At 70.7% G+C, this 57,671-nt stretch carries 49 protein-coding genes and 3 rRNA genes (2 of these 52 running past the window's edge); 11 read left to right on the forward strand and 41 right to left on the reverse strand.

Annotated features, from left to right (window positions below; all coding sequences use genetic code 11):
- The 4 genes in view from carA to pyrR are tightly spaced (each overlapping or abutting the next) and all read right to left on the reverse strand, a layout consistent with a single transcriptional unit that may run on beyond the window.
- Positions 1 to 961, reverse strand: partial view of a glutamine-hydrolyzing carbamoyl-phosphate synthase small subunit gene (gene carA, locus O9K63_RS05520; RefSeq protein ID WP_277241296.1) — the 5' portion only. 224 nt of this gene lie to the left of the window's left edge; 961 of the gene's 1,185 nt are visible here — the first part of the coding sequence; its start codon is at positions 959 to 961; its stop codon lies off the left edge, out of view.
- Complete coding sequence (locus O9K63_RS05525; RefSeq protein ID WP_277241298.1) at positions 958 to 2,256, reverse strand: dihydroorotase; 1,299 nt, start codon at positions 2,254 to 2,256, stop codon at positions 958 to 960. The genes carA and O9K63_RS05525 overlap by 4 nt, the downstream gene beginning before the upstream one ends.
- Positions 2,253 to 3,227 (reverse strand): aspartate carbamoyltransferase catalytic subunit, encoded by a 975-nt coding sequence (locus O9K63_RS05530; RefSeq protein WP_277241299.1) that lies wholly within the window; start codon positions 3,225 to 3,227, stop codon positions 2,253 to 2,255. Before O9K63_RS05530 ends, O9K63_RS05525 begins: the two co-directional genes overlap by 4 nt.
- Positions 3,224 to 3,808: a bifunctional pyr operon transcriptional regulator/uracil phosphoribosyltransferase PyrR gene (gene pyrR / locus O9K63_RS05535; protein WP_277241302.1), complete on the reverse strand. Its 585-nt coding sequence runs from the start codon at positions 3,806 to 3,808 to the stop codon at positions 3,224 to 3,226. Before pyrR ends, O9K63_RS05530 begins: the two co-directional genes overlap by 4 nt.
- Positions 3,809 to 3,937: 129 nt before the next feature.
- On the opposite strand from pyrR, the gene O9K63_RS05540 reads away from it, so the two are divergent.
- From O9K63_RS05540 to O9K63_RS05550, 3 genes are all read left to right on the forward strand, one after another.
- On the forward strand, positions 3,938 to 4,969 hold the full coding sequence (locus tag O9K63_RS05540) for a methionine ABC transporter ATP-binding protein (protein WP_431190359.1): 1,032 nt from the start codon (positions 3,938 to 3,940) through the stop codon (positions 4,967 to 4,969).
- Positions 4,966 to 5,664: a methionine ABC transporter permease gene (locus O9K63_RS05545; protein ID WP_277241304.1), complete on the forward strand. Its 699-nt coding sequence runs from the start codon at positions 4,966 to 4,968 to the stop codon at positions 5,662 to 5,664. The genes O9K63_RS05540 and O9K63_RS05545 overlap by 4 nt, the downstream gene beginning before the upstream one ends.
- Positions 5,665 to 5,726: 62 nt before the next feature.
- A complete protein-coding gene (locus tag O9K63_RS05550; protein ID WP_277241306.1) occupies positions 5,727 to 6,581 on the forward strand; it encodes a MetQ/NlpA family ABC transporter substrate-binding protein in 855 nt (284 codons plus the stop codon).
- Between the two features lie 4 nt (positions 6,582 to 6,585).
- On the opposite strand, the gene O9K63_RS05555 is transcribed toward O9K63_RS05550, so the two are convergent.
- The 5 genes from O9K63_RS05555 to O9K63_RS05575 all read right to left on the reverse strand — a co-directional run bounded on the left by O9K63_RS05555 (position 6,586) and on the right by O9K63_RS05575 (position 11,423).
- Positions 6,586 to 7,749, reverse strand: a complete 1,164-nt coding sequence (locus O9K63_RS05555) for a GNAT family N-acetyltransferase (protein ID WP_277241308.1) — start codon at positions 7,747 to 7,749, stop codon at positions 6,586 to 6,588.
- A gap of 47 nt (positions 7,750 to 7,796) precedes the next feature.
- Entirely contained in the window at positions 7,797 to 9,077 is a 1,281-nt protein-coding gene (locus tag O9K63_RS05560; RefSeq protein WP_277241310.1) for an AI-2E family transporter, read from the reverse strand.
- A gap of 28 nt (positions 9,078 to 9,105) precedes the next feature.
- Positions 9,106 to 9,519: a transcription antitermination factor NusB gene (gene nusB, locus O9K63_RS05565; RefSeq protein WP_277241312.1), complete on the reverse strand. Its 414-nt coding sequence runs from the start codon at positions 9,517 to 9,519 to the stop codon at positions 9,106 to 9,108.
- Positions 9,520 to 10,080 carry an elongation factor P gene (efp, locus tag O9K63_RS05570; RefSeq protein ID WP_277241314.1) on the reverse strand — a complete coding sequence of 187 codons (561 nt, stop codon included), beginning with the start codon at positions 10,078 to 10,080 and terminating at the stop codon, positions 9,520 to 9,522.
- A gap of 74 nt (positions 10,081 to 10,154) precedes the next feature.
- Positions 10,155 to 11,423 (reverse strand): alpha/beta fold hydrolase, encoded by a 1,269-nt coding sequence (locus tag O9K63_RS05575; protein ID WP_277241316.1) that lies wholly within the window; start codon positions 11,421 to 11,423, stop codon positions 10,155 to 10,157.
- A gap of 46 nt (positions 11,424 to 11,469) precedes the next feature.
- Between O9K63_RS05575 and O9K63_RS05580 the strand changes: the two genes are divergently transcribed.
- On the forward strand, positions 11,470 to 13,038 hold the full coding sequence (locus O9K63_RS05580) for an FMN-binding glutamate synthase family protein (RefSeq protein WP_277241317.1): 1,569 nt from the start codon (positions 11,470 to 11,472) through the stop codon (positions 13,036 to 13,038).
- Positions 13,039 to 13,066: 28 nt separating this feature from the next.
- Here O9K63_RS05580 and aroB read toward each other — a convergent pair whose 3' ends face one another.
- The 8 genes from aroB to O9K63_RS05620 all read right to left on the reverse strand — a co-directional run bounded on the left by aroB (position 13,067) and on the right by O9K63_RS05620 (position 22,784).
- Complete coding sequence (aroB, locus tag O9K63_RS05585) at positions 13,067 to 14,137, reverse strand: 3-dehydroquinate synthase (RefSeq protein WP_277241319.1); 1,071 nt, start codon at positions 14,135 to 14,137, stop codon at positions 13,067 to 13,069.
- Positions 14,134 to 14,658, reverse strand: coding sequence for a shikimate kinase (locus O9K63_RS05590; protein ID WP_277241321.1), 525 nt, complete (start codon positions 14,656 to 14,658; stop codon positions 14,134 to 14,136). The genes aroB and O9K63_RS05590 overlap by 4 nt, the downstream gene beginning before the upstream one ends.
- Positions 14,655 to 15,884, reverse strand: coding sequence for a chorismate synthase (aroC, locus tag O9K63_RS05595; protein ID WP_277241323.1), 1,230 nt, complete (start codon positions 15,882 to 15,884; stop codon positions 14,655 to 14,657). Before aroC ends, O9K63_RS05590 begins: the two co-directional genes overlap by 4 nt.
- A gap of 35 nt (positions 15,885 to 15,919) precedes the next feature.
- Positions 15,920 to 16,741, reverse strand: coding sequence for a shikimate dehydrogenase (locus tag O9K63_RS05600; protein ID WP_277241325.1), 822 nt, complete (start codon positions 16,739 to 16,741; stop codon positions 15,920 to 15,922).
- Between the two features lie 4 nt (positions 16,742 to 16,745).
- The gene (mltG, locus tag O9K63_RS05605; protein WP_277241327.1) at positions 16,746 to 17,942 is read right to left on the reverse strand and encodes an endolytic transglycosylase MltG; all 1,197 of its coding nucleotides are present in this window, start codon (positions 17,940 to 17,942) and stop codon (positions 16,746 to 16,748) included.
- Entirely contained in the window at positions 17,939 to 18,451 is a 513-nt protein-coding gene (ruvX, locus tag O9K63_RS05610; protein WP_277241329.1) for a Holliday junction resolvase RuvX, read from the reverse strand. The genes mltG and ruvX overlap by 4 nt, the downstream gene beginning before the upstream one ends.
- Before the next feature lie 7 nt (positions 18,452 to 18,458).
- Positions 18,459 to 21,140, reverse strand: a complete 2,682-nt coding sequence (gene alaS / locus O9K63_RS05615) for an alanine--tRNA ligase (protein WP_277241331.1) — start codon at positions 21,138 to 21,140, stop codon at positions 18,459 to 18,461.
- Between the two features lie 231 nt (positions 21,141 to 21,371).
- Positions 21,372 to 22,784 (reverse strand): replication-associated recombination protein A, encoded by a 1,413-nt coding sequence (locus tag O9K63_RS05620; RefSeq protein ID WP_277241333.1) that lies wholly within the window; start codon positions 22,782 to 22,784, stop codon positions 21,372 to 21,374.
- An 18-nt stretch (positions 22,785 to 22,802) separates the two neighbouring features.
- On the opposite strand from O9K63_RS05620, the gene O9K63_RS05625 reads away from it, so the two are divergent.
- From O9K63_RS05625 to O9K63_RS05645, 5 genes are all read left to right on the forward strand, one after another.
- Positions 22,803 to 25,019 (forward strand): MMPL family transporter, encoded by a 2,217-nt coding sequence (locus O9K63_RS05625; protein ID WP_277241335.1) that lies wholly within the window; start codon positions 22,803 to 22,805, stop codon positions 25,017 to 25,019.
- Positions 25,016 to 25,807, forward strand: a complete 792-nt coding sequence (locus tag O9K63_RS05630; RefSeq protein ID WP_277241336.1) for a GNAT family N-acetyltransferase — start codon at positions 25,016 to 25,018, stop codon at positions 25,805 to 25,807. The genes O9K63_RS05625 and O9K63_RS05630 overlap by 4 nt, the downstream gene beginning before the upstream one ends.
- Positions 25,804 to 27,522: an FUSC family protein gene (locus tag O9K63_RS05635; protein ID WP_277241338.1), complete on the forward strand. Its 1,719-nt coding sequence runs from the start codon at positions 25,804 to 25,806 to the stop codon at positions 27,520 to 27,522. Before O9K63_RS05630 ends, O9K63_RS05635 begins: the two co-directional genes overlap by 4 nt.
- 161 nt (positions 27,523 to 27,683) lie before the next feature.
- The gene (locus O9K63_RS05640; protein WP_277241340.1) at positions 27,684 to 29,516 is read left to right on the forward strand and encodes a BCCT family transporter; all 1,833 of its coding nucleotides are present in this window, start codon (positions 27,684 to 27,686) and stop codon (positions 29,514 to 29,516) included.
- Positions 29,517 to 29,548: 32 nt separating this feature from the next.
- Entirely contained in the window at positions 29,549 to 30,010 is a 462-nt protein-coding gene (locus O9K63_RS05645) for an NUDIX domain-containing protein (RefSeq protein WP_277241342.1), read from the forward strand.
- Here the strand turns inward: O9K63_RS05645 and O9K63_RS05650 are convergent.
- From O9K63_RS05650 to tyrS, 15 genes are all read right to left on the reverse strand, one after another.
- Complete coding sequence (locus tag O9K63_RS05650; RefSeq protein ID WP_277241344.1) at positions 30,007 to 30,660, reverse strand: HAD family hydrolase; 654 nt, start codon at positions 30,658 to 30,660, stop codon at positions 30,007 to 30,009. The two genes, O9K63_RS05645 and O9K63_RS05650, sit on opposite strands and share 4 nt — an antisense overlap.
- Positions 30,660 to 32,492, reverse strand: a complete 1,833-nt coding sequence (gene aspS / locus O9K63_RS05655) for an aspartate--tRNA ligase (protein ID WP_277241346.1) — start codon at positions 32,490 to 32,492, stop codon at positions 30,660 to 30,662. Before aspS ends, O9K63_RS05650 begins: the two co-directional genes overlap by 1 nt.
- A gap of 66 nt (positions 32,493 to 32,558) precedes the next feature.
- Positions 32,559 to 33,203: an NUDIX domain-containing protein gene (locus O9K63_RS05660; protein ID WP_277241347.1), complete on the reverse strand. Its 645-nt coding sequence runs from the start codon at positions 33,201 to 33,203 to the stop codon at positions 32,559 to 32,561.
- 1 nt (position 33,204) lies between these two features.
- On the reverse strand, positions 33,205 to 34,920 hold the full coding sequence (locus O9K63_RS05665; RefSeq protein WP_277241350.1) for a CTP synthase: 1,716 nt from the start codon (positions 34,918 to 34,920) through the stop codon (positions 33,205 to 33,207).
- A gap of 80 nt (positions 34,921 to 35,000) precedes the next feature.
- On the reverse strand, positions 35,001 to 36,749 hold the full coding sequence (gene recN / locus O9K63_RS05670; RefSeq protein ID WP_277241352.1) for a DNA repair protein RecN: 1,749 nt from the start codon (positions 36,747 to 36,749) through the stop codon (positions 35,001 to 35,003).
- Positions 36,750 to 36,752: 3 nt separating this feature from the next.
- Positions 36,753 to 37,670: an NAD kinase gene (locus O9K63_RS05675; protein ID WP_431190360.1), complete on the reverse strand. Its 918-nt coding sequence runs from the start codon at positions 37,668 to 37,670 to the stop codon at positions 36,753 to 36,755.
- Positions 37,667 to 38,473, reverse strand: coding sequence for a TlyA family RNA methyltransferase (locus tag O9K63_RS05680; RefSeq protein ID WP_277241354.1), 807 nt, complete (start codon positions 38,471 to 38,473; stop codon positions 37,667 to 37,669). The genes O9K63_RS05675 and O9K63_RS05680 overlap by 4 nt, the downstream gene beginning before the upstream one ends.
- Positions 38,474 to 38,740 (reverse strand): hypothetical protein, encoded by a 267-nt coding sequence (locus O9K63_RS05685; RefSeq protein ID WP_277241356.1) that lies wholly within the window; start codon positions 38,738 to 38,740, stop codon positions 38,474 to 38,476.
- Positions 38,733 to 39,209: a hypothetical protein gene (locus O9K63_RS05690; protein ID WP_277241358.1), complete on the reverse strand. Its 477-nt coding sequence runs from the start codon at positions 39,207 to 39,209 to the stop codon at positions 38,733 to 38,735. The genes O9K63_RS05685 and O9K63_RS05690 overlap by 8 nt, the downstream gene beginning before the upstream one ends.
- A 30-nt stretch (positions 39,210 to 39,239) precedes the next feature.
- A complete protein-coding gene (locus tag O9K63_RS05695; protein ID WP_277241360.1) occupies positions 39,240 to 40,217 on the reverse strand; it encodes an HAD-IIA family hydrolase in 978 nt (325 codons plus the stop codon).
- Positions 40,214 to 41,185, reverse strand: coding sequence for a tetratricopeptide repeat protein (locus O9K63_RS05700; RefSeq protein WP_277241362.1), 972 nt, complete (start codon positions 41,183 to 41,185; stop codon positions 40,214 to 40,216). The genes O9K63_RS05695 and O9K63_RS05700 overlap by 4 nt, the downstream gene beginning before the upstream one ends.
- A 151-nt stretch (positions 41,186 to 41,336) precedes the next feature.
- A 5S ribosomal RNA gene (gene rrf / locus O9K63_RS05705) occupies positions 41,337 to 41,453 on the reverse strand.
- A gap of 111 nt (positions 41,454 to 41,564) precedes the next feature.
- A 23S ribosomal RNA gene (locus O9K63_RS05710) occupies positions 41,565 to 44,684 on the reverse strand.
- 418 nt (positions 44,685 to 45,102) lie between these two features.
- Positions 45,103 to 46,627 (reverse strand): 16S ribosomal RNA (locus O9K63_RS05715).
- The 16S, 23S and 5S rRNA genes sit together here, the layout of an rRNA operon.
- A gap of 616 nt (positions 46,628 to 47,243) precedes the next feature.
- Entirely contained in the window at positions 47,244 to 48,503 is a 1,260-nt protein-coding gene (gene tyrS / locus O9K63_RS05720) for a tyrosine--tRNA ligase (RefSeq protein WP_277241365.1), read from the reverse strand.
- Positions 48,504 to 48,688: 185 nt separating this feature from the next.
- On the opposite strand from tyrS, the gene O9K63_RS05725 reads away from it, so the two are divergent.
- Positions 48,689 to 48,904, forward strand: a complete 216-nt coding sequence (locus O9K63_RS05725) for a (2Fe-2S)-binding protein (protein ID WP_277242270.1) — start codon at positions 48,689 to 48,691, stop codon at positions 48,902 to 48,904.
- Positions 48,891 to 49,379 carry a bacterioferritin gene (gene bfr / locus O9K63_RS05730; protein ID WP_277241367.1) on the forward strand — a complete coding sequence of 163 codons (489 nt, stop codon included), beginning with the start codon at positions 48,891 to 48,893 and terminating at the stop codon, positions 49,377 to 49,379. Before O9K63_RS05725 ends, bfr begins: the two co-directional genes overlap by 14 nt.
- On the opposite strand, the gene O9K63_RS05735 is transcribed toward bfr, so the two are convergent.
- The 9 genes in view from O9K63_RS05735 to O9K63_RS05775 are tightly spaced (at most 37 nt apart) and all read right to left on the reverse strand, a layout consistent with a single transcriptional unit that may run on beyond the window.
- Positions 49,366 to 50,001, reverse strand: coding sequence for a DNA-3-methyladenine glycosylase (locus O9K63_RS05735; protein ID WP_277242271.1), 636 nt, complete (start codon positions 49,999 to 50,001; stop codon positions 49,366 to 49,368). The two genes, bfr and O9K63_RS05735, sit on opposite strands and share 14 nt — an antisense overlap.
- A complete protein-coding gene (argH, locus tag O9K63_RS05740) occupies positions 50,001 to 51,476 on the reverse strand; it encodes an argininosuccinate lyase (protein ID WP_431190361.1) in 1,476 nt (491 codons plus the stop codon). Before argH ends, O9K63_RS05735 begins: the two co-directional genes overlap by 1 nt.
- Entirely contained in the window at positions 51,473 to 51,988 is a 516-nt protein-coding gene (locus tag O9K63_RS05745; RefSeq protein ID WP_277241369.1) for an arginine repressor, read from the reverse strand. Before O9K63_RS05745 ends, argH begins: the two co-directional genes overlap by 4 nt.
- The gene (argF, locus tag O9K63_RS05750; protein ID WP_277241371.1) at positions 51,985 to 52,923 is read right to left on the reverse strand and encodes an ornithine carbamoyltransferase; all 939 of its coding nucleotides are present in this window, start codon (positions 52,921 to 52,923) and stop codon (positions 51,985 to 51,987) included. The genes O9K63_RS05745 and argF overlap by 4 nt, the downstream gene beginning before the upstream one ends.
- Entirely contained in the window at positions 52,920 to 54,137 is a 1,218-nt protein-coding gene (locus tag O9K63_RS05755) for an acetylornithine transaminase (RefSeq protein WP_277241373.1), read from the reverse strand. The genes argF and O9K63_RS05755 overlap by 4 nt, the downstream gene beginning before the upstream one ends.
- On the reverse strand, positions 54,134 to 55,117 hold the full coding sequence (gene argB / locus O9K63_RS05760; RefSeq protein WP_277241375.1) for an acetylglutamate kinase: 984 nt from the start codon (positions 55,115 to 55,117) through the stop codon (positions 54,134 to 54,136). Before argB ends, O9K63_RS05755 begins: the two co-directional genes overlap by 4 nt.
- 35 nt (positions 55,118 to 55,152) lie before the next feature.
- Positions 55,153 to 56,304, reverse strand: coding sequence for a bifunctional glutamate N-acetyltransferase/amino-acid acetyltransferase ArgJ (gene argJ / locus O9K63_RS05765; protein WP_277241378.1), 1,152 nt, complete (start codon positions 56,302 to 56,304; stop codon positions 55,153 to 55,155).
- Positions 56,301 to 57,344 carry an N-acetyl-gamma-glutamyl-phosphate reductase gene (gene argC, locus O9K63_RS05770; protein ID WP_277241380.1) on the reverse strand — a complete coding sequence of 348 codons (1,044 nt, stop codon included), beginning with the start codon at positions 57,342 to 57,344 and terminating at the stop codon, positions 56,301 to 56,303. The genes argJ and argC overlap by 4 nt, the downstream gene beginning before the upstream one ends.
- A 37-nt stretch (positions 57,345 to 57,381) precedes the next feature.
- Positions 57,382 to 57,671 carry the end of an SDR family oxidoreductase gene (locus O9K63_RS05775; RefSeq protein WP_277241382.1) on the reverse strand. It continues 442 nt past the right edge of the window, so 290 of the gene's 732 nt are visible here — the last part of the coding sequence; its start codon lies beyond the right edge, outside the window; its stop codon occupies positions 57,382 to 57,384.

The following is a 57,671-nucleotide window of genomic DNA, read 5'->3' on the forward strand; positions in this document are numbered from 1 at the left end:
CGAAGGGGGTGGAGGTCGCCTCCTCGAGGGGGGCCTCGACGGCGAAGCCGTGGTTGTGGGCGGTGACCTCGACCTTGCCGGTCGAGCGGTCGAGCACCGGCTGGTTGATGCCGCGGTGCCCGTACTTCAGCTTGTAGGTGCCAAAGCCCAGTGCCCTGCCGAAGAGCTGGTTGCCGAAGCAGATCCCGAAGTACGGCAGACCCTCGCGCAGGGCCTCCCGGAGCAGCTCGACCTGCTGCCCGGCGGTGGCGGGGTCGCCCGGGCCGTTGGAGAAGAAGAGCCCGTCCGGAGCGATCGCCCGCACATCGGCGATCGTCGAGGTGGCCGGCAGGACGTGGACCTCGATCCCGCGCTCGGCGAGGCGGACCGGGGTCATCGTCTTGATCCCGAGGTCGACGGCGGCGACGGTGAAGCGCTTCTCCCCCTTCGCCTCGACGACGTAGGGCTCGCGCGTGCTCACCTCGTCGGCGAGCGCGGACCCGCTCATCTCGGGCGAGGAGCGGACCCGCTCGAGCAGACTCCCCTCGTCGAGGAGGGCGTCACCGGAGAAGATGCCGACGCGCATCGCCCCGCGCTCGCGCAGGTGGCGCGTCAGCGCCCGCGTGTCGATGCCGCCGATGCCGACGACGCCCTGGTCGGTCAGGGCGCTCTCGAGGCTGCGGCGCGAGCGCCAGCTGCTCGGCCGGATCGCGGGGTCGCGGACGACGTACCCGCTCACCTGGATGCGGCCGGACTCGTCGTCCTCGTCGTTCCAGCCGGTGTTGCCGACGTGCGGGGAGGTCATGACGACGACCTGGTTGCGGTAGCTGGGGTCGGTGAGGGTCTCCTGGTAACCGGTCATGCCGGTGTTGAAGACGGCCTCGCCGACCGTCTCGCCGACGGCGCCGTAGGCGCTGCCCGAGAAGGTCCGGCCGTCCTCGAGGACGAGGAGGGCGGGCTGGGTGGCTGAGTTCGTGCTCATGGGCGAACCTCTCCGTCGGCTGCCGTGATGCGGCCGTTCAAGATCGTCGTGCGGACGCGTCCGGTGAGGGTGCGCCCGGCGAAGGGGGTGTTGCGGGACAGGGACAGCGAGGTACCGGGGTCGACGGTGACCTCGGCACGGGGATCGACGAGGACGAGGTTGGCGGGCGACCCCGGGCGGATGGCCTGCCCGTGCCCGTCCAGCCCCGCGATGCGGGCAGGGGTGGTGGACATCCGCTCGGTCAGCGTTGCCCAGTCCATGCGGCCGGAGGCGACCATCACGTCGTGCACGACGGAGAAGGCCGTCTCCAGCCCGATCATCCCGAAGGCCGCGTCGGGGAAGGCGTGCTCCTTGTCGTGCCGGGCGTGCGGTGCGTGGTCGGTGGCGACCGCGTCGATGGTCCCGTCGGCGAGCGCCGCACGCAGGGCGTCGACGTCCTCCTGGGGCCGCAGCGGCGGGTTGACCTTGTAGACCGGGTCGTAGCCGCGGAGCAGGTCCGTCGTCAGCAGCAGGTGGTGGGGGGTCACCTCCGCGGTGATCCGGGCCCCGCGCCGCTTGGCCCAGCGCACCGCCTCCACCCCCTCGGCGGTCGTGACGTGCGCGACGTGGACGCGGGAGCCGGTGTGCAGCGCGAGCTCCGCATCGCGCGCGATGATGCTCGACTCCGCCACCGCGGGCCACCCGGTCAGGCCGAGCCGTCCGCTGATCTCGCCCTCGTGGCAGCAGGCGTTCGGCCCGGCCAGCGAGGGGTCCTGGGCGTGCTGGGAGACCACACCGTCGAAGGCACGCACGTACTCCAGCGCGCGACGCATCACCCGGGAGTCGTGGACGCACCTGCCGTCGTCGGAGAAGACCCGCACCCGGGCGCGGGACCGGTGCATCAGGCCCAGCTCGGCCAGCTCGGCGCCCTCGAGCCCCTTGGTCACGGCACCGATCGGCTGCACGTCGACGAGACCCGCAGCGGTGCCGAGGTCGAGCACGTGCTCGGCGGCCTCACCGGTGTCGGTCACCGGCGTGGTGTTGGCCATCGCGAGGATCGCGGTGAACCCGCCGGCCGCGGCGGCGGCGGACCCGGAGCGCACCGTCTCGGCGTCCTCCCGTCCGGGCTGGCGCAGGTGGGTGTGCAGGTCGACGAAGCCGGGCAGCAGCACCAGCCCCTCGGCGTCGACGCGCTCGACGCCGGAGGTGGTGTCGGTGCCTCTCGCGCCGACGGTGGCGACGTGGCCGTCACGGACGAGGACGTCGGCCGGGTCGCCACCGAGGACGGCCGCGCCGGTGATCAGCAGCTCGCTCATGCGGCGCTCCCTTCGACGCTGCCGTCCGAGGCCAGGAGGTGGTACAGGACGCTCATGCGCACGGCGACCCCGGCGCTGACCTGGTCGAGCACGAGGCTGCTGGCCGCGTCCGCGGCGTCGGCCGCGATCTCCAGGCCGCGGTTCATCGGCCCGGGGTGGCAGATGACCGCCTCGGGGTTGCGCGCCGTCAGGGCGGTCAGCCGGTCGCGGGTCAGGCCGTAGCCGACCGTGTACTCACGCGGCGTGGGGAAGAAGCCGCCGGCCATCCGCTCGCGCTGGACGCGCAGCATCATCAGGGCGTCGACGCCCGAGTCGATGACCTCGTCGAGGTCGTCGGCGAGGGCGAAGCCGTCGGTCGCGGCCCAGGACGCGACCCCGCTCGGCATGAGCGTGGGTGGTGCGACCACGGTGACGTGCGCGCCGAGCCGCGGCAGGGCCAGCACGTTGGAGCGGAAGACCCGCGAGTGGGTGACGTCACCGACGATCGCGATCCGCTTGCCCTCCAGCGTGCCGAGGCGCCGCTCGAGGGTGTAGGCGTCCAGGAGCGCCTGGGTGGGGTGCTCGTGCGTGCCGTCACCGGCGTTGAGGACCGAGGTCGCCACCCCCGACTCGTCGAACCACCCGGCGACCTGGTGGGCGGCACCGGAGGCCTGGTGGCGCATGACGATCGCGTCCACGCCCATCGCGGCGATCGTGCGCACGGTGTCGCGCAGGGACTCGCCCTTGGAGGCGGAGGACCCCTTGCCGGTGATGTTGATCGTGTCGGCGCTCATCCACTTGCCGGCGATCTCGAAGGAGGAGCGCGTGCGGGTGGAGTCCTCGAAGAAGAGGTTGATCACCGTGCGCCCGCGCAGGGTCGGGATCTTCTTGACGGCACGGTGCTGCACGTCGTGCATCTCCGTCGCGGTGCTGAGCACGGAGCGAAGGGCGTCGTCGTCGAGGTCGGCCACCGACAGGAGGTGCTTGGTCATCGCTCGCCCCTCGAGATCGTCACCGAGTCCTCGACGTCGTCGTGCCCGGTCAGGCGCACCGTCACGCGCTCGGAGTGCGAGGTCGGGAGGTTCTTGCCGACGTGGTCGGCGCGGATGGGCAGCTCCCGGTGGCCGCGGTCGACGAGCACGGCCAGGCGCACGGAGCGCGGGCGACCGTAGTCGGCCAGGGCGTCGAGGGCGGCCCGCACGGTGCGGCCGGAGTAGAGCACGTCGTCGACGAGGACGACGACGCGGTCGTCGACCCCGGCCGAGGGGAAGTGCGTCTGGTGCGGGGTCTTCGTCGGGCGACCGCGCAGGTCGTCCCGGTACATCGTCACGTCGAGCGAGCCGACGGGCACCTCGCTGCCCTCGATCTCGGCGATGAGGTCGCCCAGACGACGGGCGAGCTCCACGCCGCGGCTGGGGATCCCCAGGAGGACGACGTTGCCGGCCCCCTTGTTGCGCTCGACGACCTCGTGAGCGATGCGGCGCAGCGCCCGGGAGATGTCACCGGCGCTGAGGACCTCGCGGTCTGCCGGGGGGTGGTCAGTGGCCTGCGGGGGCGGCGAGTCCGGACACATGGGTGTCGTAGACCTCCTTCTCTGCCTCACGGGACAGCGGTTAAAGGATGTCGGTCGGCTCGACCATACCGCCCCCGGCCGGCCGACCGCACCACGGTCCACCTCATTGATGACATCATCGTTTTGATTATGCCTCGCATAACGTCCTATTATCCTTCGGTGACTGCCCCACCTCTGCTCGACATCCAGGGGCTGTGCAAGGAGTTCCCCTCCCCCAGCGGCCCTGTCGTTGCCCTCGAGGACATCACCCTGTCCATCCCGAGAGGCTCCATCCACGGCATCGTCGGCCGCTCCGGCGCCGGCAAGTCCACCCTCATCCGGTGTCTCACCGGACTGGAGCGGCCCACCTCGGGGAACGTCGTCCTCGACGGGACCGCCATCTCGTCCCTGACCGGCCGGCAACTGCGCACCGCGCGCCGGCGCTTCGGCATGGTCTTCCAGCACGCGAACATCCTCGACTCCCGCACGGCAGCCGACAACATCGCCCTCCCGCTGGAGATCGCGGGCTGGTCGCGGGCCGAGCGCGTCGCCCGCGTCACCGAGTTGCTCGACCTGGTCGGTCTGGCCGATCGAGCGGACAACCACCCGGCCCAGCTCTCCGGCGGGCAGCAACAGCGGGTCGGGATCGCCCGTGCCCTGGCGGCGCGGCCGGACATCCTCCTGTGCGACGAGCCCACGTCCGCCCTCGACGCCACGACCACCAGGCAGATCCTCGACCTGCTGCGCTCCCTGCGCGACCGCCTCGGCATCACCGTCGTCGTCATCACCCACGAGCCGGGCGTGGTCCGGGAGACGTGCGACGCGGTCACGCTGCTCGGTGACGGGGCCGTCCTCGAGAGCGGGGACATCGCGACGGTCGTGGCCGACCCGGCCGGACGGCTGCACCGTGACCTGATCCCCCTTCCGCCGACACCCCTCGCGGCAGACCGCCGCCACGTGGAGGTCGCCCTCGGTGCTGCCGGAGCCACCGGCGAGAGCGTCGACACGGTGCTGCAGCTGCTGCGCGACCGGGGCATCGGCGTCGAGGTCGCCGCGGCGACGCTGGAGACGATCGGCGGGCGCCGGGTCGGCCGGATCCAGCTCGAGATCGCGCCCGACCATGTCGCGGACGCGGTGCGAGTGCTCACCGTCGCCCGTCTGGCACCGGAGGTGGTCGCATGACCACCGTCGCCGCCGGCATCGCCGCAGACCCGCGGTGGCTGGACAACCCGGTCATCCGGGACGGGATACTCACCGCCACCTGGGAGACGCTCGCGATGACGGGGGTGACCAGCCTGTTCACGCTCCTGCTGGGCATCCCGGTCGGGGTGGTGCTGCACGCCACGTCCCCGGGCGGCATCGCGCCGAGCCCGATGATGAACAGAGTCGTCGGCGCCGTCGTCAACGTCGGTCGCTCGTTACCCTTCCTCGTCCTGATGATCGCGATCATCCCGTTCACGAGGTTCGTGGTCGGGACCTCCCTCGGCTGGCAGGCGGCGTGTGTGCCCCTGACGATCGGCGCCATCCCCTTCTACGCCCGGTTGGTCGAGATCTCGCTGCGCGAGGTCGCCGGCGGCAAGGTCGAGGCGGTGACGATGATGGGCGCCTCCCGTTGGGAGATCACCCGCAAGGTCCTGCTCCCCGAGTCCCTGCCCGGCCTCGTCGGCGGGCTGACGACCACGATCATCGCCGTCATCGGGTACACGGCCATGGCCGGGGCCGTGGGCGGCGGCGGCCTCGGTGCCGTCGCGATGACCTACGGCTACAGCCGCTTCGAGACCGACGTGATGATCGTCTGCGTCGTCCTGCTCGTGGTCATCGTCACGATCGTGCAGGTGCTCGGCGACCTCCTCGCCCGCCGGCTCGACCATCGCTGACCCCGCCTCCGGACCACCCCGTGACCGTTTCCCGGTCGGACCAACCCCACGAAAGGAACAGCATGTCCCACTTCCGTTCCCGCACGCGCACCGCCGCGCTGCTGACTCTCTCGGCCATCGGTCTCACCGCGTGCGGTGCGGGAGGCGGTGACGGGGCCGCCGGCCCGCAGACGGGCGACGACGGTGTCACCACCATCGCCATCGGTGCCTCCCCGACCCCGCACACCAGAATCCTCGAGTTCATCGACAAGGAGCTGGCACCCGAGGCGGAGCTCGACCTGGAGATCACGACCATCGCGGACTACGTCCAGCCCAACGTGCAGCTGCAGGAGGGCACGCTGGATGCCAACTACTTCCAGCACGAGCCCTACCTCGAGGAGCAGATCTCGGATCGCGGGTACGACTTCGCCCACTACCGGGGCATCCACATCGAGCCCTACGCCCTCTACTCCGACACCGTCGAGGACGTGGGGGACCTGCCGCAGGGCGCGCAGATCGGCGTGAGCAACGACCCGGCGAACCAGGGCCGGGCTCTCGAGCTGCTCCAGAGCGCCGACCTGATCACGCTCGAGGACGGCAAGGACGCCACCAACGCGACGCTGAACGACATCGCGGACAACCCCAAGGAGCTGGAGTTCACGGCGACCGACCCGGCCCAGCTCGTGCGCGCTCTGGAGGACCTGGACGGGGCGGTCATCAACGGCAACTACGCCCTCGAGGCAGATCTGGTGCCCACGCAGGACGGCCTGCTCGTCGAGGACGGAGAGGACAACCCCTACGCCAACTTCATCGCCGTCCGGTCCGAGGACAAGGACGACCCCGCGTTGCAGAAGCTGAACGAGCTCGCCCGCTCCCCCGAGGTCGAGGCGTACATCGAGGAGACCTGGCCGAAGGGCGGCGTCCTGCCGGCCTTCTGACCGCCTACCGCTCGCGGGGCCGGGGACGACCCGACGGCCGGTCATCACGCACTCCCGTGATGACCGGCCGGTGTCCGAGGACGGCGGCGACCTCCCCCAGCGCGACGATCTCCTCGAGGATGACGCGCGTCGGAGTGAGCATCGTCAGGCGCCCCGCGGCGAGGTCCGCGAGCAGGCGCCCCGCCGGCTCCCAGCCCGACCGGGTCGCCTCGCTCGTGAGGTGCTGCGGCTGGCTCGCCGTCTCGTGCGGGACGGGGAGGACGTAGAAGGCGACGTCGAAGCGCTTCGGGACGATCTCGGGGGTGATCCACCGGTCCCACGGGTGCAGCGACGAGGGGGCCGCCTGCATCCCGGTCTCCTCCTCGAGCTCACGCAGCCCGGTGGCCAGGAGGGTCCGGGCGTGCTCCCGGGGGTCGCTGGGGGTCGGGCTCCACCGGCACCAGCGCCGGACGTGCTCGGCCTCGACCTCGGGAGGAAGGGGGATCCCCGCCCCCGCAGCCACGTCACCGGGGTCGCACCGGCCCCCCGGGAAGACGACGGCACCGGCCGCGAAGTCCATGGTGCTCTGCCGGTGCTGGACGAAGACCTCCACGCCGCCCGGGCCGTCCCGCAGCGGGATGACGCTGACCGCGGGTCGGGGCTCGACGGTGGTCGTCGCCAGGGGGACGGACATGATGATCCGGGGGCCTCCCGCGTCGAGTCCGGCCGCACGCTCCCGTGCCCTGATCTCCCGGACGGGCTCGGGGGCGTCGGTCTCGTGGACCTCACGGAACCCGAGCTGTCGGTAGAAGGGTGCGTTCCAGGGGACGTCGGCGAAGGTGCACAGCGTCATCGCGGCGTGGCCCCGTCGGGCCGCCTCGACCTGGGCGGCGCTGACGAGCCCGCGACCGGTGCCCCGGCGCATGTGGTCCGGGTGCACCGAGAGCTGGTCGAGGTGGGCGTGACCGCCGAGGTCGAGCACGTGGGCGAACCCGACCGGGGGCTCCCCGGCGACGAGGACGAAGCCCGGGCGTGCCAGCCGCTGGTCACCCGACGGCGCCGGGGCCCAGCGCGAGACGTCCATGACCTCGGCGAACATCGGGGAGCCGGCGTCCTCGATCGCTGCGAGGGCGGCCAGCGCCGGGTCGCCCGGCGCGAGCGGCCTCACCGGCGGGTGTGGGGTAGGCATGTGTCGATCCTGCCCGAGCCGTCCGGAGCTGCGCTCCCCGGGTCCGGTCAGCCGAGCAGACGGTCGAGGGCCCGGCCGAACGGCCCGAGTGGTGGGGCCGGTGGAGCGTCGGAGGCCGACCGGGGGCGGTCCTGGTCGTCGACGGCGCTGAGCGCCCGCAGGTAGGACCGCTCGGCCCGCTCCGCTGCCCGGCGCCCCTCGTCGGTGTCCGGGTGCACGTCCTGCGGGCGCACGGAGCCGGACCGCAGGTTGGCCTGCTCGCTGAGGTAGCGCACCACGACGGCGCCGACCGCCGCGACCGGGACCGCGAGGAAGGCCCCGACGATGCCGAAGATCGTGCTCCCCACGGTGACGGCGAGCAGGATGATGCCCGCGTGCAGGTCCATCGAGCGGCCCTGGAGGAAGGGCTGGAGGACGTTGCCCTCGATCTGCTGGACGGCGACGACCAGCGCCAGCACGAGCAACGCGGTCATCGGCCCGTTGGCGACGAGCGCGACGAGGACGGCGAGTGCGCCCGCCGCGAAGGCACCGATGATCGGGATGAAGGCTCCGAAGAACGTCAGCACCGCGAGTGCGAACGCCAGCGGGACACCCAGGAGCAGCAGCCCGACCCCGATGAGCACGGCATCGGCGAGTGCCACGATCGCCTGGGTGCGCACGAAGCCCCCGAGGGTGTTCCACGCCCGGGTGCACACCTCGGTGAGGTGGTCGCCGGCCCGCTCCCCCGCGGTCCTGCGAACGAAGGGGAGGAAGTCCGGCCCGTCCTTGAGGAAGAAGAACACCAGGACGAGGACGAGGACGAGCGTGACCAGACCGCTGCCCACGGCCGAGGCACCGGCCAGCGCCCCGGAGGCGATCTGCCCACCCTGGTCCTGCAGCCACTGCGTCGCCCGGGAGACCCCGTCGTCGATCGTGCGGCTGTCGAGGTTGAAGGGGGGCTTCGCCAACCAGTCCTGCAGGCTCTGCAGACCCTTCGCGGCGGAGTCGGCCAGCTCACCGGCCTGGCTGACGACCGTCGGGATGATCGCCCCGATCACCCCGAAGAAGACGACGAGCGAGCCGAGGAGGACGACGACCGCGGCCAGGGCCGAGGGCACCCGGTGACGTCGCAGCCATGCCGTCACCGGCCACAGGACGGTGGCGACGATGAGGGCGAGGAGGACCGGGAAGATGCCGACCCACAGCCTGCCGACGAGCCAGCCGACCAGGGCGGCACCGACGGCGATGAGCAGCAGTCGCAGGGACCAGCGGGCGAGCCGGGTGAACCCGTCCCCGATGACCGCACCACGATCGCGCGGTCGGGAGTGGGTCGTGTCCTGCGTCTGCACTGCGGCCTCCTGGGCGGATGGGGGGGACTCAGACGAGCGTGGGCTTGACCTCGACGATCCGCGCGAGCAGACCGTTGATGAATCGTGGTGACTCGTCGGTGCTCAGCTCCGTGGCCAGCACCACGGCCTCGCTGACGGCGACCTCGTCGGGCACGTCCTCGCTGTAGAGGATCTCCCAGGCGCCCAGGCGCAGGATCGCCCGGTCCACGTCGGGCATCCGGTCGAGGCCCCAGCCCTGGCTGTAGGTCGTCAGGGCGTCGTTGATGTCAGTCCAGTGCGCGACCACACCCTGCACGGCCGTGATCGTGTAGGGGTTCAGGGGTGCCGGGGTCACCGGTCGCTCGGCCCGCTCCCGGGCGAGCTCACCGGCATTGATCTCCCGTGACTCCGCCTCGAAGAGCAGGTCGACGGCCCGCTTGCGGGCCTTGGTCCGTGCGCTCACTCAGTTCACGCGGCCGAGGTAGGAGCCGTCGCGGGTGTCGACCTTGACGCGGGTGCCCTGCTCGAGGAAGAGGGGCACCGAGATCTCGGCACCGGTCTCGAGGGTGGCCGGCTTGGAGCCGCCGGTGGAGCGGTCACCCTGCAGGCCCGGCTCGGTGTAGGTGATCTCCAGCTCGACCGACGGCGGCAGCTCGACGTAGAGGACGTTGCCCTCGTGCCGGGCCACGACCGCCTCGTTGTTCTCGAGGAGGAACTTGCTCGCGTTGCCCATGACCTCGGGGGTGACGGGGATCTGGTCGAAGGTGCCCGGGTCCATGAAGATGTAGTCGGTGCCGTCGTTGTACAGGTACTGCATCGTCTGCTTGTCGACGTTCGACGTCTCGACCTTGGTGCCGGCGTTGAAGGTCTTGTCGATGCTCTTGCCGCTGGTGACGTTCTTCAGCTTCGTGCGCACGAAGGCCGGCCCCTTGCCGGGCTTGACGTGCTGGAACTCCACGACGGTCCACAGCTGGCCCTCGAGGTTGAGGACCATGCCGTTCTTGAGGTCGTTCGTCGTTGCCACGTGCTGCTCGCCTTCGCGTCGGAGTCGTTGTCATCCCCGCGCGCCCGTCCGACGCCCGAGGGCCGCCCAGCATCCTAACGGTCGAAGGCGCCGGTCACCCACGCGCGCACGCTCGGTGCCGCCTCCTCGAGCATCGAGATGTGGTCGGCCCCGGGCAGCCGCACGTACTCGAGGTCGGTCCCCCGGTCGCGGTACTGGGCGGCGAGGCGGTCGCTGAGCAGCTGCGGCACGGTGGTGTCCCGGGCCCCCTGGACGAGCATGACCGGGACCTTCGGGTGCAGCTCTGCCGCGTCGTTGGTCCCGACGACCCGACCCAGCCGCTCCAGGTCGGCCTCCGCCGACAGGAAGTCCTCGAGGTCGACGCCCCCGAAGGAGTCGGGCCGGAACAGCTCGGCGACACACCGCTCCTCGAGGTGCGGCAGCAGCTCCCGGCCCTCCCGGCTCACGACCTGCTCGAGCGGCACGTCACCGGTGCGGGCAGCGGCGACGAGGAGCGGCCCGAGGAAGGTGGCGGTGGACGAGGTGGACGCAGCCCGATCCTGTGCCTCCTCCTCGGCCCGCGAGGGGGAGCGTCCCGCGCCCACCATCTCGACGACCGCGCCCAGCTGGCTCGGAGGGGCCAGCGCGACGATGCCCCGCAGGTCGAGCCCGGAGGTGTAGGCGCCCGTGAAGCGACTGGTGAACAGCGCCGCCTGCGCTCCCTGTGAGTGCCCCATCGCGACCCACTCGTCGGACAGGTCCGGCCCGAGCTCGTGGGCTGCCAGCACGATGTCGGCCATCGCCGCACCCGCCGACTGGCCCATGAGATAGGGGTGCGGGCCCGGAGTCCCCAGGCCCTCGTAGTCCGTGCGCAGGACGGCGTAGCCGTCCTCGACGAGCCCGGCGGTCATCCGGTCCATCGACGCGGTGTAGACGCCGGTCTGCTGGTCGGCCGCGGATCGTGAGGGCGCGCACCGGTCGGCTGTCCCGGTGGTCCCGTGGCCCCACGCGATCACCGGCCAGCCGCCCTCGGGCGGGTCGCCCGCGGGTGTCGAGACGACTCCCGAGACGGCCACGGTCTCCCCCTTCGCACTCGTCGAGCGGTAGAGGAGCAGGTGCGTGGTCCCCCCGATGGTCGGCCCGGTGACGATCCTGCGCGACCAGATCAGGCTGCCGTGCTCCCCGGCAGCCACCTGATCGGGACCCGGCTGGTAGAAGCCGGCGCCCTCCGGCGCCCGCTCCTGCGCCACGGCCCCGTCGGGCGCGCCGGGTCGCCAGAGCAGGACGCTCGCGAGGAGGGCGAGCACGAGGACGGCGGAGCCCGTCGTCCACCACGGATGCCGCCGGGGCCAGGAACCACTCACGCACGCATCCTCGCAGGACGGCACGCCAGGGTGCAGGATGGTTGGTATGAAGCCGAAGTCCCTCCTCCTCGCGTTCGCCGCCGGGACCGCCGGGCTCGCAACCCGGGACCTGCTCCAGAAGACGCACACGCTCAAGCGCAACTTCCCGGTCGTGGCCAACGCGCGGTTCGCGTTGGAGAAGGTCGGGCCGGAGCTGCGCCAGTACATCGTCACGAGCAACGACGAGGAGCGACCCTTCAGCCGGGACCAGCGCTCCTGGGTCTATGCCTCGTCGAAGAGGCAGAACAACTACTTCGGCTTCGGGACGGACAACGACATCGAGCGGGTCGAGGGCTACCCGATCTTCAAGCACCGCACCTTCTCGGACGTGGCCGCGTCCAGCTCGGTCACCGACTCCGACCGCATCGTGCTCCCCTCGGCGAAGGTGCTGGGCGGACCGCGCGGGCGTCGGCACGCCTTCCGCCCCGAGTCGGTGGTCAACATCTCCGCGATGAGCTACGGCTCCCTCTCCGGCAACGCCGTCACCGCGCTGAACAAGGGCGCCGAGCGCGCCGGGATCCTGCACAACACCGGCGAGGGCTCCCTCTCGCCCTACCACCGCCAGGGCGGCGACCTGATCTTCCAGATCGGCACCGCCTACTTCGGCTGCCGCGACGACACGGGGCGCTTCGACCTGGCGATGCTCAAGGACGTCGTCGAGTCCGCACCGGTCAGGGCGATCGAGATCAAGCTGAGCCAGGGCGCCAAGCCCGGCCTGGGCGGTCACCTCCCCGCGGAGAAGATCTCCCCGGAGATCGCCAGCACCCGTGGCATCCCGCCGGACCAGGACTGCGTCAGTCCGGCGAGGCACACCGAGTTCGACGACGTCGACTCGATGCTCGACTTCGTCGAGCTGATCGCCCAGGAGACCGGCCTGCCGGTCGGGATCAAGTCCGCGGTCGGGGGCAACGACCTGTGGGAGGGCCTCGTCGAGCACATGGCCGACGGCCAGCGGGGCGTGGACTACATCCAGATCGACGGGGGCGAAGGGGGGACCGGCGCGGCGCCCCTGGTCTTCAGCGACGCCGTCGCGCTGCCCTACCGCCTGGCCTTCACCCGGGTGTACTCGCTCTTCGCCGAGGCCGGCCTGACCGACCGCGTCACCTGGATCGGCAGCGGGAAGCTCGGTCTGCCCGAGAACGCCCTCGTCGCCTTCGCGCTCGGGGCCGACATGGTCAGCGTCGCCCGCGAGGCCATGCTCGCCATCGGCTGCATCCAGGCGCAGAAGTGCCACACCGACAGGTGCCCCGTCGGGGTCGCGACGCAGAACCCCTGGCTCGAGCGGGGCCTCGACCCGACACTGAAGGCCCACCGCCTCGACAACTACGTGCGGACCCTGCGGCGTGATCTGCTCAAGGTCTCCGAGGCGTGCGGGGTCTGGCACCCGGGCCTGCTCACCGTCGACGACGTCGAGATCCTCCATGGCGAGCGCACGGCGGTCCCACTCGGCGACATCTACGGCTACCAGCCGGGGTGGGGGACCCTCGGCGAGGCGGATGCCGCGCAGATCGTCGACATCATGTCCCGCTCGGCGACGCACGGGGAGACCCACCGGCTCGCCCGGCCGACCGCCTGACGGTCCCCGCACCCCGACCAGGATGCGGTCAGGCGAGTGCCGCGTAGGCCTCGCGCAGCAGGTCCTCCGGCGGGCCCTCGAGGCGCGTCGGCGCGGCGAGCCCGTCGAGCACGACGAGTCGCAGGGTGGCGCCACGGGTCTTCTTGTCCCTGCGCAGCGCCGCGAGCAGGTCGTCGAAGTCGGCCCGCGCGTACGTGGTGGGCAGCCCGAGGAGGCCGAGGACGTAGCGGTGCCGATTCAGCAGCGCCGCGTCGATGTGGCCGGTCCGGTGCGCGAGCTCGGCCGCGAAGACCATCCCGATGGCCACCGCCTCCCCGTGCCGCATGCGGTACTGCTCGTGGTGCTCCACGGCGTGGCCGAGCGTGTGCCCGTAGTTGAGGATCTCGCGCAGGCCGGACTCCCGCAGGTCCGCGGCGACGACCGCGACCTTGACGGCGATCTTGCGCTCGATGACCTCGCGCAGCGCGGGTGAGCCGGGGTCCTGCACACCGGCCGCATCGGCCTCGACGAGCTCGAGGATCCGCGGGTCGGCGATGAAGCCGCCCTTGACGACCTCGGCCAGACCCGCGGCCAGGTCGGCGGGTGGGAGCGAGTGCAGGTGGTCGAGGTCGCACAGGACCGCGGCGGGGGTGTGGAAGGCCCCGACGAGGTTCTTCCCCTCCGCGGTGTTGATGCCGGTCTTCCCGCCGACGGCCGCATCGACCATGCCGAGGACGGTGGTGGGCACGTGGACGACGGCGACGCCGCGCAGCCAGGCGGCGGCCGCCCAGCCGCCGAGGTCGGTGACGCTGCCACCGCCGACGGCGACGACGGCGTCGCTGCGGGTGAACCCGGCCTGCCCCATGCGTGCCCACAGGCCGCTGGCGACCTCGACGGTCTTCGCCGCCTCGGCGTCGGGGACGGCGGCGACGTGGACGTCGAGCCCGGCCCGGCGAAGGGAGTCCACCACCGGAGCGGCGCGGGTGGCCAGGGGTGCACCGTGGACGACGAGCACGCGGGCGACGCCGTCGGGGAGCACCTCGGCCACGCGGGTGGAGGCCCCGTGGCCGACGAGGACGTCGTAGTCCTCCCCGACCGGGATGGTCGTCACCTCGCTCATGCAGGGTCCTCCAGCAGGGTCAGGGCCTCGGTGACGACGGACTCGGCGTCGCGTCCGGCCGTGTCGACCCGCCAGCTCGCCAGGCCCTCGTACGTCGGACGGCGGGCCTCCGTCGTGCGGATCCACGACTGGCGCGGGTTGACGGCCAGGAGGGGCCGCGAGCGGTCGAAGCCGATGCGCTTGGCCGCGTCGGCGATCCCGACGTCGAGGAAGAGGACCCGGTGCCCGGCGAGGGCCTCGGCGACCGCGGGCGTCATCGGGGCACCGCCCCCGAGCGCGAGGACGATGCCCTCCTGTGCCAGCGAGTCGAGCACCGCGCGCTGCTCGGCCTCGCGGAAGTACTCCTCGCCGCTCTCGATGAAGAGGTCGGGGACGGACCTGCCCTCGCGCTCCTCGACGAGCCGGTCGGTGTCGACGACCCGGCGTCCGGTGCGCTCGGCGATCCCGGCCGCCACGGTGGACTTGCCCACCCCGGGCGGGCCGATCACGACGACGTAGGGGCCGGGCACGGCGGCGCTCATGCGTCCCACGACCGCATGAGCTGCGGGATCGACTCGAGGTACCCACGGTGGTTGCGCGCCGTCTCCGCGACGGAGTCGCCACCGAACTTCTCCACGCAGGCCTCGGCGAGCACGAGCGCGACCATGGCCTGGGCGACGACCCCCGCAGCCGGGACGGCGCAGACGTCGGACCGCTGGTGGATCGCCGTCGCCGGGTCCGTTCCCGTGACGTCGACGGTGTCGAGGGCCCGCGGGACGGTGCTGATCGGCTTCATGCCCGCACGCACGCGCAGGACCTCACCGGTGCTCATCCCACCCTCGGTCCCCCCGGCACGGCCGGTGCGCCGACGGATGGTCCCGTCGGTGTCGCGCTCCATCTCGTCGTGCGCCGCCGATCCGCGTCGGCGGGCGGTCGTGAAGCCGTCGCCGACCTCGACGCCCTTGATCGCCTGGATGCCCATGAGGGCGCCGGCGAGCCGCGAGTCCAGCCGGCGGTCCCAGTGGACGTGGCTCCCCAGCCCCGGGGGGACGTCGTAGGCGAGCACCTCGACGACACCACCGAGGGTGTCCCCGTCCTTCTTCGCCGCCTCGATCTCGGCGACCATCGCATCGGTCCCCTCGCGGGTCATCGCCCGCACGGGGTTCGCGTCGAGCGCCTCGATGTCGTCGGGGGTCGGCAGCGCACCGTCGGCCGGCGCCTGCCCCTCGCCGATGGCCACGGTGTGCGCGACGAGGCGGATGCCGTAGGCCTGCTCGAGGAAGCGCTCCGCCACCTCGCCGAGGGCGACCCGGGCGGCGGTCTCACGGGCCGAGGCGCGCTCGAGCACCGGACGTGCCTCGTCGAAGCCGTACTTCTGCATGCCGACCAGGTCGGCGTGTCCGGGCCGTGGGCGGGTCAGCGCCTTGTTGCGGGCCAGCTCCTTCTCGGCACCGATGTCGTTCGACGCCCGCAGCGCGGACTCGTCGACCGGGTCGGCGCCCATGACCGCCTCCCACTTGGGCCACTCGGTGTTGCCGATCATCACGGCGAGGGGCGAGCCGAGGGTGCGTCCGTGGCGCACGCCACCGAGGAAGGTCACCTCGTCCCGCTCGAACGTCATCCGCGCACCGCGCCCGTACCCCAGACGGCGACGCGCCAGGGCGTCCGCGACATCGGACGTCGTCACCTCGACCCCAGCGGGCAGGCCCTCGAGGGTGGCCACGAGGGCCTGTCCGTGCGACTCACCGGCGGTCAACCAACGCAACATGGCACAGATCCTCGCATCCCGTGGGAGCGGCCGACTCAGGCGTCCGGGGAGTGACCCAGGGCGGCCCGACCGGCAGCCTGCATCGCCGCCACGGGCGCGGCCACGCCGGTGAAGAGCTCGAACTGCCGCGCGGCCTGGTGCACGAGCATCTCCAGGCCGGAGACGACCTGCGCGCCGTGGGCGGTGGCGGCGCGGGCCAGCGGCGTCGGCCAGTCCGCGTAGACGACGTCGAGGACGGTCGCACCGGCGAGGCCGTCGTCGACGTGGCCCGCCGCGGCGCCGTTGGCCGTCCCGCCGGGGAGCGTCGAGACGATGGCGGGGGCGCCGGTGCGCGCCCACTCCTCGAGGGGGACGATCTCGAGCGAGACGTCGGCGACGTCGCGCAGCGCCTCGGCCCGCTCGGGCCTGCGCGCCGCGACCGTGACGTGCGTGGCACCCAGCCCCACCAGTCCCAGCAGGGCCGAGCGGGCGGTCGCCCCGGAGCCCACGACGGTGGCCCGGTCGACGCCCTCGACACCGGCCCCGCGCAGGGCGGCCGTGATGCCGTGGACGTCGGTGTTGTCCGCGGCCCAGCCGGTGGCCGTGCGCACGAGGGTGTTGACCGCCCGGGCGGCCCGGGCGGTGTCGGTGACGGTCTCGGCGAGGTCACCACCGACGACCTTGAGCGGCATCGTCAGGCTCAGGCCGCGCCACTCCTGGGTGAGCCCGGCGACGAAGGGGGCCAGTCCCCCTTCGTCAACCTCGTGCGAGGTGTAGGTCCACTCCGTCAGCCCCGCCGCCACGTACCCGGCCCGGTGCAGGGTCGGGGACAGCGAGTGAGCGATCGGGGACCCCAGGACGCCGGCGCGCGAGGTCATCGCCTCACTCGCAGCTGCCGGTGTTGCTGCAGAACTCCTGGACGTTCTGCTGGTGCTCGGCCTCGGTCTCGGCGAACTTCGTCTCCCCCGTGGAGGGGTCCACGGTGACGAAGAAGAGCCAGTCGCCCTCGGCAGGGTTGCCCGCGGCGTCGATGGCGGCGGCACCGGGGTTGTTGATCGGCCCCGGAGGCAGGCCCTGGTTCTTGTACGTGTTGTAGGGGCTGTCGGTGTTGCGCTCCTTGTCGGAGGTCGTCACCGTCCCCCGCTTCTGCAGCATGTAGTGGATCGTCGAGTCCATCTGCAGCATCCCGCGGGTCGGGCCCGTGGGGTCGGCGAGGCGGTTCTCGACCACGCGCGCGACCTTGTGGCGGTCCGCCTCACCGGCCTCACCCTCGACGATGGAGGCGACGGTGAGGGTGCGCTCCCACTCGTCCTTCGGGACCCCTGCCTCCTCGAGCTGCGCGACCGTCTGGTCGATCATCTTGTTCAGCTGCTGCACGGCGCTCGCGTCGTCGGCGAACTCGTAGGTGGAGGGGAAGAGCCAGCCCTCGATCGCACCCTCCGCCTGCGGGGGCAGCTCGAGCCGGTCCGACTCCTCGGCCTGCTCGTACTCCTTCACGGGGACACCCGTGCCCTCGGACAGGCGCTCGTAGACCTCCGAGCGCCACAACCCCTCGGGGATGGTCACGCCCTTGGCGATCCGGCTCTCCGGGGAGAGCAGGCGGTCGAAGGCGTCGGTGGCCGACATCTTCTTCAGCATCGAGTAGGTGCCGGGCTGGATCCTGGCGGCCCGCTCCGGCTGTGCCGTGGCCACCGCGGTGAAGCTGCTCGTGGTCTTGACGACGTCGGCCTCCTCGAGGGTCTCGCCGATCATCGCGCCGGACGCGCCGGAGTCGATGACCACCTCGACCTCCCCCCTGCCGGGGCCGGGGTAGTCGTTCGGCTCGCCCCCACCGGGCAGGAGCGAACGCAGGGAGCCGAAGGCGAACCACACCGCCGCGAGGACGAGCGCCGCCGCGAGGACCAGCACGACGGCCGACACGGCACGGCGCCGGCCGGGGCCCCCGCCGTCATGGCGTGACCGGCGCCCGCCGCGCCGGTGGTCCCTGCGCCGCTCCGCACGGGTCCGGTGCACGACGTCGTGCTCGTCGTGGCCCGCGCCGCGACCGTCGTCGAAGATGCTGTCGTCGAGCCTCGTCATGCGTCCTTGCCCTTCCGCGGTGTGCGTCGGCGCGGCCGCCCGACCCGTTCCCCGGGGGGTCCACCGGTTGCGCGCTCCGTGTCCAGTGCGGTCTGCAGGATCAGCACAGCGGCCGCCTGGTCAACCACCTCGCGATGGTTGCGCCCGGCCACGCCGCTGTCACGCAGACCCCGATGAGCATCCACTGTCGACAGGCGTTCGTCCACCAGGCGGACCGGCGTGTTCGCGATCGGTGCCGCCCCGAGGGCCCGGCGCAGTGCCTGCGCCCAGTCCCGCACGCGACGTGCGGCGGGCCCCTCCCCGCCGTCGAGCGACCGCGGCAGACCGACGACCACCTCGACGACCGACAGCTCGCCGGTCAGCTCGACGACCCGGTCGATGTCGCTGTCGTGCTCGAGGTCGCGGGCGATGGTCTCGACCGGGGTCGCCAGGAGCCCGGCGGGGTCGCTCGTCGCGACCCCGACCCGGGCGTCCCCGACGTCGATACCCAGGCGTGCTCCGGTGCGCATGGTCCGGTCAGGCCCCGATCTCGCGCTCGAGGGCCGCGAGTGCCTCGGACACCTTGGCGACGTCCTGGCCGCCACCCTGGGCGAGGTCGTCCTTGCCGCCGCCCCCGCCGCCGAGCGTCTGCGCAGCGACGCGGACGAGCGCACCGGCCCTGACCCCCTTCGCCCGGGCCGACTCGTTGGTGGCGACGACGACGACCGGCTTGCCCGAGCCGTCACCGGTGAGGGCCACGACCGTCGGCCGCTCCTCCCCCAGCCGGCCGCGGGTGTCGGTGACCATGCGGCGCAGGTCGTCGCCGGACGCCCCGGCGATGTGCTGGCCGATGAAGGTCACGCCCGCGACGTCCTTCGCGCCGTCGGTGAGCGATCCCGCGGAGGCGGCGACCTGCTCACGACGGACCTTCTCCAGCTCCTTCTCCGTCTCGCGCAGGCGGGCGATCATGTCGGAGACACGCTCCGGGAGCTCCCCGGCAGGCACCTTGACGATGTCGGCCAGCTCGGCGACGAGCGCCCGCTCGGTGGCCAGGTGCTGCAGCGCGTTCATCCCGACGAAGGCCTCGAGGCGACGGACACCGGAGCCGACGGAGGACTCGCCGGTGAGGGTGAGCGCACCGATCTGGCTGGAGTGGCGCACGTGGGTGCCACCGCACAGCTCGCGCGACCACGGGCCGCCGATCTCGACGACACGCACCAGCTCGTCGTAGGTCTCGCCGAAGAGCGCGAGGGCTCCCTGCTCGCGGGCCTCGGGCAGGGTCATCCAGTCGGCGGCGACCGGCAGGTCGTCCCGGACGGCGAGGTTGGCCACGTGCTCGATCTCGGCGCGGGCGTCCGCGGAGAGGGACTGGTTCCACGCGAAGTCCAGGCGCAGGTAGCCGGGCTTGTTGTAGGAGCCGGACTGCAGCGCCGACGGGCCGAGCACCTGGCGGAGGGCGGCGTGGACGACGTGGGTGCCGGAGTGCGCCTGGCAGGCGTCGACCCGCCAGCCGGGGTCCACCTCCGCCGAGGTCTCCTGCCCGACCCGCACGGGGCCGTCGGCGACCTCGACGGTGTGCGCGACGAGGCCCTTGACGGGGCGCTGCACGTCCCTGACGAGCAGGCGGGTGCCGTCGGCGACGATGACGCCCGCATCGGCCACCTGGCCACCGGACTCGGCGTAGAAGCTCGTCCGGTCGAGCACCACCTGACCGGTCTGGCCCGGCTCGAGCTCCTCGACCGTGGCGCCGTCGCGCACGAGGCCGACGACCGATCCGTGGGTGGTCAGCTCCTCGTAGGCACGCCAGTCCGTGGCGCCGAGCGAGCGCAGCTGCTTCCACACCTCGGTGTTGGCGTGGCCGCCCTTCTTCGCCCGGGCGTCGGCCTTGGCGCGCTGGCGCTGCTCGTCCATGAGTCGCACGAATCCCTCGCGGTCGACCGCCAGGCCCTGCTCGGCCGCCATCTCGAGGGTGAGGTCGATCGGGAAGCCGTACGTGTCGTGCAGGGCGAAGGCCTTCTCCCCCGACAGGACCTCGCGACCGGACTGCTTGGTCTCGGTGACCGCGGTGTCGAGGATCGTCGTGCCCTGGGTCAGGGTGCGGCGGAAGGCCTGCTCCTCGGCGTAGGCGATCTGGGCGATCCGGTCGAAGCCGGTGCGCAGCTCGGGGTAGGAGGCGCTCATCCGCTCCATGGAGATCGGCAGCAGGTGCGGCAGGGCCGGCTCCTCGTACCCGAGCAGGCGCATCGCCCGCACCGCGCGACGCAGCATGCGGCGCAGCACGTAGCCGCGTCCCTCGTTGCCGGGGGTGACGCCGTCGCCGATGAGCATGAGCGAGGAGCGCACGTGGTCGGCGACGACGCGCAGGTGGACGTCGTCGGGGTGGGAGTCCCCGGCCGTCTGCCCGGAGGAGGTGCCGTACTCGCGCCCCGTCATCTCCGCGGCCTTCTCCAGGACCGGGTAGACCTCGTCGATCTCGTACATGTTGTCGACGCCCTGCAGGATGCTCGCGATGCGCTCGAGTCCCATGCCGGTGTCGACGCTCTGCGCCGGCAGCGGTCCGGCGACGTCGAAGTCGTCCTTGGCCCGGACGGCGGAGAGCTCGTACTGCATGAAGACGAGGTTCCAGATCTCCATGAACCGGTCCTCGTCGACCTCCGGCCCGCCGTCGACGCCGTACTCCTCGCCGCGGTCGTAGAAGATCTCGCTGCAGGGGCCGCCCGGGCCGGGCACGCCCATGCTCCAGTAGTTGTCGAGCTCGCCGCGACGCACGATGCGCTCGGCCGGGATGGAGGTCTCCTCCAACCACAGCCGCTCGGCCTCGTCGTCGTCGATGTAGACCGTGGCCCAGAGGCGGTCGGGGTCGAGCCCGTAGCCGCCGTCGTCCTGGCTGGTCGTGAGCAGCTCCCAGGCGAACGCGATCGCCTCGCGCTTGAAGTAGTCACCGAAGGAGAAGTTGCCGTTCATCTGGAAGAACGTGCCGTGCCGGCTCGTCTTGCCGACCTCGTCGATGTCGCCGGTGCGCACGCACTTCTGCACGCTCGTGGCGCGGGCCCACGGGGCGCTCTCCTGGCCGGAGAAGTACGGCTTGAAGGGAACCATGCCGGCGTTGACGAAGAGGAGGGTCGGGTCCTCGTGGATCAGCGGGGCGGAGGGGACGACCGTGTGTCCCCTCGCCTCGAAGAAGGTCAGCCAGCGGCGCCGGATCTCGGCAGTTTCCATGGGTGTCTCGTGTCCAATCGGTGCTGTTGCAAGAGCAGGTGCGGATGTCTCGGGCAGGAGCGAAGGGGGCGTCCGGCGCCTCAGGCGCGGGTCGACCCCGGGATAGCTCGCCGCGCGGAGGTCCGCCGCGGTCGTCCGAGAGGCACGGTCATGCCCCTCACCCTACCCACCGGGTCGGTGGGCCGCTGTCGGCGCGGGAGCCCGGGAGAGCACGACGACGCGCCGACGAGCTCACCGACGCCGCAGGCGTTCCCTGAGCCAGGCCCACCGGTCCTGCAGCCGCGCCTCGAAGCCGCGGTCGGTCGGCCGGTAGTACGACCTGTCGGCGAGCTCGGCGTCCAGGTCGTCGGGGAGGTACTGCTGCACGGCCACCCCGTCGGGCTGGTCGTGCGCGTAGACGTACCCCTCGACCTTCGCTCCCCCGCTGGCACCGGCGGCACGGTCGGAGGCCTGGGTGTAACCGCTGCCGCGCAGGTGCGGCGGCACCGCCTGCACCTTGCCGGCCCGCACGTCGGCGATGGCCTCGTTGATGCCGGTGTAGGCCGCGTTGGACTTCGGCGCGAGCGCGTTGTGGACGACGGCCTGCGCGAGGATGATGCGCGCCTCGGGCATCCCGATCTGCGCGACCGCGTGCATCGCGGCCACCGCCGTCTGCAGTGCCGTCGGGTCACCCAGCCCCACGTCCTCGGAGGCGGCGATGACGATGCGCCGGGCGATGAAGCGCGGGTCCTCCCCCGCCTCGAGCTGGCGCGCCAGGTAGTGCAGTGCCGCGTCGACGTCGGAGCCGCGCATCGACTTGATGAAGGCGGAGGCGACGTCGTAGTGCTGGTCGCCGGTGCGGTCGTAGCGCACGGCCGCGCGGGCGACGGCCTGCTCGACGTGGGCGAGGGTGAGCGGGACGCTCTTCGGCGTCTCGCGGCCGAAGGGGACGTCCCCGTCGGCGACACCGGCGGCCGCCTCGAGCGAGGTCAGCGCCCGACGGGCGTCCCCCCCGGCGATCGCCACGAGGTGGTCGCGGGCCTCGTCGGCGAGGTCGTAGCCACCGGCCAGTCCCCGCTCGTCGGTGAGGGCGGCGTCGATGACCTCACCGACCTCCTCCCGGGTCAGCGACTCCAGGGTGACCAGGATCGAGCGTGACAGCAGCGGCGCGATGACGGAGAACGACGGGTTCTCCGTCGTCGCCGCGACGAGCACGACCTCACGGTTCTCCACCCCGGGCAGGAGCGCGTCCTGCTGTGCCTTGGAGAAGCGGTGGATCTCGTCGAGGAAGAGGACCGTCTGCCGGCCGTACAGGGAGCGCGCGCGCGCGGCGTCCTCCAGGACGGCGCGCACGTCCTTGACCCCCGCGCTCACGGCGGACAGCTGCACGAAGTCCCGGTCGGCGGCCGTCGCCACGAGGTGGGCCAGGGTCGTCTTGCCCGTACCGGGCGGGCCCCACAGGATCGCCGACATCGGCCCGGTGACGGCGCTGACGCTGCCCTCCACGAGCCGGCGCAGGGGGGAGCCTTGCCGCAGCACCTCCTGCTGACCACGCACCTCGTCGAGATCACGTGGCCGCATGCGTACCGCGAGGGGCGCCTGCAGGTCCGCCGCACCACCGTCGGGTTCCCCACCGGCGGAGGCGAAGAGATCGAAGGAGGTCACGAGTGGCACGCTATCCCGGTGGGCGCTCACCGGGACACCTCCACCCACCTGCACCGGCTCGGGGTGCGGGTGGCGAAGCACCCTGTCGCCGTCATCATCACCTGGCTCGTCCTCGCGGCCTTCTCCCTCGCCCTGGCGCTGGGAACGGTCACCGGCCACGCCCTCTTCGACGACCTCTCCAGCGGCGAGATCACCGCCCCGGGCGAGGCCCGGGAGGCCCGCGACCTCCTCGTCGAGGCCGGGGGCGGCGACTTCGCTGCGGACACCCTCATCGTCGAGGGATCGCCGGCCACCTCCCCCTTCGTCCGGCAGCAGGTCGCGAGGGCCGTCGAGCGCATCCACGAGACCGAGGGCGTCGCCCGGGTCATCAACCCGCTCGTCCTCGAGGAGGGCGTGGAGGACCCCCGGGCAGGTCCCCTCGTGCAGGAGCAGGACGACGGACGCTACGGCTTCGTCACGGTCGTCGAGTACGAGGAGGACCTCGAGGGCGAGGCGCTGGAGGAGGCGCAACGCGCCGTCGACGTCCAGCTCGACGAGATCGTCAGCGGCTCGCGGGCCACGGACAGCAAGCGCGGCAGCGTGCAGATGCTCGTCGACGAGATCGTGGAGCAGGTGAGCACCGACCTCAAGTTCGGCGAGGGCATCGCCCTGCCCATCACATTCGTGGCCATGGTGCTGATCTTCGGCGGCTTCCTGGCCGCGGGCATCCCGCTGCTCGGTGCCCTCGCCTCGATCGCCGGCGCGCTCGCGACGCTGTGGGGGTTCGCCCACGTCATCGAGCTCGATGCGACGGTCGTCAACATCGTCACCGTCCTCGGTCTGGGCCTGTGCATCGACTACGGGCTGCTCATCGTCTCCCGGTTCCGCGAGGAGATCTCGCTCGACCTCGACGGGGGCGACCTGCCCGCACGCGGTCGTGACGTGATCGAGCAGGCCACCGGCCGCACCCTCGACCGGGCGGGTCGCACGGTCGTCTTCTCCGCGGTGACGGTCGCGGTCGCGATGTCGGGGCTCTTCTTCTTCCCGGCCACCTTCATGCGCGCCTCCGGCGCGGCCGGTGTCTCCGTCGTCGCGCTCTGCCTCGCGGTCGCGACGACACTCGTCCCGGCGTTGTGCGCCCTGGGTGCGCGACGCCTGGTGCGGGGCCGCACCGAGCGGGGGCGTGACGACGGGGTCTTCGCCCGCCTCGCCGGTCGGGTGCAGCGCGCACCGTGGCTGGTCATCGCGCTCGTGCTGGCGGCCCTGGTCGCCATGGCCCTGCCGGCGACCCGCATGGAGGTGACCTCCTCGGGGACCGAGCTCCTGCCCGTCGGCAGCGACCAGCGCACCTTCTTCGCCCAGCTCGCCGAGGACTACCCCGAGCTGGCCACCCCGGACGTGCAGGTCGTCACCACCGCCGACGAGTCGCAGGTGCGTGCCTGGGCGCGGGACGAGGCGGCAGCGCTGCCGCACGTGGACTCCGTGGAGGTCAGCGAGGTCGGGACCACCCCCGCCGACGAGACGGTGCTCACCGTCGACCTGCGCACCGACGACGAGCCGCTCGGCGACGACAGCCGCGCGCTGGCGGCCCACCTCAGGTCGGACGGACCCCCCTTCGCGGCCCACGTCGGGGGCCAGGCCTCGGGGCTCGCCGACTTCGTCGACGCGCTCGTCGACCGGGCGCCGTGGGCGGCCGCCACGGTCGTGCTGGCGACCTTCGTCCTGCTCTTCCTCATGACCGGCTCGGTCGTCGTCCCGATCAAGGCCCTGATCATGAACGTCGTCTCGCTCGGCGCCTCGCTCGGCGTGCTCGTGTGGGTCTTCCAGGACGGGCACCTGTCCGGTCTGCTCGACTTCGCCTCGGTCGGGGCGCTCGAGGTCTCCATCCCGGTCCTCGTGCTCGCCTTCGCCTTCGGCCTGTCGATGGACTACGAGGTCTTCCTGCTCTCCCGGATCGTCGAGCTGCACGAGCAGGGCCGGCCCACCGACGAGGCCGTGCGGCTGGGTCTGCAGCGCTCCGGCCGGATCATCACCAGCGCGGCCCTGCTGATGGTCATCGTCTTCTCCGGCTTCATCCTCGCGCAGATCCTCGCCGTCAAGCAGACGGGCGTCGCCCTCGTCGTCGCGATCATCATCGACGCCACCCTCGTGCGGATGCTGCTCGTCCCGGCGACGATGTCGGTCCTCGGCGAGTGGAACTGGTGGGCGCCCCGCTGGATGAAGCGTCTGCACGCCCGCGTCGGGATCACCGAGTGAGCACCGAGCGCATCCCGCTGCCGGACCTCGTCCCGTGGACGGGCGGTGACCGCGTCGTCCTCGCGGAGTCCACGCCCCTGGCCGGGCCCGATGCGCTCGCCATCCGCCGGGGGGACGCGTGGGCGGTGGCCTTCGCGCGGCCCACGTACACGCACGGCACCAACCTCATGCTCCACGGCGACGACGGCAGCGGCCTGCTCGTCTCCCCGGCGGTGGTCGCCGCGCTCGAGGACCTCGTCTCCTCGCCCCCCTTCGCCGACTGGGTGGCGGACCTGCGGACGAAGGGGGTGGACTCGGTCTCCCTCCCCCGCGCCGCGGCGCACGTCGGGGGGCTGCTGCCGGAGGCGCACGGTCTGTGGGAGTGGATGTGGACGACGAGGGCCCCGGAGGCGCCCGCAGGTGACGGGACGCTCGATCTGGTCGAGGAGGACCGGGCGGACCTGCAGGCGCTGCTCGACGCCCACAACCCCGGGACCGACGGGCAGCCCTTCGCCCGGCCGGGGCAACGCTGGGTCGGGATCCGCGACGACGAAGGGAGCCTGCTCGCCGTCGGCTGCTGCGAGCCGGAGCGATCGGGCACCCCGGTCCTCTCCGGGATCACCGTCGCGCCCACCGCCCGTGGCCGGGGCCTCGGGCGGGTGGTCACCGCGGAGCTGACACGGGGCGCCGTCGACACCCACGGGTGGTGCACTCTGGGCATGTACTCGGTCAACGACACCGCGCGGCGTCTCTACCACTCCCTGGGGTACGAGACCGGCGCGGTCTGGAGCAGTGGAGCGCTGGGATGAGCAGATCGGCGGCGGTCGACTTCGCGCGACCGGTGTTCTCCTTCGCCCCCGGTCCGGCGCGTCGGTGGATCGCGCTGCGCGCGGCCCTGGCGATCGCCCTGCCGCTCACCGGGCTCAGCCTCGCCGGATTCCCCCCGCAGCAGGCCTTCCTCGCCGGTCTCGGCGTCTTCGCGGTGCTCTACGGAGCGGGAGCTCCCGTGCGCCGGCGCCTGCGCACGATCCCCGGTGCCGGCGCGGGCCTGCTCGCCTCGCTGGGCATCGGTATCGCAGCGGCCGACCGCCCCTTCCTCGCGGTCGTCCTGATGGCGCTCGTGGCCACCGTCGCGACCTTCCTCACCTACGCCCTGCAGATCGGCCCCCCGGCCGGCTTCTTCTTCGCCCTCGATGTCGGGATCGGCAACCTCGCCGCCTCCCACGGTGCCGACGCGCGCACCATCCTCGGTATCGCCGCGGTCGGCGTGTGCTCGGCGATCCTCGTCGGGACCTCCGACCTGTGGTTCGGTGCCCACGGCGTCGAGGAGGCCGCGGTCTCCTCGGCCGAGGAGCTGGTCGAGACGTACGTCGCCGCTGGCGACCCCTCCGCGATCGCCCGCTCACGGCGCGCCGCCTCCGCCGCCCTCAACCGTGCGTGGACGGCGGTCACCGACGGCCGCAGCGAGGACCACTTCGGTGGTCGACTGCAACGGATGCACTCGCGCTACGCCGCCGCGGTCTCCCGGTCCGTCGGGGGGCCGGACGAGGAGGTCACCGCGGAGCTGGCCCTGCAGGAGGCCGCCAGCGCGCGCCAGATCTCACTCGGTCGGCCACGGGCCCGGTGGTCCCTGCGCCAGGCGCTGCGCTGGCCCAGCGAGGACCTGCTCGTCGCCGCCCGGGTGCTCGTCGCCGGGCTGGTCGCGGGCACCGTCGCCCTCGCCCTCGACAACGCCCACGCGTACTGGGCGGGGGCCTTCGCCGTCCTCATCGTCCACACGGGGGGCACCCGGCGCGCCCAGCTGCAGCGCTCCTTCCAGCGCACGATCGGCACGGCCGCCGGCCTCGTGGCGTTCGGGCTCGTGCTGCGGCTCGACCCCGGCCACTGGGCGCTGATCGCGCTCGTCGTGGGCCTGCAGTTCGTCGTCGAGATGCTCATCACCCGCAACTACGCGGCCGCGGTCGTCTTCCTCACACCGCTGGCGCTGTCGATCTCCGCGGCCGTCACGGACATGGACCTGTCGACGATCGTCTACGACCGCGGGATCGACACCGTGATCGGTGTCGGGGTGGCTCTGGTCGTGGTCGTGGTCTCCGGCGTGCTCGGTCGTCCCGAGCTGCTCCTGCGGGCCCACGCCCGCAGGGTGGTGCTCGCGCTGGACGACGTCCTCGCGGACCTCGCGGAGCGCCGCACGCGCACGCCCGAGGGGATGGAGGACCACCTCCACCACTGCCGTCAGCTGTACGTCGAGCTGCTCGCCTCCGACCAGGTCGCCACCCGCACGGTGCAGGACGCCCCGGCGGCGGTGGCCCCCTACCGCGAGATGGAGCAGCTGCTCGCCCACATCGGCTACCTCGTCCTCGGCGCGACCTGGAACCCGCGGGTGCGCGGTGAGCGCGAGCGGATGGCACTGGCCCGCGAGCGGCTCGGTGGCATCCTCGACCACAAGGTGACCCGCACCCGTCCGGCGGCGGACATCACGGCCGAGCTCAGGAGCGTCGAGGCGGCCCTCACCGGGTCGTGAACCACGCACACGGCGTGCCCGGCTCGTCCCGGTGACTTCGACCCGTCGCGGTCCACTCCACCATTCTTCCGAGCGAGGAGCGCCTCCGGAGCCGACGCCGCCGTGCGAGGTGTGGTTGGCTGCTGAGGACAGGACACCCACGTCGAGGAGAGCAGGCGAGCATGAGCGAATCGTCGAACGCCACCGACAGTCGAAGCCGGGACCGTCACGATGATCCCGATGGCCGCACGCACGACGAGCGCGTCATCGACCAGCTGCGGGCGCACGGCGTCCGGCTGGGACCTGGCGGCATCGCCCCGCGGGTGTTCTGGCCGTCCCTGGTCGTCGTCGTCGCGGTCTCGCTGTTCTCCATCTTCTTCAGCGACACGGCCGGGGCGCTGTGGACGTCGATCCAGAGCGGCATCGTCAGAGGCTTCGGCTGGTTCTACATCCTGGCGATCGCCTGCTTCGTCGCCTTCGCGATCTTCCTCGCGGTGAGCCGCTTCGGCAACATCACGCTCGGGCGCGAGGACGAGAGGCCCGACTTCAACCTGGTGTCCTGGTTCGCCATGCTCTTCGCCGCCGGCATGGGGATCGGCCTGGTCTTCTACGGTGTGGCCGAGCCGTTGACCTTCTACACCAGCCCCAAGCCGGGGGTGGACGGGACCGACGCCGAGCTGGCCAACCAGGCCATGGCACAGACCTTCCTCCACTGGGGTCTGCACCCGTGGGCGGTGTACGTCATCGTCGGCCTCTCCCTCGCCTACGCCATCCACCGCAAGGGCCGCCCCGTGTCCCTCCGCTGGGCTCTGGAGCCGCTCCTGGGTGATCGCGTCAAGGGCTGGGCCGGCGACCTCGTCGACATCCTGGCGATCGTGGGAACCCTCTTCGGTGTCGCCACCTCGCTGGGTCTGGGCGTCACCCAGGTCTCGACCGGGCTCGTGGAGCTCGGGGTCATCGACGACGCCTCCAACACCTTCATGGTCGCCCTCATCGCCGCGATCACGGCCATCGCCACCATCTCGGTGGTCAGTGGCGTGGGCAGGGGCATCCAGTGGTTGTCCAACCTCAACCTGGGCCTGGCCGCGGTCTTCCTCGTCGCGATCTTCGCGCTCGGCCCGACCCTGTTCCTCCTGCGGGACTTCGTCCAGTCCATCGGCGCCTACACGACGCACTTCCTGCCGAACACCTTCGACGCCTTCGCTTACACCGGCTCCGAGGGTCTGGCCTGGGCCGGCGGGTGGACCATCTTCTACTGGGGCTGGTGGATCGCCTGGTCCCCCTTCGTCGGCGTCTTCATCGCGCGGATCTCGCGGGGCCGCACGGTCCGCGAGTTCGTCGCCGGCGCCCTCCTCGTGCCGACCCTTCTCGGGTTCCTCTGGTTCACGGCACTCGGTGGGACGGCCATCCACCGGGAGCGCACGGTCGGTGACCTCGTGCCGGAGGAGGGCCTCGTGGCCGAGGTCGCCCTCTTCGACACCCTGGCCACGCTCCCGATGGGGACGGTCCTGTCGGTCATCGCCCTCGTCCTCGTGGTGGTCTTCTTCGTGACCTCTTCGGACTCGGGATCCCTCGTCGTGGACATGCTCGCCTCCGGCGGCCACCCCGACCCGCCGACGTGGAGCCGGGTGCTGTTCGCCGTCCTCGAGGGGCTCGTGGCGAGCGCCCTGCTCCTGGCGGGGGGGACGGAGGGCCTGTCCGCTCTCCAGGCCGGCTCGGTCGCGACGGGTGCCCCCTTCGCCGTCGTGATCGTGTTCATCATGATCGCCCTGTACAAGGCACTCCGCAGCGAGCACCGGGCGATCCTCGAGACCGAGGCGCGGCTGCGCCGTCGGGCCATGGCCGGTGAGCTCACGGAGAACTTCGACGACGTCTTCGGCGAGCAGGTCGACGACCGCATCGACTACGCGCTCACGCGCACCAAGGGCATCTGGTCCCGGAAGCGCACCCCGGTCGCCACGGTCACCAGGGCCCGGCAGCGGGACCAGGAGAAGGAGCGCCGCGACGAGGGCTGACCGGGCGGCTCGTCGGTGGCAGGCTGGCGCGCATGCCCCGCACGAGCGCCGGTCTCCTCCCCTTCACCACGGCGAAGGGGGTCACCCGCGTCTTCCTGGGCCGCATGGGCGGGCCGGCCTGGGGGCGTCGACCGCGTGCCTGGACGGTGGTCAAGGGTGAGTACGGGGACGGTGACGACCCGCTGGCCGCGGCGGAGCGGGAGTTCCTCGAGGAGATCGGGATAGCGGCTCCTCCCGGCCCCCGTCTCGACCTCGGCGAGGTGCGCCAGTCCGGGGGCAAGCGGGTCCGGGCGTGGGCCGTGGAGGCCGACCCGTCGTTGGCCTTCGTCTCGAGCAACCTCGTGACGATGGAGTGGCCCCCGCGCTCCGGCCGCCGCGTCTCCTTCCCGGAGATCGAGCGCGCCGAGTGGTGCGAGGTGGATCGGGCCCGCGAGCTGGTCGTGGCGGCCCAGACGGCCTTCCTCGACCGTCTGGTGGACGCGGTCGCGCGCTAGGCGTGCGGACCCGGCCGATGCGGGACGTCGTCCGCGAGCGCGGGCAGGAGCGGGTGCAGGGCGCGTCGCAGCCCGGCCGCCCCGCTCGCCGGCCGGTGGTGGACCGCCCGGATGCCGAGCGACTGCGCCGACTCGACGTTCGCCGGCACGTCGTCGACGAAGCCGATGCGGTCGGCGGGCACACCCAGGTCGTCGAGGATGTGCTCGAAGTAGGCGGGGTCGGGCTTCATCGCCCCGACCTCGCTCGACCAGTAGGCGCCGTCGACGAGGTCGTCGTACCCGTGGACCTCGCGCATGAAGCGCACCCGGTGGTCCTGCTGGTTGGTCGCGAGCAGGCAACGCGCCCCGAGACCTCGGACCTCGTCCACGAGGGCGATGGCCTCGAGGTCGAGATCGAACTGCTCCCAGATGCCCAGCAGGTCCTCGATGGTCACCGGTAGCCGCCCCGACCGGTTCTCCCGCTCCAGCAGCTCGCCCAGCACCGCCCGCAGGCTGCGCTCACCGCGCAGCGCCGGCAGCTCGGCCTCGAAGACCTTGCGGGCGAATCCCGGGGCGACCGTCCGGTCCAGCCGCCCGCGCCAGTCGAAGTGCCCGTGCTGGAGAACGCCGTCGCAATCCCACAGCATCACCTCCACCGGCACGTCGGGCATCAGCTCTGCCGGGGGTTGACCTCCGGCGCCCCCTGCGCTGCGGGCTCGTCCCCCTTCGTCGTGGGCCGGGCGTCGATGCCGGCCTCCTTGCGCTGCTCCGGGGTGATCGGGGCGGGCGCATCGGTCAGCGGGTCGTAGCCGCCGCCGGACTTGGGGAAGGCGATCACGTCGCGGATGGAGTCCGCCCCCAGGAGGAGCATGACGATGCGGTCCCAGCCGAAGGCGATGCCGCCGTGCGGGGGCGCGCCGTACTTGAATGCCTCGAGGAGGAAGCCGAACTTCTCCTGCGCCGACTCCTCGTCCAGACCCATGACCGAGAAGACCCGCTCCTGCACGTCGCGCTGGTGGATACGGATGGACCCGCCGCCGATCTCGTTGCCGTTGCACACGAGGTCGTAGGCGTAGGCCAGCGCCGAGCCGGGGTCGGTGTCGAAGGTGTCGAGGAACTCCGGCTTGGGGCTGGTGAAGGCGTGGTGGACCGCGGTCCAGGCACCGGCCCCGACGGCGACGTCGCCTGCGGCGACGGCCTCTCCCGTGGGCTCGAAGAGCGGGGCGTCGACCACCCAGACGAAGGACCACTCGGACTCGTCGATCAGGTCGCACCGCTGGGCGATCTCCTGCCGTGCGGCTCCGAGCAGCGCCCGCGCGGCCCGGGGCTTGTCCGCGGCGAAGAAGATGCAGTCGCCCGGCTGCGCACCCACGTGCGCGGCCAGACCGGCCTTCTCCTCCTCGGAGATGTTCTTGGCGACGGGTCCGCCCAGATCGCCGTCCTCACCGACGGTGACGTAGGCCAGGCCCTTGGCACCGCGCTGCTTCGCCCACTCCTGCCAGGCGTCGAACTGCCGGCGCGGCTGGCCGGCCCCCCCGGGCATGACGACCGCCCCGACGTAGTCGTTGCGGAAGACGCGGAAGGGGGTGTCGGCGAAGAACTCGGTGCAGTCCACGAGCTCGACGCCGAAGCGCAGGTCGGGCTTGTCGGTGCCGAAGCGCTCCATGGCCTCGGTGTAGGTCATCCGGGGGAAGGGGGTGGTCAGCTCGACGCCGATGGTCCCCCAGACGGCCCTGGCGACGGCCTCGCCGAGCTCGATGACGTCGTCCTGCTCGACGAAGGACATCTCGATGTCGAGCTGGGTGAACTCCGGCTGCCGGTCGGCCCGGAAGTCCTCGTCGCGGTAGCAGCGCGCGATCTGGTAGTACCGCTCCATCCCGGCGACCATGAGCAGCTGCTTGAACAGCTGGGGGCTCTGCGGGAGCGCGTACCACTCACCCGGTGCGAGGCGGGCCGGCACGAGGAAGTCGCGGGCGCCCTCGGGTGTGGACCGGGTCAGGGTCGGGGTCTCGATCTCGACGAAGTCGCGCTCGGCGAGGACCGAGCGTGCCGCGGCGTTGACCTTGCTGCGCAGGCGCAGGCCCGCACCGGCGCTGGCGGGGCCGGGCCGGCGCAGGTCGAGGTAGCGGTGCTTGAGGCGGGCCTCCTCGCCGACGGAGACGCGCTCGTCGATCTGGAAGGGCAGCGGGTCCGCCGTGCTGAGGACCTCGATGGAGGAGGCGACCACGTCGACCTCGCCCGTCGGGAGGTTCGGGTTGACGTCCTTCGGGTCGCGCGGGGCGACCTCGCCGACGACAGTGACGACGTACTCGTTGCGCAGGTCGTGCGCCGCTCCGGTCAGGACCTCGTCACGCGCGACGACCTGGGCGACGCCGGAGGCGTCGCGCAGGTCGAGGAAGGCCACGCCACCGTGATCACGTCGCCGGGCCACCCATCCGCTGAGGGTGACGGTCTGGCCGGAGTGGCCGGCACGCAGGGTGCCGGCGTCATGGGTGCGGAGCACGGGGAGTTCTTCCTTGTCCTCGTCGGGGCGTCCGGCGGTCGCCGGGCGGGGTCAATCCTACGGACGTCAGTGGTGGCGGTTGGTCGGATGCTGCGGCCACGGGCTGTCGGCCGGACGAAGGGAGGTCCAGCCGTCGTCGCGCATCCGCTGGGCGGCGAGGGCGCCGATCACGAGTGTCGAGTTGTGCAGGTCCCCGGCGAGCACCGCGGCCACCACCTCGTCGAGCGGCACCCGGCGGTGGAGGATGTGGGCCTCCTCGCCCCGGCGCTCGTGCAGCTCCCCGTCGGGGACGGCGGTGAGACCCCGGGCGAGGTAGATCCGCAGCGCCTCGTTCAGGCCGCCGGGCGAGCTGAAGTAGTCCACGAGCACCGCCCAGTGCTCGGCGACGACGTCGGCCTCCTCGGCCAGCTCGCGCTGCGCCGCGAGGAGGGGGTCCTCGCCCGCGACGTCGAGCAGCCCGGCCGGGATCTCCCACTCGTGGGAGGAGATCGGGTGCCGGTACTGGCGGATGAGCAGCGCGCGGTCCTCCTCGTCCAGGGCCAGCACGGCCACGGCACCGGGATGGTCGACGACCTCCCGGACGAGACGCTCGCCCTCGAGGACGAAGGCCTCCCGGCGCACGTCCCACACCGCGCCGTGGAAGGCGACCTCGCTCTCGACGACCGGCGAGGGCACGATCTCGTCGCGCAGCCGCAGGTGCTCGACGCTCACCTCAGACCGTCTCGTCCGCGACGACGGACGCCTCCACCGGCGGCTGCTCCACCTCGACGAGGCGGGCGTCGCGCTGGGCCTGCACGGCGGCTCCGACGAGACCGCTGAAGAGCGGGTGCGCCTTGTCCGGACGCGACTTGAACTCGGGGTGCGCCTGGGTGGAGACGTAGTACGGGTGCACCTCACGGGGCAGCTCGACGAACTCGACGAGCCCCAGCTGCGGGTGCGTGCCGCTGACGACCAGACCGGCCTCCTCGAGCTGGCCGACGTAGGCGTTGTTGACCTCGTACCGGTGGCGGTGGCGCTCGGTGACCGTCGTCGAGCCGTAGGCCTGCGCCGTCACCGACCCCTCACGCAGGTCGGCCGGGTAGGAGCCCAGGCGCATGGTCCCGCCGAGATCGCCCTCGCCGTCCACGAAGGACTTCTGCTCTTCCATCGTCGCGATGACCGGTGCGACCGACGCGTTGTCGAACTCGGTCGAGCTCGCACCCTCGATACCGGCGACGTTGCGCGCGTACTCGATGACCATGCACTGCAGCCCCAGGCAGATGCCGAGGGTCGGGACCTGGCGCTCACGCGCCCACCGCAGCGCGCCGAGCTTGCCCTCGATGCCGCGCACGCCGAAACCGCCGGGGATGAGGACCGCGTCGACCCCGCCGAGGGCCCTGGCCGCCCCCGCCTCGGTGTCGCAGTCGTCCGAGGGGACCCAGCGGATGCGCACCCTGGCGTCGTTGTGGAAGCCGCCGGCACGCAGCGCCTCGGTCACCGACAGGTAGGCGTCCGGCAGGTCGATGTACTTGCCGACGAGCGCGACCTCGACCTCGTGGGCCGGCTGGTGCACCCGGCGCAGCAGGGTGTCCCAGCTGTCCCAGTCGACGTCGGTGAAGTTCACCCCGAGGCGGCGGATGACGAAGGTGTCGAGGCGCTCGCGGTGGAGCACCTTGGGGATGTCGTAGATGCTCGGGGCGTCGACGCAGGCGGCCACCCCGTCCTTCTCGACGTCACAGCTCATCGAGATCTTGCGCTTGATGTCGGTGGAGATCTCCCGGTCCGCGCGCAGCACGATGGCGTCGGGCTGGATACCGACCTGGCGCAAGGCGGCGACGGAGTGCTGCGTGGGCTTGGTCTTCATCTCGCCGCTGGGCGCGATGTACGGCACGAGGGAGACGTGCAGGAAGAAGCAGTTGTCCCGACCCAGCTCGTGGCGCACCTGTCGGGCGGCCTCGAGGAAGGGCAGCGACTCGATGTCGCCGACCGTGCCACCGATCTCGGTGATGATGATGTCCGGTGCGTCCGCGTCCTCGACACCGGGGCTGCCGGCGGCGGGCGCACGCATGCGCGAGATGATCTCGTTGGTGATGTGCGGGATGACCTGGACGGTGTCGCCGAGGTACTCCCCCTTGCGCTCCCGGGCGATGACCCGGCTGTACACCTGACCGGTCGTCACATTGGCCGAGCCGTTGAGGTTGCGATCGAGGAAGCGCTCGTAGTGACCGATGTCGAGGTCGGTCTCCGCCCCGTCCTCGGTGACGAAGACCTCACCGTGCTGGAAGGGGTTCATCGTCCCCGGGTCGACGTTGAGGTAGGGGTCGAGCTTCTGCATCGTGACCGAGAGGCCACGTGCGCGCAGGAGATGTCCCAGGCTCGAGGCCGTCAGACCCTTGCCGAGTGAGGAGACAACTCCTCCGGTCACGAAGATGTGTTTCGTCAGTGCCACGGGCTTTCACTTTACGTCACCGAAGCGGTTCTTCGTACCTCGGGGCGCCGTGAGTCAGGGCCCTGAGCTGCCTCGACACCTCAGGAGGGCGTGGAGGCCGCCCCGCGGCACTGCTCGAGCAGCTCGCGCGCGTGGGTGAGGCCGACCTCGGTGTCCCCTCCACCCATCATCCGGGAGAGCTCACCCAGTCGGTCCTCCCCCTCGACGACCCGCACGTCGCTGGAGGTGACCTGCTGGTCGTGGCTCTTGTGCACCACGAGGTGCCGGTCGGCGTGGGCGGCCACCTGGGCCAGGTGGGTGACGACGATGACCTGGCTGGCGCGGGCCAGCGCGGCAAGCCGGGCGCCGACGTCGAGCGCGGCGCGCCCACCGACGCCCGCGTCGACCTCGTCGAAGACGAAGGTGGGCACCTGCGCCCGCCCCGATCCCGCGGTGGCGACCTCGATGGCCAGCATGATCCGGGACAGCTCCCCGCCGGAGGCGGCCCTGGTCACCGAGCGGGGCGGGTCACCGCGGTTGGCGGCGACCCGGATCTCGACCGCGTCGGCGCCCTCGGCGGAGACGGTGCGACCCCCCTCGGGGCCCGGCAGCCGGGCACCGCCCTCGTCGGTGCGGGGTTCGACCACGATCTCGACCCGGGCACGATCCATCCCCAACCGGCCCAGCTCGCCCTCGACGGTCGCGGACAGGTCGGCGGCAGCCGAGGTGCGGGCCGCCGTCAGCTGCTCGAGGGCCGGCCCGAGCTCCCCGACGAGGTCCTCGACGCGGGCGGTGAGCTCCTCGATGCGCTCGTCGGCCCCCTCGAGGGCCAGCAACCGCTGGCGCGCGGCGTCGCGGTGGGCCAGGACGGCCGTGGCGTCCTCGCCGTATCGGCGGGTCAGGTCGTTCAGGGCGGCCCGACGCTCCTGGACGGCGGCGAGCCGGGCCGGGTCCGCCTCGATGTCGGCGGCATAGGCCGACAGCTCGGCGGCGACATCCGCCGCCAGCACACCGAGCTCCCCGAGCCTGCGGTGGGCCTCGGCCAGGCGCGGATCGTGCTCGACGAGGCGGGAGAGCTCGTCGCCGGCCAGGGCGATCCGCCCCACGACGTCGTCGCCGCCGAAGCTGTCCGGGTCCGACAGCAGGCGGTGGGCACGGTCGGCGCCCACGCGCAGCTCCTCGGCATTGCCGAGGACCTCGGCCTCTCCGGCCAGCTCGACGTCCTCACCGGGCTGGGGGTCGACGGCATCGATCTGCTCCAGCTGGTGGGTCAGCAGCTCGACCTCCTGCAGCCGGGCCCGTTCGCCCTCGGTGAGCTCCGCCAGCTCCGCCGTCGCCTCCTGCCAGGCCCCGTACAGGCGGGCGACCTCCGCCAGCGGGCCGGCCACCGCCCCGCCACCGAAGGTGTCGAGCAGGGCACGGTGCTGCGCAGGCCGACGCAGACGCCACTGGTCCGCCTGCCCGTGGACGGCCACGAGGTCCTCCGCCAGGTCGTGCAAGGTCGCGATCGGCGCCCGTCTCCCGCCGACGTGGGCGCGGGAGCGTCCCGTCGCGGAGATGGTGCGGGCCAGCAGCAGCTCGTCCTCGTCCGCCGCGGCTCCGGCCTCGGCTGCCCGGGCCCGCGCAGGGTGCCGCGCATCCAGCTCGAGCGCGGCCTCGACGACGGCCTCGTCACGCCCCGAGCGGACCAGTGATGCGTCGGCACGGCCACCGAGGACGAGGCCGAGCCCGGTGACGACCATGGTCTTGCCCGCGCCGGTCTCGCCGGTGACGACGGTCAGGCCCGGATCCAGCGGCAGCGTCGCGTCCTCGATGACCCCGAGGTCGCGGATGTGCAGCTCGCGCAGCATGCCTCAGGCCTCCTGCTGGCTCTGGCGCCGACCGCGCCAGCCGTGGACGGAGAGGTCGAACTTCGCGACGAGGCGATCGGTGAAGGGCGAGTCGCTCAGCCGCGCGAGCCGGACGGGCTCGGCGGACCGGCTGACCTCGACACGGGCGCCGGGCGGCAGGTCCACCGCGCGGCGGCCGTCGCACCACAGGACCCCGTGCCCCTCGGTCCCGGGGACGAGGTCCACGGCCAGGTCCGACGTCGGTGCCACGACGAGCGGACGGGCGAAGAGTGCGTGCGCGCTGATCGGCACGACGAGCATGGCATCGACCCCGGGCCACACGACGGGGCCGCCCGCGGAGAAGGCGTAGGCGGTGGAACCGGTGGGAGTGGCCATGACGACACCGTCACACCCCCACGTGGACAGGGGGCGTCCATCGATCTCGACAGTGAGGACGAGCACGCGTTCGCGGGAGGCCTTCTCGACCGTGGCCTCGTTCAACGCCCAGGTGCGGGCGATCTCCCGGCCCTCCAGCGTGGCGACGACGTCGAGGGCCATGCGCTCCTCGACACGGTAGGCACGGTTGACGATGTGCTCGACCGTGGCGTCGACGTCCTCACGCTCGGCCTCGGCGAGGAAGCCGACATGACCGAGGTTGACGCCCAGGACCGGCACGCCGGCGCCGCGGGCGGTCTCCGCTCCCCGCAGGATCGTCCCGTCGCCACCGAGGACGACCACGAGCTCGACCCCGCTGGCCGGGTCGTCACCCTCGTGGACCACGGAGACCGGGTGCTGGCCCAGGACGCTCTCGGCGATCTCCCCGGCGGGGATGCGGACCTCGAGCCCGGCCTCGGCCAGGCGCTCGGCGACACCGACGGCCACCTCGAGGGCCTCGGGGCGACCGGGGTGGGTCATCAGGAGCACCCGTCGCTGGTCGCTCACGTGTCCTCCTCCTGCACCAGGTCGCTGATCGTCACCTGCTGAGCCTGCCACGTCATGCCGACGTCGGGGCGGCGGGTGAGGTGCACGAGGTACTCGTGATTTCCCTCTCCCCCACGCACCGGGCTCGCCGTCAGGCCGAGCACGGACAGGCCCACCTCGCCCGCCCGGGACAGCACGGACCCGATCGCGTCGGCGCGGGCCCCGGCGGAGGCGACGACCCCTCGCCGACCGATGTGGTCCCGACCGACCTCGAACTGCGGCTTGATGAGCAGCACGGCCTCACCGTCGGCGGTGAGCAGGCCGGCGACCTCGGCAAGCACGAGGCGAAGGGAGATGAAGCTCAGATCACCGACGGCCACCTCGACCGGACCATCGATGTCCGCGGCGGTCAACCCCCGGATGGTCGTGCCGCTGCGGTCCTCGACCCGCGGGTCGGCTGCCAGCTCGGGCGCGAGCTGGTCGTGACCCACGTCGAGTGCGGTCACGTGTGCGGCACCGTGCTCGAGCAGCACCTGCGTGAAGCCACCGGTCGACGCACCGATGTCGAGGCACCGTCGTCCGGCGACGTCCAGGTCGAAGTCGGCGAAGGCGCCCACCAGCTTCAGGGCAGCACGCCCGACCCAGTGGTCGGCCTCGGCGACGACGACCACCTCGCACGTGGGAGTGACCCGCGTTGACGCCTTCGTGACGGTGACCCCGTCGACGAGCACGTCACCCGCCGCGATGAGCGTGTGGGCCCGGGTGCGGCTGCGGGCCAGGCCGCGCTCGACGAGGGCCACGTCCAGCCGCGTCTGCGAACCCACTCAGGTGCCGAGGTCGGACAGGCGCGCGGTCAGCGTCCCGTGCACCGACTCCCCGGCGGCGAGGGTGGCATCGAGATCCGCGTCGTCGACCGCGCCGAGATCGCGCAGCGCGGCATCGACGACGAGATCACCGGTCTCGGGAGCCGGTGTCCCGCCCTCTCCCGCAGTGGTCCCGGGCAGATCGGCACTCGGCGTGGTCACCGGCGCCATCGGCTTCGCGGGTCCGGGCCGCGGCGCGTTCTCGGAGTGGTCCATGGGCTCAGGCATCCGGGGTGCGTCCACTCGTCGCGCTCTTCTTCGCCGTGCTCTTCTTCGCCGTGCTCTTCTTCGCGGGGGACCGTGTGGTCGGGGCCTTCTTCGCCGGCGGGGTCGTCGCCGCGGTCTGCTGTGCCGATGGCTTCCGGGCCTTCCGGGCCGGTGACGTCGCGGTCTTCTTCGCCGGGGCCTTCCGTCTCGTCGTCTTCTTCGCCGGGGCCTGCTTCGCCGTGTCCTGCGCCGTCGTCGTCGTCGCCTCCGACGTGGGCTCCTTGCGTGCGCGCAGGGTGGCGCTCAACGCGTCGAGGTCGGCCTGCTCCTCCTCCGGCCACACGGGCTCCTGGGACGTGGCCCCACGCTCCGTCGGAACCGCGCTGGCGACGAGCAGGGTGTCCACGAGACGCACGACGTCCAGGGTCCGGTCCAGGGTCGCCTCCGTCACCTTCAGGCCGAGATGGATCATTTCGCGTACGGGGTCCACGTCACTCCTCGTGTCGACTACCGCTCCACGCTACCGGTTGGCCATGAGCGTGCGGGCGTCCTCCCGGGTGATCCGTCCCGCGTCCACGGCAGCCCAGAGGGTGTCGAGCGCGGCGCGGACAGCGTCCATCCCCCGGCCCTCGACGGTCAGGGTGCGATCGCACCTGGCACGCGCGCGCCCCCGACAGGACCAGTCGCCGTCGCGCGCCCCGTGGGGGTACTCCTGCGTCAACGCACGCAGGTCGTCCAGCACGTACGTCGGCCGGCACGGCGGCGATGCACCCGCGGCGTCGACGACCCCGTGCACGCCCGTGAGGACCAGCGCCGTGTGCATGCCTGCCGCCTCCGCACCCGCGATGTCGGTCTCGAGGCGATCACCGACGGCCAACGTCCGTGACACCCCGGCACCGACGAGGTCGGCGGCCAGGGCATACATCGGCGGATGGGGCTTCCCGACGACCAGGGGGTCAGTGTCCACCGCGGCGCGCACCGCAGCCACGAGGGACCCGTTGCCGGGCACGGGGCCCTGTTCCGTCGGCAGGGTCAGGTCCTCGTTCGTGGCGATCCACCGGGCACCCGCCCGGATGGCCACGGCTGCCGCCCCGAGGTCCGCGGCGGTGACCCCCGATCCGTACCCCTGCACGACGGCGACGACCTCCCCTTCGTCCTGCGGCGATCGGGGCTCCAGGCCCGCCTCCCGCAAGCACACCGCCACCCCCGGACCACCGATCGCCAGGACCGGCGACCCGGGAGGCACGACCTCCGCGAGCTCACGTGCGGCGGCGAAGGACGAGGTGAGCACCCGGTCGTCACTCGTACGGATCCCGTGACCGCGCAGCATCGCACCGACCTCGGAGGGGGTGCGGGATGCGTTGTTCGTGACGAAGACGACGGGGACCGGCAGCGAGTTCACCGAGTCGACGGCGTGCGCCAGGGCCGATGCCCCGGCGACGACGACACCGTCCAGGTCGCTGACGAGGGCGTCGTAGTCGTCGATGAGTCGGGTCACGCCCGGGGGTCCTGCTCCTCGACCTCCTCGACGAGGACGCCGTCGATCTCGTCGATGCGATCGACCGCATCGGTCTCGCCGTCCTGGTCGGCCACCGCGGCCTTGCTGAACCAGTCCCGGGCGTCGTCGATGCGTCCCACCTCGAGCAGCGCGTCGGCGTAGGCGTACCAGACGCGGGCGGCCCACGGCTTCCCGGTGACCTTCTCGACCTGGCCCTGCAGGGCGAGGACTGCCGACTGCGCCTGCCCCATGTCACGTCGGATACCGGAGCCGACGATGAGCAGCTCGATCTGTGCCTCCTGGCCGAGCGAGCGCGCCTCCGGTGACCCGAGCAGCTCCAGCGCCCGCTCCGGACGCCCCAGCCCACGCTCGCAGTCGACCATCAACGGCAGCAGGTGCGAGGAGCCACTCAGCCGTCGGACCGTGCGGAACTCGGTCAGGGCGCGCGCATAGTCACCCATGCGGTAGGCGACGAACCCGAGTGCCTCACGTGCAGCCGGCACGCGACCTGCCCGGCGAACCGCGGTCTCGGCGTGCGCCAGGGCACCGTCCATGTCCTCGGCCTCCAGGAGCAGGGCCACCATCACCAGGTGCTGCGCGACGCCGTCGGCGTTCTCCTTGCTCAGGGTCCGCAGCTGCTGACGGACGCTGCGGTCCAGCTCGGCCCCGGTGACCTCGGGTGCGATGGCGGGCTCGGGCTTGCGTCCCTCCTTCGGGACCAGCCGCGAGCCGCCCCGGTCGTCCTCTCCCCTGCCGGCGCCGGCCCGCTCGGGCCGGGCGGATCGGTTGTCCCGACGATCATCCCGTCGTCCGCCGTCGCGAGGGCCGCCACCGCGGCGGTCGTCCCGACGAGCGGAGTCGTCCCGACCACCGGGTCGACCCCCGGGGCGACCGCCCTGGGAGCCGCCTCGCCCGCGACCCCCGTCATCTCGTCGTCCGCCCCCGCGTCCGCCGCGCCTCTCGTCCACTGTTCAACCCTCTCTCTGCCACCGGGTGGCCATCACGACCCAGACTTCCCTGCCCCGGCCGTCCATGCAAATGCCTTGGCCGCGGTGTGAATGCGCCCTGGACGCACGAAAGCCCCCAACGGTGTGGTTGGGGGCTTTCGTGTGAATGGTTGTCCGGCTGCGTCCTACTCTCCCACACCGTCTCCAGTGCAGTACCATCGGCGCTGAAAGGCTTAGCTTCCGGGTTCGGAATGGGACCGGGCGTTTCCCTTTCGCTGTGACAGCCGTAACTCTATGGAAATACGATTTGCAGTGTCACCCCGAGCGGGTGGCTGACCGTATCTCGGGAACTGCACAGTGGACGCGAACGTGTCTTTCTTTACGCAACAAGTGTTGTGTGTGTATCAAGTCATCGGCTTATTAGTACCAGTCAGCTGCATGCATTGCTGCACTTCCACATCTGGCCTATCAACCCAGTCGTCTACTGGGAGCCTCTCGAACCGTAGTTCATGGAAACCTCATCTTGAGACATGCTTCCCGCTTAGATGCTTTCAGCGGTTATCACTCCCGAACGTAGCTAATGAGCGGTGCCCTTGGCAGAACAACTCACACACCAGAGGTTCGTCCAACCCGGTCCTCTCGTACTAGGGTCAGCCTCTCTCAAGTTTCCTACGCGCACAGCGGATAGGGACCGAACTGTCTCACGACGTTCTAAACCCAGCTCGCGTGCCGCTTTAATGGGCGAACAGCCCAACCCTTGGGAGATACTCCACCCCCAGGATGCGACGAGCCGACATCGAGGTGCCAAACCATCCCGTCGATATGGACTCTTGGGGAAGATCAGCCTGTTATCCCCGGGGTACCTTTTATCCGTTGAGCGACGGCGCTTCCACAAGCCACCGTCGGGTCACTAGTTCCGACTTTCGTCCCTGCTCGACATGTCTGTCTCGCAGTCAAGCTCCCTTGTACACTTGCACTCGCCACCTGATTGCCAACCAGGCTGAGGGAACCTTTGAGCGCCTCCGTTACATTTTAGGAGGCAACCGCCCCAGTTAAACTACCCACCAGGCAATGTCCCTGATCCGGATCACGGACCGAGGTTAGATAACCAGAACGACCAGAGTGGTATTTCAACGATGACTCCACACGCACTGGCGTGCATGCTTCAACGTCTCCCACCTATCCTACACAAGCCGTCCCGATCACCAATACCAAGCTATAGTGAAGGTCCCGGGGTCTTTCCGTCCTGCTGCGCGTAACGAGCATCTTTACTCGTAGTGCAATTTCGCCGAGTTCGTGGTTGAGACAGTGGAGAAGTCGTTACGCCATTCGTGCAGGTCGGAACTTACCCGACAAGGAATTTCGCTACCTTAGGATGGTTATAGTTACCACCGCCGTTTACTGGGGCTTAAATTCTCCGCTTCGGCCACAAAGTGGCCTAACAGGTCCTCTTAACCTTCCAGCACCGGGCAGGCGTCAGTCCGTATACATCGTCTTGCGACTTCGCACGGACCTGTGTTTTTAGTAAACAGTCGCTTCTCCCTGGTCTCTGCGGCCCTTTCCCCTAGCCCGTGAAGAGCTTCAGGGTCCGGGCCCCCCTTCTCCCGAAGTTACGGGGGCATTTTGCCGAATTCCTTAACCACGATTCACTCGATCGCCTTGGTATTCTCTACCCAACCACCTGAGTCGGTTTGGGGTACGGGCGGCTAGAACCTCGCTAGAGGATTTTCTCGACAGCATAGGATCACCCTGCTTCCCGCTAAAGCGGTCACCATCAGGTCTCAGGCACATGAGCTGCGGATTTGCCTACAGCTCGCCCTACACCCTTGGACGTGGACAACCATCGCCACGCGGAGGCTACCTTCCTGCGTCTCCCCATCGCTTGACTACTACCAGATCGGGTCACGCGTTCCACCCACCGGCGGGATCCGAAGATCCCTGTGGTGGGCTTCAGGCGCTTAGCATCACTGGATTCGTCAGGGGCGGTTCTTCGCCGGTTCCGGAATATCAACCGGATGTCCATCGACTACGCCTGTCGGCCTCGCCTTAGGTCCCGACTTACCCAGGGCAGATTAGCTTGACCCTGGAACCCTTGGTTATTCGGCGGACGGGTTTCTCACCCGTCTTTCGCTACTCATGCCTGCATTCTCACTCGTGTGGCATCCACGACTGGATCACTCCGCCGCTTCACTCGCCACACGACGCTCCCCTACCCATCAACACGCCTGGACACCCCCCACGAAGGAGGATGCCGAGCAGTGCGTTAATGCCACAGCTTCGGTGGTGTGCTTGAGCCCCGCTACATTGTCGGCGCGGAATCACTTGACCAGTGAGCTATTACGCACTCTTTCAAGGATGGCTGCTTCTAAGCCAACCTCCTGGTTGTCACGGCAACTCCACATCCTTTTCCACTTAGCACACGCTTAGGGACCTTAGCTGGTGATCTGGGCTGTTTCCCTCTCGACCACGGAGCTTATCCCCCGCAGTCTCACTGCCACGCTCTCACTTACCGGCATTCGGAGTTTGGCTAACGTCAGTAACCTGGTGAGGCCCATCAGCTATCCAGTAGCTCTACCTCCGGTAAGAAACACGTGACGCTGCACCTAAATGCATTTCGGGGAGAACCAGCTATCACGGAGTTTGATTGGCCTTTCACCCCTACCCACAGCTCATCCCCTCAGTTTTCAACCTAAGTGGGTTCGGTCCTCCACGACGTCTTACCGTCGCTTCAACCTGGCCATGGGTAGATCACTCCGCTTCGGGTCTAGACCCAGCGACTCACACGCCCTATTCGGACTCGCTTTCGCTACGGCTTCCCCACACGGGTTAACCTTGCCACTGAGCACTAACTCGCAGGCTCATTCTTCAAAAGGCACGCCGTCACCCCACAAGGAGGCTCCGACGGATTGTAGGCACACGGTTTCAGGATCTATTTCACTCCCCTCCCGGGGTACTTTTCACCTTTCCCTCACGGTACTTGTCCGCTATCGGTCACCAGGGAATATTTAGGCTTAGCGGGTGGTCCCGCCAGATTCACACGGGATTTCTCGAGCCCCGTGCTACTTGGGAACACTCCACGAGAGTCTGCATCATTTCGTCTACGGGGGTCGCACCCTCTGTGCCGAGCCATTCAAGACTCTTCGACTATGACGCAGATTTATCACTCCCGTCCAGGATGTCAGTCCCGGAACGAAGGTCCCACAACCCCGCACCTGCAACGCCTGACAGCTATCACACAAGTGCGGTTTGGCCTGATCCGATTTCGCTCGCCACTACTCACGGAATCACAATTGTTTTCTCTTCCTGTGGGTACTGAGATGTTTCACTTCCCCACGTTCCCTCTACCCGGCCTATATATTCAGCCGGGAGTGACTGGACTTGCCTCCAGCCGGGTTTCCCCATTCGGAAATCCTCGGATCACAGTCTGGTTATCGACTCCCCGAGGCTTATCGCAGATTCCTACGTCCTTCTTCGGTTCCTGGTGCCAAGGCATCCACCGTGCGCCCTTAAAAACTTGAGCCACAAAGATGCTCGCGTCCACTGTGTAGTTCTCAACATACGGGCAGCACCCCACCCACACGCCGACGCTGACCACACACCCACACAGGGTGCACGTGGCAGTCCGCCGACCAGGCAGGGCCCACAACCAACACACCCACCACCACAACAGCAGCAGATGCTCTCGTTGGCCATCAGGAACAAGCTCAACGCCTGAACCCTCAGGACCCAACAACGTGTCCGACACCCACCCCACGCCGCCGCGCCGCGTTCCACCACACCCCCAACGGGGCTGCAGGTACTAGCACGCGACCACCCAGGGTCACGATGTCATGATCGATGTTCCACCCAGAGCACCCGGCTGCCGGACATCCGCCGGCACAACCGAGCATGACCACCAACCACCACAACGGGTGGCCGGGGCACTAAAAGCTCCTTAGAAAGGAGGTGATCCAGCCGCACCTTCCGGTACGGCTACCTTGTTACGACTTAGTCCCAATCGCCAGTCCCACCTTCGACGGCTCCCTCCACAAGGGTTGGGCCACCGGCTTCGGGTGTTACCGACTTTCGTGACTTGACGGGCGGTGTGTACAAGGCCCGGGAACGTATTCACCGCAGCGTTGCTGATCTGCGATTACTAGCGACTCCGACTTCATGGGGTCGAGTTGCAGACCCCAATCCGAACTGAGACCGGTTTTTTGGGATTCGCTCCACCTTGCGGTTTCGCAGCCCATTGTACCGGCCATTGTAGCATGCGTGAAGCCCAAGACATAAGGGGCATGATGATTTGACGTCATCCCCACCTTCCTCCGAGTTGACCCCGGCAGTCTTCCATGAGTCCCCACCATTACGTGCTGGCAACATAGAACGAGGGTTGCGCTCGTTGCGGGACTTAACCCAACATCTCACGACACGAGCTGACGACAACCATGCACCACCTGTATACCGACCAAAAAGGGGCACCCATCTCTGGGTGTTACCGGTATATGTCAAGCCTTGGTAAGGTTCTTCGCGTTGCATCGAATTAATCCGCATGCTCCGCCGCTTGTGCGGGCCCCCGTCAATTCCTTTGAGTTTTAGCCTTGCGGCCGTACTCCCCAGGCGGGGCGCTTAATGCGTTAGCTGCGGCACGGAACTCGTGGAATGAGTCCCACACCTAGCGCCCAACGTTTACGGCATGGACTACCAGGGTATCTAATCCTGTTCGCTCCCCATGCTTTCGCTTCTCAGCGTCAGTAGTGGCCCAGAGACCTGCCTTCGCCATCGGTGTTCCTCCTGATATCTGCGCATTTCACCGCTACACCAGGAATTCCAGTCTCCCCTACCACACTCTAGTCTGCCCGTACCCACTGCAAGTCCGAGGTTGAGCCTCGGATTTTCACAGCAGACGCGACAAACCGCCTACAAGCCCTTTACGCCCAATAATTCCGGACAACGCTCGCACCCTACGTATTACCGCGGCTGCTGGCACGTAGTTAGCCGGTGCTTCTTCTGCAGGTACCGTCACTTTCGCTTCTTCCCTGCTGAAAGAGGTTTACAACCCGAAGGCCGTCATCCCTCACGCGGCGTCGCTGCATCAGGCTTTCGCCCATTGTGCAATATTCCCCACTGCTGCCTCCCGTAGGAGTCTGGGCCGTGTCTCAGTCCCAGTGTGGCCGGTCGCCCTCTCAGGCCGGCTACCCGTCGTCGCCTTGGTGAGCCATTACCTCACCAACAAGCTGATAGGCCGCGAGCCCATCCCAGACCGAAAAACTTTCCAGACCATGCCCATGCGGACTGATCTCATATCCAGTATTAGACGCCGTTTCCAGCGCTTATTCCGGAGTCTGGGGCAGGTTGCTCACGTGTTACTCACCCGTTCGCCACTGATCCACCCCAAGCAAGCTTGGAGCTTCACCGTTCGACTTGCATGTGTTAAGCACGCCGCCAGCGTTCGTCCTGAGCCAGGATCAAACTCTCCGTTGATGATAAAAACCCCCACCCCCAGCCACAAAGGACCAGGAACGAGAGCCAATCAATAACCCAACAAAGGGCCTAAAATCCCGGCTGAGCAAGAACAACTAGCAAAATAAACTGCTAATCATCTCAATCAACCAAAAGAAAATGCTCCCCAACCAAACCAACCCACACCCACACGGGCACAGGCCAGATCAGCCAAGAAACGAGGTATTGGCATCGATCATTTGACACGCTGTTGAGTTCTCAAGATTCACACGCACACCCCACACAACCCACCAACCGGCGACCTGCACAAGGGGCAACTTCTCCATCTTACTGTGTGTCGCTGCAGTGTCAACCTCGCTGCTCTCGTACCTGATCGGAGGAGACCAGCAGATTGGCCTCTGCGGCGACTTCCCACCTTAGCAGCCTGGCTGCCTCGGCTCCAACTCGGTTGCGCTGCGCACCTGGGTGCTCACGATCCGTGTCGGATGGGGATCAACTCGGCGGGACCGGCCTACTTGGTGCGACCCTGCAAGGGCCACCACTTGGTGTCCGTTCCTCCCTCTCGGGCTGACAGATGAAACATTAGATCACCCGTCGGCCCGACACCAAATCGGCGCTGGGGCAGGCGCTTTCGTCCTCAGCTCAACCGCGCAGCGGCCAGGTTCTTGCGGCCGCGACGCACGACGGCCACGCGGTTGTGGAGGTAGTCCCCCGGTCCGAGCAGGTAGCCCTCGTCCCCCACCTTGTCGCCATTGATCGAGACCGCTCCGTCGCCGATGGCCCGACGTGCAGCCTTCTTCGAGTCCACGAGGCCGGTGGCCACGAGGGCGTCGAGGAGTCCGGTGCCCGCCGGCACGTCCGCCCCGGGGAGCTCACGGGTCGCGTCGACGAGTGTCTGCTCGTCCAGGGCGCGCACGTCCCCCTTGCCGAAGAGCGCCTCCGATGCCGCCTGGACCGAGGCCGTGGCCTGCTCCCCGTGGACGAGCGTGGTCATGTCCGCGGCCAGGGTGCGCTGGGCCGCGCGCCGCCAGGGCTCGTCGGCCACGAGGCGCTCGAGCTCGACCACCTCCTCGTGGGTGCGGTCCGTGAAGACCTTGAGCAGCTTGACCACCGAGGCGTCCTCGACGTTGACCCAGTACTGGTAGAAGGCATACGGGCTGGTCATCTGCGCGTCGAGCCAGACCGCGTTGCCCTCGGACTTGCCGAACTTGTTCCCGTGGGCGTCGGTGATCAACGGAGTCGTCAGCAGGTGCACCGACTCCCCCTCGGCGCGGTGGATGAGGTCGGACCCGGCCGTGAGGTTGCCCCACTGGTCCTGGCCACCGGTCTGCAGCGTGCACCCGTACTCCCGGAAGAGCTCCAGGAAGTCGAGCCCCTGCAGGATCTGGTAGCTGAACTCGGTGTAGGAGATCCCCTCGTCGCTGTTGAGACGTGCGGCCACGGCGTCCTTGCGCACCATCTGGTTGACGCGGAAGTGCTTGCCGACGTCCCGCAGGAAGTCCAGGGCGGACATCGGCGCGGTCCAGTCGAGGTTGTTCACCGTGATCGCGGCGTTGCTCCCCTCGAAGTCGAGGAAGGGCCGGACCTGTTCCTGGATCCGGGCCACCCACTCGGCGGTCTGCTCCTTGGTCTTCAGCACCCGCTCCGCCGTCGGGCGCGGGTCGCCGATGAGTCCGGTCGAACCACCGACGAGGCAGATGACGCGGTGGCCCGCCCGCTGCAGGTGACGCAGCACGATCAGCTGGACCAGGTTGCCGAAGTGCAGGGACGGCGCCGTGGGGTCGAACCCGCAGTACAGGGTGACCGGTCCGTCGGCGAGCGCCTGTCGCAAGGCGGCCTCGTCCGTGGTCTGGGCCACCAGTCCACGCCACTGCAGCTCGTCGAGGATGTCGGTCACGGTGGTCTCGGTCCTTCCCGGAGGGGTTCGGGCGCCCTGCTGGCCGTCCGGGGACAGCCTGCCATGCACCACCTCGCCCCCGTGGAGGGGCACCGATCCGGCATGTGGAACGGGGGGTGACGCCCGCGGGCCAATGTGGGCTAAGGTATGCCTTGCCTCACCAATGAAGGGAGATCCTCGTGATCGTGTGCAACTGTGCCGTCGTCGGCGACAAGCAGATCGCTGCCGCGGCGGCCGACGGCGCGAGCACCCTCTCCCAGGTGTGCGCCAGCACCGGAGCGGGCCGCGATTGCGGCGCGTGTGTCTTCTCCGTTCGACGCATTCTCTGCGACACTGTGGGTTCCGAGGGTCCGCAGGACTCACACCCCACTGTCGCGGAGGTCGAACGTGCAGCCAGTTGACCCGAGGGTCGTCACCCTCCTGAACGAGGCGCTCACCATCGAGCTGACCGTCGTCAACGGTTACTTCCTCAACGCACGCATGCTCGACAACTGGGGCCTCCCGCGCCTCGGGAAGGTCTTCTACGACCTGTCGATCGGCGAGATGAAGGATGCGGACGAGCTCATCGAGCGCATCCTGATGTTCGACGGTCACCCCAACGTGCAGAAGCTGAACAACATCCAGGTCGGCGAGAACGCCGTCGAGATGCTGGAGCTGGCCCTGGCCAGCGAGGTGCACGCCATCAAGACTTTCAACGCCGCCGCCCACGAGTGCCACGGGTTCGGGGACCACGCCACGGCCAACGTCTTCGAGGAGATGGCCCGCGACGAGGAGGCCCACGCCGACTGGTTCGAGGCCCAGCTCGACGCGTGCACGCGCGTCGGCATGGAGAACTACCTCGCCCAGCAGGTGGACGTCTCCGTCAACCCCGCCTGACCCCGCGGGGTTTGCCCGGGCGGTATGCCGAGACCGTCGGCTCACCGTCGATCCAGTACCGCCAGGGGTAGAGCGCGCCGTCGCCCCCCGGGCCGGAGACCCCGACCCGGGGGCCGGTGCGAACCCGTGCGTCCGGCACGGGGTCCGGCGGCGCGTACAGGGCGAAGGGGGAATCCCGCCCGGTCAGCGCCGCCCCGTCGTCCTCGCCGCCGATCGCCATCGCCTTGGTGAGGCGACCCGGCCCGCGGGCGAGGTCCCGGTCCGGGACCCCCGGCCGCCGGTCGGGCATGAGCTCCTCCCCCGCCACGACCTCACCGGCGCGCACGAGGACGGCGGCGCACTCCCCCGTCGTCCCGCACACGATGTTGCAGCACCAGTGGATGCCGTAGCTGCGGTAGACGTACAGGTGGCCGGGCGGGCCGAACATCACCCGGGTGCGCGGGGTCATGCCCCGGTACCCGTGCGAGCCGGGGTCCACCTCACCGTGATAGGCCTCGACCTCGGTCAGGCGCAGGGTCACCCCACGACCGACCAGGTGCGTGCCCAGCAGCGAGCGGGCGACCTCGAGCGGATCCCGCCCGAGGTCGCGGGCGGTCAGGCGCCGACCACGCGAGGGTGCGATCAGCGGGCCCCGATCCGCGTGGCGGCCCAGGCGCCGAGCTTCTCGACCCGCGCCCGCGCGGTCCCGATCTGGTCCCGGACGCGGTCGGGTGCGGTGCCGCCCTTCGCGTCCCGGGAGGCCAGGGACCCGGCGACCGAGAGGACCTCGCGCACCCCGGGCGTCAGGTGCTCGCTGATCCGGGAGAGGTCTTCGTCGGTCAGGTCCCACAGCTCGATCTGGCGGTCCTCGCACTCGCGGACGCAGGCACCGGCGACCTCGTGCGCGATGCGGAAGGGCACGCCCTGGCGCACGAGCCACTCCGCGATGTCGGTCGCGAGCGAGAATCCCTGCGGCGCGAGGGCGGCCATCCGGTCACCGTGGTAGGTCAGCGTCGCGACCATCCCGGAGAAGGCCGGCAGCAGCAGCTCGAGGGTGTCGACCGCGTCGAAGACCGGCTCCTTGTCCTCCTGCAGGTCGCGGTTGTAGGCGAGCGGCAGGGCCTTGAGCGTCGTCATGAGCCCGGCGAGGTCACCGACGAGACGGCCGGCCTTGCCCCGGGCGAGCTCGGCCACATCGGGGTTCTTCTTCTGCGGCATGATGCTCGACCCGGTCGAGAAGGCGTCGTCGAGGGTGATGAAGGAGAACTCCTTCGTGGCCCAGAGGATGATCTCCTCGGCCAGTCGCGAGACGTCCACGGCGGACATCGCCGCGACGAAGCAGAACTCGGCGACGAAGTCGCGGGAGGCGGTCCCGTCGATGGAGTTCTCCACCGCTCCGGAGAAGCCGAGGTCGCTGGCGACCGCCTCGGGGTCGAGCCCGAGTGAGGATCCCGCCAGCGCACCGGAGCCGTACGGACTCAGCGACGTGCGACGGTCCCAGTCGACGAGCCGCTCGACGTCCCGCAGCAGCGCCCAGACGTGGGCGAGCAGGTGGTGGCTGAGCAGGACCGGCTGGGCGTGCTGGAGGTGGGTGCGCCCGGGCATCGGGACATCGATGTGCGCCTCCGCCTGCTCGACGAGTGCGCCCACGACGTCGAGGAGCAGTCCGGCCACGATCCGGGCGTGGTCGCGCAGGTACATCCGGAAGAGGGTGGCCACCTGGTCGTTACGGGACCGCCCGGCTCGCAGGCGGCCGCCGACGTCGGCGCCGACCCGCTCGATGAGCCCGCGCTCGAGGGCGGTGTGGACGTCCTCGTCGTCCTGGGCGGGGACGAAGGCGCCCGTCTCGACGTCCTCGGCCAACCGGGCCAGACCCTGGAGCATCGCCGAGAGGTTCTCCTCGTCGAGGAGACCGGCCGAGTGCAGCACCCGTGCGTGCGCCCGCGAGCCGGCGATGTCGTAGGGCGCCAGCCGCCAGTCGAAGTGGGTCGACTTGCTCAGGGCCGCCAGGGCATCGCTCGGACCGCCGGCGAAGCGGCCGCCCCACAGGCTGACCCGCTCCCCTCCGGGTGCGGTCGGTGCGGGCGGGCCCGGACGGTCGGCGCTCTCTCCGGTCACGGTGTCTCCTGGGTGTCGGGTGTGGTCTGGGCCAGGCCCAGCAGTCGGGCGGTCAGGCTCTCGCCCTCCTCGGGCGAGCCGGTGATGACCATGATCGTGTCATCGCCGGCGATGGTGCCGAGCACCTCGGGCCAGCGGGCGTGGTCGACGGCCGCCGCGAGGTAGTTCGCGGCGCCCGGTGGGGTGCGCACGACGACCAGCTGGGCACTGGTGCGTGCGGTGACGAGCAACTCCTCGCACAGGCGTCGCAGCCGGTCGTCGATCTCGACGCGGCCGACGGCCGCACGCGGGGTGCGGTCCCCCCCTTCGCCGGGGAGCGCGTACACGAGGTCACGCCCGATACGCACCTTCTCGGCGCGCAGCTCGAGCAGGTCGCGGGACAGCGTCGCCTGGGTGACCTCGATGCCGTCGGCGGCGAGCAGGGCCAGCAGCTCGGTCTGGCTGCGCACGGCGTGCTCGCGCAGCAGCTCGGCGATGCGCGCCTGTCGGCCGGGCCGGGTCGCGGGGATCATGACGAGGCGGTCAGGAGGAAGGTCATCAGGGCCTTCTGCGCGTGCAGGCGGTTCTCCGCCTCGTCCCAGACGACCGATTGGTCACCGTCGATGACCTCGGCCTCGATCTCCAGGCCGCGGTAGGCCGGGAGGCAGTGCAGGACGATCGCGTCGGGGGCGGCGTGCGCGAGCAGCTCCCGGGTGACGGCGAAGGGGGCGAAGGGCGAGGTCTCGCCGGTGCGGTCCCCCTTCTCGCCCTCCATGCCCATGGACACCCACGTGTCGGTGGCGACGACGTCGGCCCCGGAGACCGCACCCACCGGGTCGTCGGTGACCAGGACGGAGCCGCCCTGCTCCCCGGCGATCGCCTGCGCCCGGGCGAGGACGTCGGCGGTCGGGTGGTGGGTCGTGGGCGTGCCGATGCGCACGTGCATGCCGGCCATCGCACAGGAGAGCAGGTAGGAGTGCGCCATGTTGTTGGCACCGTCCCCGACGTAGGCGAGGGTGCGGCCGGCGGTACCGCCCTTGTGCTCGCGGATCGTCAGCAGGTCGGCGAGCAGCTGGCACGGGTGGTAGTCATCGGTGAGGGCGTTGATCACCGGGACGTCGACGTGGGCCGCGAGCTCCTCGAGACGGTCCTGGCCGTGGGTGCGCCAGACGATGGCACTGACCTGGCGGCCGATGACCCGGGCCACGTCCGCGATGGACTCACGGGTGCCGATCTGGGCGAGGCTGCCGTCGACCGACATCGGGTAGCCCCCCAGCTCCGCCACGCCGGTGGCGAAGGAGAGCTGGGTGCGCAGCGTGGGCTTGTCGAAGATGACGGCGACGGCCCGGGGGCCGGCGAGGGGCTGCTCCGCGTGGCGCTCGGCCTTCAGGCGTGCGGCCAGGTCGAGGACGGTTGCCTGCTCGGCGGGGGTGAGGTCGTCGTCGGCGAGCATGTGGCGGGCGCTCATGGGGTCTCCGGGGTGGGCTGGGTGGCCGCGTCGAGGATCGCCGGGAGGGCGTCGACGAAGGTCGCGAGCTGGTCGGTCGTGATGATCAGGGGTGGGGCCAGGCGCAGGGCGTCGGGCGCCACCGGGTTGACGATGAAACCGTGGGACCGCGCCGTGGCCGCGACGGCCGGTGCGATCGGCTCGGTGAGCCGGATCGCTCGCAGCAGCCCCGCTCCGCGCACCCCCGCGACCAGCGGGTGGTCGAGCGCGGCGACCCGGTCGGCGAGGAACTGGCCTGCCTGTGCGGCGTGCTCGATGAGCCCCTCCGACTCGATGGTCCCGATGACGGCGAGCGCTGCGCTGCAGGCCAGGGGGTTGCCACCGAAGGTGGAGCCGTGCTGGCCGGCCGTGAGCAGACCGGTGACGTCGGGGCCGAAGGTGACCAGGCCACCGATCGGCACGCCTCCCCCCAGCCCCTTGGCCACCGCCATGGCGTCCGGGACGACGCCCTCGAGCTGGTGGGCGAACCAGGCGCCCGTGCGCGCGATCCCGGTCTGGATCTCGTCGAGGACGAGCAGGGCGCCCGCCTCGCGCGTGATCTCCCGGGCCGCGGCGAGGTAGCCGGCCGGGGTCGGCACCACACCGGCCTCCCCCTGGATCGGCTCGAGCAGGACCATCGCGGTGTCCGGCCCGACGGCGGCGCGCAGCGCGTCGACGTCCCCCGCAGGGACGTGGGTGACGCCGGGCAGGAGCGGCTCGAAGGGCTCGCGGTAGGCCGCCTTGTGGGTCAGGGTCACGGCGCCGGTGGTGCGTCCGTGGAAGGCCCCACTCGCGGCGACGATGCCCGTGCGACCGGTGCGGCGGGAGAGCTTGATCGCGGTCTCGATGGCCTCGGACCCGCTGTTGGCGAAGAAGACGCCGGAGCCCTCGGGCGCCTCGGCGATCCGCAGCAGCGCCTCGGCCGCCTCGACCTGCGCGGGCGTGGTGAAGAAGTTGCTCACGTGCAGCGCGGTCCGGGCCTGCATCGAGACCGCGGTGACGAGGGCGGGGTGGCCGTGGCCCAGGGCGTTGACGGCGATGCCCCCGAGCAGGTCGAGGTAGCGGTTGCCGTCGACGTCCCAGACGTACGCGCCGTCGCCGTGGGAGAGGACGAGCCCGGGGACGCCGAAGACGCCGATGTGGCTGGCGCGGTAGCGCTCGAGGAGAGCCTGCTGGTCCGTGGACACGGTGGTCATGAGGGGTTGCCCTCTCCTTCTGCGTCGTCGTCCGATTCGCCGGTGGCCCCGGAGTCCACGTCGTCGGGCAGGATCATCGTCCCGAAGCCCTCGGAGGTGAAGATCTCCAGCAGCATGGAGTGCGGCTGGCGTCCGTCGACGACGTGGGCCTGCGGGACCCCCTTCGTCACGGCCCTGATGCACGCCTCGAGCTTGGGGATCATCCCCGTGTCGACCCGGTCGAGCAGGGCACGGGCACCGGAGACGGACAGGTGCGACAGCAGCGAGTCCCGGTCGGGCCAGTCGGCGTAGATGCCCTCCACGTCGGTGAGGACCACGAGCTTCTGGGCGCGCAGGGCGACGGCCAGCGCGGAGGCCGCGGTGTCGGCGTTGACGTTGAGCACCTGCCCGTCGACGTCGAGGTCCGGCGCGATCGTGGAGACGACCGGGATGCGGCCGGCGTCGAGGATGTCGAGGACCGCGGCCGGATCGACCGACTCGACGTCGCCGACGAGCCCGATGTCGACGCTCTCCCCGTCGACCTCCAGCCGGCGGCGGCGACCGCCGAAGAGCCCGGCGTCCTCGCCCGACATGCCGACGGCGACGGGGCCGTGCTGGTTGAGCAGGCCGACGAGCTCTCGGCCGACCTGGCCGGTGAGCACCATCCGCACGACGTCCATGACCTCGGGGGTGGTGACGCGCAGGCCACCCTTGAACTCGCTCGCCAGACCGAGACGGTCGAGCATCGCCTGGATCTGGGGGCCGCCGCCGTGGACCACGACCGGGCGCAGGCCGGCGTAGCGCAGGAAGACGATGTCCTGGGCGAAGGCGGCCTTGAGCTCGTCGTCGGTCATGGCGTTGCCGCCGTACTTGATCACGACGAGCGCCCCGCGGAACTGCTCGAGCCAGGGCAGGGCCTCGACGAGTGTCGTCGCCTTGCTCCGGGCCACGCGCAGCGCCGCGGCGTCGATCGCGCCGCGCAGGGTGGTGTCCGAGTGCATTGTGGTGCTCTTCCTCGTGCGTCGGGCGGAGTGCGTCAGGTGGAGTAGGCGGAGTTCTCGTGCACGTAGTCGTGGGTGAGGTCGTTGGTCCAGACGGTGACCTCCTCGGCACCGGCGTGCAGGTCGACCTCGACCCGCACCTCGCGCTCCTCGAGGTCGACGTGCGAGCGGTCCTCCCCGACCCCGCCGGCACGGCACACCTGCACGCCGTTGATCGACACGTCCAGCTGCTGGGGCTCGAAGGCCGCCTGCGTGGTGCCCACGGCGGCGAGCACCCGACCCCAGTTGGGGTCCCTGCCGAAGATGGCGCACTTGAAGAGGGTGTTGCGCGCGATGCTGCGGGCCACCTCGAGGCCGTCGTCCTCCGAGGCCGCGCCCCGGACCACGATCTCGATGTCGTGGTGGGCGCCCTCGGCGTCACCGATGAGCTGACGGGCCATGTCGGCGCAGACCTCTCGGATCGCCTCGGTGAGGTCGGCCCGGTCGACGGTGACGCCCGATGCCCCGGAGGCCATCGCGAGCACGGTGTCGTTGGTGGACATGCAGCCGTCGGAGTCGATCCGGTCGAAGGTGGTGCGTGTCGCCTCCCGCAGGGCGGCGTCGAGGTCGGCGGCGCTGGTCACCGCGTCGGTCGTGACGACGACGAGCATCGTGGCGAGCGCCGGAGCGAGCATGCCGGCCCCCTTCGCCATCCCGCCGACGCTCCACCCGTCCCGGGCGGCCGCGGCGGTCTTGGCGACGGTGTCGGTGGTCATGATCGCCTCGGCCGCGGCCGCTCCCCCGTCGTCGGCGAGGGCGCCGGCGGCGACGGTGACACCCGCGGTGAGCGTGTCCATCGGGAGGAGCTCGCCGATGAGGCCGGTGCTGCACACGACGACGTCACCGGCGGAGACGTCGAGCGCGGTGGCGGCGTGCTCGGCGGTGGCGTGGGTGTCGGCGAAGCCCTGCGCGCCGGTGCACGCGTTGGCGCCGCCCGAGTTCAGGACGGCGGCGTCGGCACGCCCGTCCGTGACGACCTGGCGCGACCACGTCACCGGAGCCGCCTCGACGCGGTTGGTCGTGAAGACCGCGGCCGCGTGGTGGTCCGGGCCGTCGTTGACGACGAGCGCGACATCGGGGCGCCCGCTCGGCTTGAGGCCGGCGGTCACGCCCGAGGCGCGGAAACCGGCGGGGGTCGTCGTGCTCACGGAGCCACTCCCGTCATCGGCAGGCCGGTCGTCTCGGGGAATCCGAGTGCGAGGTTCATCGACTGGACCGCGGCACCCGCGGTCCCCTTGGTCAGGTTGTCCTCCGCCGCGACGGCGATGACCCGTCCGCTGCGCTCGTCGAGGGTGACCTGGACGTGGACGAGGTTGGACCCGAGCACGCTGCCGGTGTGCGGCCACCGCCCCTCGGGCAGGAGGTGGACGAAGGGCTCGTCGGCATAGGCCTGCTCCCACGCCGTGCGCACGGCAGCGGCGTCGGCGCCCTGCGCGGCGCGGGCGGTCGCCGTCGCGAGGATGCCCCGGGGCATCGGGGCCAGGGTCGGGGTGAAGGAGACGCTGGCGGCCCGTCCTGCGGCCCGGGTGAAGTTGCGCTCGATCTCGGGCGTGTGCCGGTGCACCCCACCGACCCCGTAGGGGCTCATCGCGCCCATGACCTCGGCGCCGATGAGGTGCGGCTTGGTGGAGCGGCCGGCGCCGGAGCTGCCGGAGGCGGCGACGACCACGATGTCCTCCGGCTCGATGACACCGGCGGCCAGCCCCGGGGCGAGCGCGAGGCTGATCGCCGTCGGGTAGCACCCGGGCACGGCGATGCGGCGGGCCCCGACCAGGTCCGCGCGGTGCTTGTCCCCGTGCCCGCGCACGAGCTCGGGGAGGCCGTAGGGCCAGGTGCCGGCGAAGGGGGTGTCGTAGTAGTCGGTCCAGTCCTGCTCGTCGTCGAGACGGAAGTCCGCCCCGCAGTCGATGATCGTCACCTCCTGCGGGAGCTGATCGGCGATGGCGGCCGAGTGGCCGTGCGGGAGGGCGAGGAAGACGACGTCGTGCCCGGCGAGGACCTCGGCGCTCGTGGGCTGCAGGACGTGGTCGGCGACCGGCTGCAGGTGGGGCGCCAGGTCACCGACGCGGGTGCCGGCGTTGCCGGAGGCGGTGAGTGCGCCGACCTCGACCTCGGGATGGTCCAGGAGGAGGCGGACGATCTCGGCGCCGGCGTAGCCACTGGCCCCGGCGACGGCTGCGGTGATCATGATGAATGACTATACGTGGCCATGGCGAGCCATGCAATCAGCCGAGCGGGTCGTCCGCGCCGTAGGGGAACAGCCCCACCGTCCGGGCCTGCGGCTGCAGCGCCGGGGTCGCCGCCTCCAGCGCTGCGACGGTGTCCTCGCCGGCCCGGACCATGCGGCCGGACCATGCATCCAGGCGTCCGTCCACCAGCGCCAGGAAGAGCTCGATCACCTCGGTCGGATCGGTCCACTCGGTCCGCTCGTCGTGCCGCGACATCGACCGGGTCATGTCCGTGCGCACGATGCCGGGCGCCAGGTCGAAGACGTGGACCCCGCGGCCCTGCGCGG

The organism is Janibacter cremeus (assembly GCF_029395675.1).
Lineage (GTDB): Bacteria > Actinomycetota > Actinomycetes > Actinomycetales > Dermatophilaceae > Janibacter > Janibacter cremeus_A.

Bases quoted from the DNA above. Each gene is read 5' to 3' on its own strand.
- O9K63_RS05525 (WP_277241298.1), bottom strand. From the start codon at position 2,256: ATGAGCGAGCTGCTGATCACCGGCGCGGCCGTCCTCGGTGGCGACCCG.
- O9K63_RS05530 (WP_277241299.1), bottom strand. From the start codon at position 3,227: ATGACCAAGCACCTCCTGTCGGTGGCCGACCTCGACGACGACGCCCTT.
- pyrR (WP_277241302.1), bottom strand. From the start codon at position 3,808: ATGTGTCCGGACTCGCCGCCCCCGCAGGCCACTGACCACCCCCCGGCA.
- O9K63_RS05540 (WP_431190359.1), top strand. From the start codon at position 3,938: ATGCCTCGCATAACGTCCTATTATCCTTCGGTGACTGCCCCACCTCTG.
- O9K63_RS05545 (WP_277241304.1), top strand. From the start codon at position 4,966: ATGACCACCGTCGCCGCCGGCATCGCCGCAGACCCGCGGTGGCTGGAC.
- O9K63_RS05550 (WP_277241306.1), top strand. From the start codon at position 5,727: ATGTCCCACTTCCGTTCCCGCACGCGCACCGCCGCGCTGCTGACTCTC.
- O9K63_RS05555 (WP_277241308.1), bottom strand. From the start codon at position 7,749: ATGCCTACCCCACACCCGCCGGTGAGGCCGCTCGCGCCGGGCGACCCG.
- O9K63_RS05580 (WP_277241317.1), top strand. From the start codon at position 11,470: ATGAAGCCGAAGTCCCTCCTCCTCGCGTTCGCCGCCGGGACCGCCGGG.
- aroB (WP_277241319.1), bottom strand. From the start codon at position 14,137: ATGAGCGAGGTGACGACCATCCCGGTCGGGGAGGACTACGACGTCCTC.
- O9K63_RS05590 (WP_277241321.1), bottom strand. From the start codon at position 14,658: ATGAGCGCCGCCGTGCCCGGCCCCTACGTCGTCGTGATCGGCCCGCCC.
- aroC (WP_277241323.1), bottom strand. From the start codon at position 15,884: ATGTTGCGTTGGTTGACCGCCGGTGAGTCGCACGGACAGGCCCTCGTG.
- O9K63_RS05600 (WP_277241325.1), bottom strand. From the start codon at position 16,741: ATGACCTCGCGCGCCGGCGTCCTGGGGTCCCCGATCGCTCACTCGCTG.
- mltG (WP_277241327.1), bottom strand. From the start codon at position 17,942: ATGACGAGGCTCGACGACAGCATCTTCGACGACGGTCGCGGCGCGGGC.
- ruvX (WP_277241329.1), bottom strand. From the start codon at position 18,451: ATGCGCACCGGAGCACGCCTGGGTATCGACGTCGGGGACGCCCGGGTC.
- alaS (WP_277241331.1), bottom strand. From the start codon at position 21,140: ATGGAAACTGCCGAGATCCGGCGCCGCTGGCTGACCTTCTTCGAGGCG.
- O9K63_RS05635 (WP_277241338.1), top strand. From the start codon at position 25,804: ATGAGCAGATCGGCGGCGGTCGACTTCGCGCGACCGGTGTTCTCCTTC.
- O9K63_RS05640 (WP_277241340.1), top strand. From the start codon at position 27,684: ATGAGCGAATCGTCGAACGCCACCGACAGTCGAAGCCGGGACCGTCAC.
- O9K63_RS05645 (WP_277241342.1), top strand. From the start codon at position 29,549: ATGCCCCGCACGAGCGCCGGTCTCCTCCCCTTCACCACGGCGAAGGGG.
- O9K63_RS05650 (WP_277241344.1), bottom strand. From the start codon at position 30,660: ATGCCCGACGTGCCGGTGGAGGTGATGCTGTGGGATTGCGACGGCGTT.
- recN (WP_277241352.1), bottom strand. From the start codon at position 36,749: ATGCTGCGCGAGCTGCACATCCGCGACCTCGGGGTCATCGAGGACGCG.
- O9K63_RS05685 (WP_277241356.1), bottom strand. From the start codon at position 38,740: ATGCCTGAGCCCATGGACCACTCCGAGAACGCGCCGCGGCCCGGACCC.
- O9K63_RS05745 (WP_277241369.1), bottom strand. From the start codon at position 51,988: ATGATCCCCGCGACCCGGCCCGGCCGACAGGCGCGCATCGCCGAGCTG.
- argF (WP_277241371.1), bottom strand. From the start codon at position 52,923: ATGAGCGCCCGCCACATGCTCGCCGACGACGACCTCACCCCCGCCGAG.
- O9K63_RS05755 (WP_277241373.1), bottom strand. From the start codon at position 54,137: ATGACCACCGTGTCCACGGACCAGCAGGCTCTCCTCGAGCGCTACCGC.
- argB (WP_277241375.1), bottom strand. From the start codon at position 55,117: ATGCACTCGGACACCACCCTGCGCGGCGCGATCGACGCCGCGGCGCTG.
- argC (WP_277241380.1), bottom strand. From the start codon at position 57,344: ATGATCACCGCAGCCGTCGCCGGGGCCAGTGGCTACGCCGGCGCCGAG.